The sequence below is a fragment of the Bradyrhizobium sp. USDA 4532 genome, from assembly GCF_024171315.1.
In the GTDB taxonomy this organism is placed as follows: Bacteria; Pseudomonadota; Alphaproteobacteria; order Rhizobiales; family Xanthobacteraceae; genus Bradyrhizobium; species Bradyrhizobium australafricanum.
Window position 1 is genome coordinate 3282292 of record NZ_JALJZN010000001.1, and the last position, 57671, is coordinate 3339962.

Annotated in this window: 44 protein-coding genes (2 of these 44 only partly in view); 17 read left to right on the forward strand and 27 right to left on the reverse strand. The window is 65.4% G+C overall.

Features of this window, described 5'->3' with window-relative positions; translation table 11 throughout:
* The 5 genes from J2R76_RS15585 to J2R76_RS15605 all read right to left on the reverse strand — a co-directional run.
* Nucleotides 1-64 carry the 5' portion of an ABC transporter permease gene (locus tag J2R76_RS15585; RefSeq protein ID WP_253624122.1) on the reverse strand. It extends 1826 nt beyond the left edge of the window, so only the first 64 of its 1890 coding nucleotides appear in the window; the start codon lies at nt 62-64; its stop codon lies off the left edge, out of view.
* A gap of 176 nt (nt 65-240) precedes the next feature.
* Nucleotides 241-1455, reverse strand: a complete 1215-nt coding sequence (locus tag J2R76_RS15590; RefSeq protein WP_253624123.1) for an ABC transporter substrate-binding protein — start codon at nt 1453-1455, stop codon at nt 241-243.
* A gap of 28 nt (nt 1456-1483) precedes the next feature.
* Entirely contained in the window at nt 1484-2068 is a 585-nt protein-coding gene (locus J2R76_RS15595) for an amino acid synthesis family protein (RefSeq protein WP_057017559.1), read from the reverse strand.
* A gap of 16 nt (nt 2069-2084) precedes the next feature.
* Nucleotides 2085-2993: a UPF0280 family protein gene (locus J2R76_RS15600; RefSeq protein WP_057017560.1), complete on the reverse strand. Its 909-nt coding sequence runs from the start codon at nt 2991-2993 to the stop codon at nt 2085-2087.
* The gene (locus J2R76_RS15605; RefSeq protein ID WP_253624124.1) at nt 2990-4438 is read right to left on the reverse strand and encodes a 6-hydroxynicotinate reductase; all 1449 of its coding nucleotides are present in this window, start codon (nt 4436-4438) and stop codon (nt 2990-2992) included. The genes J2R76_RS15600 and J2R76_RS15605 overlap by 4 nt, the downstream gene beginning before the upstream one ends.
* A gap of 275 nt (nt 4439-4713) precedes the next feature.
* Here J2R76_RS15605 and J2R76_RS15610 point away from each other — a divergent pair, with 275 nt between their 5' ends.
* From J2R76_RS15610 to J2R76_RS15650, 9 genes are all read left to right on the forward strand, one after another.
* A complete protein-coding gene (locus J2R76_RS15610) occupies nt 4714-5181 on the forward strand; it encodes a (2Fe-2S)-binding protein (RefSeq protein WP_253624125.1) in 468 nt (155 codons plus the stop codon).
* Nucleotides 5181-8723 (forward strand): molybdopterin cofactor-binding domain-containing protein, encoded by a 3543-nt coding sequence (locus J2R76_RS15615; protein ID WP_253624126.1) that lies wholly within the window; start codon nt 5181-5183, stop codon nt 8721-8723. The genes J2R76_RS15610 and J2R76_RS15615 overlap by 1 nt, the downstream gene beginning before the upstream one ends.
* 61 nt (nt 8724-8784) lie before the next feature.
* Nucleotides 8785-10089 (forward strand): nicotinate phosphoribosyltransferase, encoded by a 1305-nt coding sequence (pncB, locus tag J2R76_RS15620; RefSeq protein WP_253624127.1) that lies wholly within the window; start codon nt 8785-8787, stop codon nt 10087-10089.
* A gap of 108 nt (nt 10090-10197) precedes the next feature.
* The gene (locus J2R76_RS15625) at nt 10198-11493 is read left to right on the forward strand and encodes an O-acetylhomoserine aminocarboxypropyltransferase (protein ID WP_253624128.1); all 1296 of its coding nucleotides are present in this window, start codon (nt 10198-10200) and stop codon (nt 11491-11493) included.
* A gap of 5 nt (nt 11494-11498) precedes the next feature.
* Nucleotides 11499-12278: an alpha/beta fold hydrolase gene (locus tag J2R76_RS15630; RefSeq protein WP_253624129.1), complete on the forward strand. Its 780-nt coding sequence runs from the start codon at nt 11499-11501 to the stop codon at nt 12276-12278.
* A 788-nt stretch (nt 12279-13066) separates the two neighbouring features.
* Nucleotides 13067-14047 (forward strand): helix-turn-helix domain-containing protein, encoded by a 981-nt coding sequence (locus J2R76_RS15635; RefSeq protein ID WP_253624130.1) that lies wholly within the window; start codon nt 13067-13069, stop codon nt 14045-14047.
* A 55-nt stretch (nt 14048-14102) separates the two neighbouring features.
* Nucleotides 14103-15077 (forward strand): helix-turn-helix domain-containing protein, encoded by a 975-nt coding sequence (locus J2R76_RS15640; RefSeq protein ID WP_253624131.1) that lies wholly within the window; start codon nt 14103-14105, stop codon nt 15075-15077.
* 201 nt (nt 15078-15278) lie between these two features.
* Nucleotides 15279-16706, forward strand: a complete 1428-nt coding sequence (locus J2R76_RS15645; protein ID WP_253626007.1) for a DUF1254 domain-containing protein — start codon at nt 15279-15281, stop codon at nt 16704-16706.
* Nucleotides 16707-16764: 58 nt separating this feature from the next.
* Entirely contained in the window at nt 16765-18306 is a 1542-nt protein-coding gene (locus J2R76_RS15650; RefSeq protein ID WP_253624132.1) for a DUF1254 domain-containing protein, read from the forward strand.
* 149 nt (nt 18307-18455) lie between these two features.
* Here the strand turns inward: J2R76_RS15650 and J2R76_RS15655 are convergent, their stop codons facing one another.
* The 4 genes from J2R76_RS15655 to J2R76_RS15670 form a co-directional block, all read right to left on the reverse strand.
* Entirely contained in the window at nt 18456-19478 is a 1023-nt protein-coding gene (locus J2R76_RS15655) for a S1C family serine protease (protein WP_253624133.1), read from the reverse strand.
* Between the two features lie 258 nt (nt 19479-19736).
* Nucleotides 19737-20186 (reverse strand): hypothetical protein, encoded by a 450-nt coding sequence (locus J2R76_RS15660; RefSeq protein WP_057017567.1) that lies wholly within the window; start codon nt 20184-20186, stop codon nt 19737-19739.
* An 8-nt stretch (nt 20187-20194) separates the two neighbouring features.
* Nucleotides 20195-21796, reverse strand: a complete 1602-nt coding sequence (locus J2R76_RS15665) for a GMC family oxidoreductase (RefSeq protein WP_057017568.1) — start codon at nt 21794-21796, stop codon at nt 20195-20197.
* A 118-nt stretch (nt 21797-21914) separates the two neighbouring features.
* Nucleotides 21915-23138: a cytochrome P450 gene (locus tag J2R76_RS15670; protein ID WP_253624134.1), complete on the reverse strand. Its 1224-nt coding sequence runs from the start codon at nt 23136-23138 to the stop codon at nt 21915-21917.
* Between the two features lie 235 nt (nt 23139-23373).
* Between J2R76_RS15670 and J2R76_RS15675 the strand changes: the two genes are divergently transcribed.
* Nucleotides 23374-25008: an NAD(P)/FAD-dependent oxidoreductase gene (locus J2R76_RS15675; protein WP_253624135.1), complete on the forward strand. Its 1635-nt coding sequence runs from the start codon at nt 23374-23376 to the stop codon at nt 25006-25008.
* A gap of 198 nt (nt 25009-25206) precedes the next feature.
* On the opposite strand, the gene J2R76_RS15680 is transcribed toward J2R76_RS15675, so the two are convergent.
* The 11 genes from J2R76_RS15680 to J2R76_RS15730 form a co-directional block, all read right to left on the reverse strand.
* The gene (locus tag J2R76_RS15680; RefSeq protein ID WP_253624136.1) at nt 25207-28509 is read right to left on the reverse strand and encodes a carboxyl transferase domain-containing protein; all 3303 of its coding nucleotides are present in this window, start codon (nt 28507-28509) and stop codon (nt 25207-25209) included.
* 208 nt (nt 28510-28717) lie between these two features.
* Nucleotides 28718-29602, reverse strand: a complete 885-nt coding sequence (locus tag J2R76_RS15685) for an ABC transporter permease (protein WP_253624137.1) — start codon at nt 29600-29602, stop codon at nt 28718-28720.
* The gene (locus J2R76_RS15690; RefSeq protein WP_057015154.1) at nt 29599-30555 is read right to left on the reverse strand and encodes an ABC transporter permease; all 957 of its coding nucleotides are present in this window, start codon (nt 30553-30555) and stop codon (nt 29599-29601) included. Before J2R76_RS15690 ends, J2R76_RS15685 begins: the two co-directional genes overlap by 4 nt.
* A 3-nt stretch (nt 30556-30558) precedes the next feature.
* Nucleotides 30559-32106, reverse strand: coding sequence for an ABC transporter substrate-binding protein (locus tag J2R76_RS15695; protein ID WP_057015153.1), 1548 nt, complete (start codon nt 32104-32106; stop codon nt 30559-30561).
* Nucleotides 32103-33128 carry an ABC transporter ATP-binding protein gene (locus J2R76_RS15700; RefSeq protein ID WP_253624138.1) on the reverse strand — a complete coding sequence of 342 codons (1026 nt, stop codon included), beginning with the start codon at nt 33126-33128 and terminating at the stop codon, nt 32103-32105. The genes J2R76_RS15695 and J2R76_RS15700 overlap by 4 nt, the downstream gene beginning before the upstream one ends.
* Nucleotides 33125-34201 (reverse strand): ABC transporter ATP-binding protein, encoded by a 1077-nt coding sequence (locus J2R76_RS15705; RefSeq protein ID WP_253624139.1) that lies wholly within the window; start codon nt 34199-34201, stop codon nt 33125-33127. The genes J2R76_RS15700 and J2R76_RS15705 overlap by 4 nt, the downstream gene beginning before the upstream one ends.
* Nucleotides 34201-36633, reverse strand: coding sequence for a CaiB/BaiF CoA-transferase family protein (locus tag J2R76_RS15710; RefSeq protein WP_253624140.1), 2433 nt, complete (start codon nt 36631-36633; stop codon nt 34201-34203). The genes J2R76_RS15705 and J2R76_RS15710 overlap by 1 nt, the downstream gene beginning before the upstream one ends.
* 173 nt (nt 36634-36806) lie before the next feature.
* Nucleotides 36807-38243, reverse strand: coding sequence for an amidohydrolase family protein (locus tag J2R76_RS15715; RefSeq protein WP_253624141.1), 1437 nt, complete (start codon nt 38241-38243; stop codon nt 36807-36809).
* Nucleotides 38244-38382: 139 nt separating this feature from the next.
* Entirely contained in the window at nt 38383-39408 is a 1026-nt protein-coding gene (locus tag J2R76_RS15720; protein WP_076824351.1) for an ABC transporter substrate-binding protein, read from the reverse strand.
* Nucleotides 39409-39452: 44 nt separating this feature from the next.
* Nucleotides 39453-40229 (reverse strand): ABC transporter permease, encoded by a 777-nt coding sequence (locus tag J2R76_RS15725; protein WP_050425957.1) that lies wholly within the window; start codon nt 40227-40229, stop codon nt 39453-39455.
* A gap of 2 nt (nt 40230-40231) precedes the next feature.
* Nucleotides 40232-41086: an ABC transporter ATP-binding protein gene (locus J2R76_RS15730; RefSeq protein WP_057015161.1), complete on the reverse strand. Its 855-nt coding sequence runs from the start codon at nt 41084-41086 to the stop codon at nt 40232-40234.
* A 201-nt stretch (nt 41087-41287) separates the two neighbouring features.
* On the opposite strand from J2R76_RS15730, the gene J2R76_RS15735 reads away from it, so the two are divergent.
* Nucleotides 41288-42046 carry a GntR family transcriptional regulator gene (locus J2R76_RS15735; protein WP_225163303.1) on the forward strand — a complete coding sequence of 253 codons (759 nt, stop codon included), beginning with the start codon at nt 41288-41290 and terminating at the stop codon, nt 42044-42046.
* A gap of 162 nt (nt 42047-42208) precedes the next feature.
* Here the strand turns inward: J2R76_RS15735 and J2R76_RS15740 are convergent, their stop codons facing one another.
* Entirely contained in the window at nt 42209-42628 is a 420-nt protein-coding gene (locus J2R76_RS15740) for a nuclear transport factor 2 family protein (RefSeq protein ID WP_057015148.1), read from the reverse strand.
* Between the two features lie 155 nt (nt 42629-42783).
* Here J2R76_RS15740 and J2R76_RS15745 point away from each other — a divergent pair, with 155 nt between their 5' ends.
* Together J2R76_RS15745 and J2R76_RS15750 are read left to right on the forward strand one after the other, a co-directional pair.
* Nucleotides 42784-44046: an amidohydrolase family protein gene (locus tag J2R76_RS15745; protein WP_253626008.1), complete on the forward strand. Its 1263-nt coding sequence runs from the start codon at nt 42784-42786 to the stop codon at nt 44044-44046.
* A gap of 238 nt (nt 44047-44284) precedes the next feature.
* On the forward strand, nt 44285-45499 hold the full coding sequence (locus J2R76_RS15750) for a mandelate racemase/muconate lactonizing enzyme family protein (RefSeq protein WP_253624142.1): 1215 nt from the start codon (nt 44285-44287) through the stop codon (nt 45497-45499).
* A gap of 192 nt (nt 45500-45691) precedes the next feature.
* Here J2R76_RS15750 and J2R76_RS15755 read toward each other — a convergent pair whose 3' ends face one another.
* From J2R76_RS15755 to J2R76_RS15765, 3 genes are all read right to left on the reverse strand, one after another.
* Nucleotides 45692-46927: an ABC transporter substrate-binding protein gene (locus tag J2R76_RS15755; protein WP_057015158.1), complete on the reverse strand. Its 1236-nt coding sequence runs from the start codon at nt 46925-46927 to the stop codon at nt 45692-45694.
* Nucleotides 46928-47274: 347 nt separating this feature from the next.
* On the reverse strand, nt 47275-49314 hold the full coding sequence (locus J2R76_RS15760; RefSeq protein WP_057015147.1) for a hydantoinase/oxoprolinase family protein: 2040 nt from the start codon (nt 49312-49314) through the stop codon (nt 47275-47277).
* A 7-nt stretch (nt 49315-49321) separates the two neighbouring features.
* Nucleotides 49322-50974 (reverse strand): hydantoinase B/oxoprolinase family protein, encoded by a 1653-nt coding sequence (locus J2R76_RS15765; protein ID WP_057015146.1) that lies wholly within the window; start codon nt 50972-50974, stop codon nt 49322-49324.
* A 266-nt stretch (nt 50975-51240) separates the two neighbouring features.
* Between J2R76_RS15765 and J2R76_RS15770 the strand changes: the two genes are divergently transcribed.
* From J2R76_RS15770 to J2R76_RS15785, 4 genes are read left to right on the forward strand one after another with little or no spacing between them, the layout of a single operon-like run.
* Entirely contained in the window at nt 51241-51708 is a 468-nt protein-coding gene (locus J2R76_RS15770) for a DUF305 domain-containing protein (protein WP_057015145.1), read from the forward strand.
* Between the two features lie 12 nt (nt 51709-51720).
* On the forward strand, nt 51721-53178 hold the full coding sequence (locus J2R76_RS15775) for a YncE family protein (RefSeq protein ID WP_057015144.1): 1458 nt from the start codon (nt 51721-51723) through the stop codon (nt 53176-53178).
* Complete coding sequence (locus J2R76_RS15780) at nt 53175-53702, forward strand: RNA polymerase sigma factor (RefSeq protein WP_253624143.1); 528 nt, start codon at nt 53175-53177, stop codon at nt 53700-53702. Before J2R76_RS15775 ends, J2R76_RS15780 begins: the two co-directional genes overlap by 4 nt.
* Nucleotides 53699-54463 (forward strand): anti-sigma factor, encoded by a 765-nt coding sequence (locus tag J2R76_RS15785; protein WP_057015142.1) that lies wholly within the window; start codon nt 53699-53701, stop codon nt 54461-54463. The genes J2R76_RS15780 and J2R76_RS15785 overlap by 4 nt, the downstream gene beginning before the upstream one ends.
* Before the next feature lie 113 nt (nt 54464-54576).
* Here the strand turns inward: J2R76_RS15785 and J2R76_RS15790 are convergent, their stop codons facing one another.
* The 3 genes from J2R76_RS15790 to J2R76_RS15800 form a co-directional block, all read right to left on the reverse strand.
* Nucleotides 54577-55812 (reverse strand): MFS transporter, encoded by a 1236-nt coding sequence (locus tag J2R76_RS15790; protein ID WP_253626009.1) that lies wholly within the window; start codon nt 55810-55812, stop codon nt 54577-54579.
* A 250-nt stretch (nt 55813-56062) separates the two neighbouring features.
* The gene (locus J2R76_RS15795) at nt 56063-56908 is read right to left on the reverse strand and encodes a CmcJ/NvfI family oxidoreductase (protein WP_253624144.1); all 846 of its coding nucleotides are present in this window, start codon (nt 56906-56908) and stop codon (nt 56063-56065) included.
* Nucleotides 56909-57339: 431 nt separating this feature from the next.
* On the reverse strand, nt 57340-57671 hold the end of the coding sequence (locus J2R76_RS15800; RefSeq protein ID WP_141340950.1) for an ABC transporter substrate-binding protein. Its footprint extends 610 nt past the window's final position; the window shows 332 of its 942 coding nt (coding positions 611-942); its start codon lies off the right edge, out of view; the stop codon is at nt 57340-57342.

Sequence of the window (57671 nt, forward strand, 5' to 3'; positions counted from 1 at the left end):
CGACCAGGAACAGCGACGCCGCGCTGGCAAGACCGGTCAGGAACTGGACGACGTAGAAAGCCATGGGCGGTCCGCGTTGGAGTTTCCGTTCACCTCGCCCCGCCCCGCCTGCGGGGAGAGGTCGAATTCAAGCGCCAGCTTGAATTCGGGTGAGGGGGACTCTCCGCGCGCTCGTTCGCGGAAATAGCCCCTCACCCCAACCCTCTCCCCGTAAGAACGGGGAGAGGGAGAAGAAAAAAATCAATCCTTCGGCCGCAGCTTCTCGATCTCGGCATCGCTGGGCAGATAGTCCGAGCCCTTGCGATAGGCGGTGTCGACCATGATGCCCTTGCCGTCCTTCAGCGCGGTCTTGCCGGTGAAGGCGCCCAGCGTCGACTGGTGATCGATCTTGCGGAAGGTGATCTCGCCGAACGGCGACGGCATCGAGATGCCTTCCGCCGCCGCGATCAGCTTCTCCGGATCGCTCGAGCCGGCCTTGGCGAGGATCGCCGCCGCCGCCTTGATGGTCTGGTAGCCGACGATCGAACCGAGCCGCGGATAGTCGTTGTACTTGGCCTGGTAGGCCTTCAGGAACGCGTCATGCTCAGCCGTCTTGATCGCGTACCAGGGATAGCCGGTGACGATCCAGCCTTCCGGCGTCTCGTCCTTGAGCGGATCGAGGTATTCCGGCTCGCCGGTCAGGAAGCTCACCACGGTGCGGCCCTTGAACAGGCCGCGGGTGTTGCCTTCGCGCACGAGCTTGACGAGGTCGGCGCCGAAGGTGACGTTGAGGATCGCTTCCGGGTTCGCCGCGGCAACCGCCTGCACCACTGGGCCGGCGTCGATCTTGCCCTGTGGCGGCCACTGCTCGTCGACCCACTGGATGTCGGGCCGTTTCGCCGACATCAGCTTCTTGAACACCGCGACCGCCGACTGGCCGTATTCATAGTTCGGCGCGATCGTCGCCCAGCGTTTTGCAGGCAGTTTTGCGGCTTCTTCCACCAGCATTGCCGCCTGCATGTAGTTCGACGGACGCAGGCGGAACGTGTAGCGGTTGCCTTTCGACCACGTGATCGCGTCGGTCAAAGGCTCAGCCGCAAGGAAAAACACCTTCTTCTGGTTGGCGAAGTCAGAAACCGCAAGGCCGATATTGGAGAGGAACGTGCCGGTGAGCATCGCGACGTTCTCGCTCGACACCAGCTCGTTCGCCGCGGTCTGCGCATCCGCCGGCTTGCCGCCGTCGTCCTTGGAAACGACAACGAGCTTCTTGCCGCCAATGCCGCCGGCGGCATTGATCTCTTCCACCGCGAGCTGCCAGCCCTTGCGATAGGGCTCGGTGAACGCCGGCAGCAGCGAGTAACTGTTGATCTCGCCGACCTTGATTTCGCTCTGCGCCAAGGCCTGCGTTGTCATGGCGCTCGTTGCCATGGTCGCGACCGCGATCGCCAATCCCGCCCCTACGAAATAACCACGCATCCCGTCCTCCAGTTTTTCTTCAAAGAGATTATCGCAATCCGTCTTCGCCCTTGATCTCGCCGACCGTCAGCCCGCCGACGCGCGGCAGCGGCCGTCCGCTGTCGGTTACCGCGACCGCGACCATGATCTCGTTGGCCCGCGGCGCGTCGTTGATCTGCACTTCCATGCCGTCGAAATGGCTGCGCACGAAAGCCGCGTCCTTGTGCCCGAGCGGAATATCCAGCGTGGTGCCGGGCCCCGAGCGCTTCTTCGACGACGGGATCAGCGCCGCGCCCTTCGACAGCACCTTGCGCACCGGCGCGCCCATCTTCGGATGCAGGATCGCCGCCGCATGCTCGAGCTCGCCATTCTCACCGACGGCGGCGGCCTTGCCGTAGCTGTGCGCCTTGGCGCCCTCGATGCCGAGCGCGGCGACGGCCCGCTTCGAGAGCAGTTCGCCGAGTTCCTCGCCGATCGCGATCAGCGGCGACAGATCCTCGACATAGCGGCCGGCAAAGGGGTTCTCGATCACGGCGATGGCGGCGGCACGCCTTGTCGGCGGTGCGATGGTCTTGCCCATCTCCAGATGGGTCTCCTCGACCACTGTGACGATCTTGCGAATGACGGCGCTCATCTTCCCTCGCTTCCAGTCATGCCCGCAGCATGTGTTCTATCGTTTGTCCCTGAAACGCGTGCGACGCCGGCGCCCCAATCCCAGTTGCACCGACAAGCCGCGTTTCGCCCAGTAGACGCAATGCCGCGCCCTCGATCAATCCCGACATCAGGAGGTCGCGCGCCCGCGTCGCCCCCACCTCGAGCGCCTGCTCAACCTCGTGTTCCGCCAGCCGCCCGACATCGCGGGTCACCAGCCGCGCGCCGAGGTCGCTGTCGGGCTGCAGCTCGCTCGCCGCAACGCGCAGGATCGCGGGATGATTGGGCAGATCGACCGCATTGGCGATCACGGTCGCCGCAGCATCCGCCTGCGACGCCGTCCGCGCCAGCACGGTGACGGCATCGGCAATGCCCAGCGAAAAGCTGCGGCCGTGGCGGCCGCTGGTCGCGATGCCGCGAACCGGCATATCGGCATCGACCGTCATGGTGCGCATCACGCCGCGACGGTCCGGCCGATCCATCAGGCCGACGGTGAATTGTTCGCCGTCGCCGAGATGCAGGGCGATGTCGCCGCCATTGTTGACATAGGCGCGGTCGAGCGGCGTGGCCTCAAGCATCGCGCCGAGGATTTCCTCGGCGACGGAGCCCGCGACCGCCGCCATCGGCGTGATGAAGCAATCGGCGGCAAACGGCGCGACCGCTGCAAGCATCCGCCGCGCGACCACGCCTTTCAGCGTGCACCCGCCCGGAGCGGCTGCGCTGCGCAGTTCGGTCAGTTCCGCGCAGAGTTCGTCAAGCAATCCGGTGAAGCGCGCCGCCGCAGCCTGATAGGCGGTACGAATGTCAGCATCGCCGCCCTTGGCCTCGACAACCAGATCAATCGGACCGTCCTGCAAATGCAGCCGCTTGCCGTCAGGAAGGAGCGCAATTTGCGGGAGCCGCTTCATGCACGCCGCCCCGGAAGATACGGCATCGGCCGGACCTCGGCACTGTCGCGCAGCGACGACAGCGGCCGGACATAGTCCATATGGCCGCCGAGCGCCGCATAATCGGACATTCGCATCGTGAATTCGATTGGCGCTACCAGCGCAGGCGTCGGCACGTAGCCGAAGGCACCGGCCGGCATCTGCGTGACATCGACCATGTAGGTGATGCCGCCGCCGGGCCAGACATAGACCGGCGCACCGCCGCTGGTCACCCGCGTCAGCGCGTCCTTCACCGAGCGCGTCAGCCGCACCGGATTATCGGTGACGCCGGCGCGCAGCGATCCGCCCGCGCCGCCCATGAACAGCACGGTGCACAGCGCCGGCTCGCAATTCTCCTGGATGCGCTCGACCGAAAATTTGAGGTCCGCCGGCATCTCGGTCTCGATCGGCTTCAGCGCCTCGTCGAGCACGTAGTAGGACGCATGCTCGCCGGTGGTCGAGACCATCAGCATGGTGAGCCCGGGCCGCGCCTCCTTCGCATTGAAGGGGCCGAGGATCGACAGCGGATCGGAGATGTTGGTGCCGCCCCATCCGGTGCCGGGATCGGCGACCTGGAAATAGCGGCCGGGCGTCGAGCGCCGTCCCTTCATCTTGATGCCGGTGTCGGCGATGTCGAGCAGCTTGCCGGCCTGGTGTTCGCTGAGCACGCCGGTGATGTGGTCGTCGACCACCACGACCTCATCGACCTTGCCGTGCCATTGCTTGGCGAACATGCCGATGGTCGCCGAGCCGCATCCGACCCGCATGCGCTCTTCTGCCACACCATTGACGATCGGCGGCCGGCCGGCCTGCACCACGACGGTGGCGCCACCGTCGATGGTCAGCTCCACCGCCTTGCAGTTGGAGAGATCCATCAGCGTGTCGCAGGTGACGCGACCTTCCTTCTTGGAGCCGCCGGTCAGATGATGCACCCCGCCGAGCGAGAGCATCTGCGAGCCATATTCGCTGGTCGTGACATGGCCGACCGCCTCACCGTCCGAGCGCACGGTCGCGGTTTCCGGGCCGAGGTAGCGGTCGGTGTCGATCTTCACCTTGACGCCGCAATACGAGAAAATGCCTTCAGTCACCACGGTGACCATGTCGACGCCGTCGACCTCCGACGACACGATGAAGGGCGCCGGCTTGTAGTCCGGATAGGTTGTTCCTGCGCCGATCGCGGTGACGAACAGTTCGGGCTGGCGGACGATCTTGCCGTCCCAGTCGCCGCTCACCTGGAACGGAACCAGCTTGCCGCCATGCGACACGGTGCGCTCCAGCACGACGTGCGGATCGACGCGCACCAGCGTGCCGTCATGATTGGCATAGCGGTCGCAGGCGCCGGCCGCGCCCGGCTTGATGTAACACATCACCGGACAGGCATCGCAGCGGATCTTGTCGCCGGCGGCGACGGTCATTGTGTCAGCCATCGTGACCAAGCCTGGACTTGTGGCGGCGGTCGATCATACTGCGCTTCCGCCTCCCATGCATATCGTTCGTATACGAATGATCCTGCGCGCGAGCCCGTGACCTGTCAAGCGGCCTTTGCAATCAAACCGTGCCCTTCGCGTGCGCACCCTGTTCATAAAGCGGGCACGCGCTGCAGCGCGGCATGCCGCCGCTTGCACGTTTGTATACAAACGTTATCCTCGTCGGCGATCCGACGCTGACGTTGCAGCGCAAACATCAAGGGAGAACCGGGGCAATGCGCCTGACCGTGAACGGCAGGAATCATGATGTCGACGCCGCTCCCGACACCGCATTGCTTCACGTGCTGCGCAACGACCTCGAATTGAACGGGCCGAAATATGGCTGCGGGCTCGGCGAGTGTGGCGCCTGCGCGGTGCTGATCGACGGCGTCGCCGCCCGCGCCTGCGTGATTCCGATCGAGGGCTGCGCCGGACGCAATATCGTCACGCTCGAAGGCCTCGGCAGCCGCGAGCATCCCGATCCGGTGCAGGATGCCTTCATTCGCGAACAGGCCGCGCAGTGCGGCTATTGCCTCAACGGCATGATTATCACCACCAAGGCCTTGCTGACGCGCAATCCCAATCCGTCCGAGCATGAAGTGCTGGAGGCGCTGCGCTACAATCTCTGCCGTTGCGGCGCGCATATCGAGATCATCCGCGCGGCGATGCGCGCGGCCGGTCACGCGCTCGAGGCGCGCGATTGATGGTGGACGCACGGGCTCCCGAGCAACGCCAGCGCGGCTCGCTGTCGGTCGTCCGCCCTGCGGTGCTGGGCGCGGAAGGTGCGTTCGAGACCTTCATCACCATCACGGCCGACGGCACGGTCAATGCCTACAACGGCCATGTGGATCTCGGCACCGGCATCCGCACCGCGCTCGGTCAGATCGTTGCCGAAGAGCTCGACGTCTCCTTTGCCCGCGTCGTCGTGATCCTCGGCGACACCGCCGTGGTGCCGAACCAGGGCCCGACGATCGCAAGCGAAACCATCCAGATCACCGCCGTTCCCCTGCGCAAGGCCGCCGCGCAAGCGCGACACTTCTTGCTCGCACGCGCGGCCGAGCGGCTTGAGCTGCCGGCGAGTAGCCTCGCGATCGAGGACGGCCTGATCCGCGGCCACGACAACCGCAGCGTCAGCTATGGCGAGCTGATCGCGGACGAAACCATCCGGCTCGATCTTGCCGACGACGTTCCGGTCAAGGCCGTGAGCGCCTATTCCGTCGTCGGCAAGTCCGTGCCGCGCGTCGACGTGCTGGCGAAGGCCACCGGCGAGCTTGTCTACGTTCACGATGTGCGCGTGCCCGGCATGCTGCACGGCCGCGTGGTCCGCCCCCCTTACGCCGGCGTCGATGCCGGCCCGTTCGTCGGCACCAGCCTGATTGCGGTCGATGAAGCTTCGGTGCGCGATATTCCAGGCCTCGTCGCGGTGGTGCGGATCGGCGATTTCGTCGGCGTCGTTGCCGAGCGCGAGGAGAATGCGATCAAGGCCGCCGCGCAGCTCAAGGTGAGCTGGAAGCCGGGACCGGCGCTGACCGATCTTGCCGACGTGGAGAAGGCGCTGCGCGCCAATCCCTCGACGCCGCGCCAGCTGATCGACAAGGGCGACGTCGACGCCGCGCTCAAGGCCGCCGCCAAGCCGATGCAGCGGACTTATCTCTGGCCCTACCAGATGCACGGCTCGATCGGCCCGTCGTGCGCGGTCTCCGATTACAGCGAGGGCGCGATCCGGGTCTGGTCCGGCACCCAGAACCCGCACATCCTGCGCGGCGACCTGGCGCTGCTGATCCAGCGGCCGGAGTCCGAGATCGACGTGATCCGGATGGAGGTCGCCGGCTGCTACGGCCGCAACTGCGCCGACGATGTCTCTGCCGATGCATTGCTGCTGTCGCGCGCGGTCGGCCGCCCGGTGCGCGTGCAGCTCACCCGCGAGCAGGAGCATGCCTGGGAGCCGAAGGGCACCGCGCAGCTGATGGACGTCAATGGCGGGCTCAACGCCGACGGCAGCGTCGCCGCTTACGATTTTGCCACGCGCTATCCCTCGAACGGCGCGCCGACATTGGCACTGCTGCTCACAGGGCGGATCGCGCCTGAAGCCGCGGTGTTCGAGATGGGCGACCGCACCGCGATCCCGCCCTACGACTACGAGAACATGCGCGTGATCGCCAACGACATGCCGCCGATCGTGCGCGCGTCATGGTTTCGCGGCGTCTCGGCGCTGCCGAACACCTTTGCGCATGAATCCTACATCGACGAGCTTGCGGCGGAGGCGAAGGTCGATCCGATCGAGTACCGGCTGCGCTATCTGAAGGACCAACGCGCGATCGATCTCGTCAATGCCGTTGCCGAGCGCGCCGGCTGGACGCCGCGCCCGGTGTGGAAAGAACCCGAGGCGGACGGCGATATCGTGCGCGGCCGCGGCTTTGCTTATGCGCTGTACGTGCACAGCAAGTTTCCCGGTTACGGCGCAGCATGGTCGGCGTGGATCGCCGATGTCGCCGTCAACAAGGCGACCGGCGATGTCAGCGTGACCCGCGTCGTCGCCGGCCAGGATTCCGGATTGATGATCAATCCGGATGGCGTGCGGCACCAGATCGAAGGCAACGTGATCCAGTCGACCAGCCGCGCGCTGATGGAGGAAGTGTCCTTCGAGCGCGGCGCGGTGGCGGCGCGGGAATGGGGCGCCTACCCCATCATCAAGTTTCCTGAGCTGCCGAAGATCGATGTGTTGATGCTGCCGCGGCAGGATCAACCACCGCTCGGCGTCGGCGAGTCCGCTTCGGTGCCGAGTGCCGCCGCGATCGCCAACGCGATCTATGACGCGACCGGCGTCCGCTTCCGCGAATTGCCGTTCACACCGGAACGCATTTTGAAGGGATTGCGCGGCGAGCAACCGGTCGCGCCCGCCCCGCTCCCGCCGCCTGCGCAGACGGCCGACCTCAACAGATGGCAGAATCCCTTTGCAAAGCGCGGCGGCGTGCTCGCCGGCATTGCCGCACTCTGCGCAGCGGCGATCGGCATCGGCGCGGCCGTGCTGCCCTGGCGCGCGATCGCGCCGATCGCCCGGCCCGACGCCTCGGTCTATTCCGCTGCGACGATCGCCCGTGGCAAGGAGCTTGCAGCGCTCGGCGCCTGCGCCGTCTGCCATACGTCGGAGCATGGCGTTCCGAACGCCGGCGGTCGGCCGCTGGAGACGCCGTTCGGCACCATCTTCACCACCAACATCACGCCCGACGTCGACACCGGCATCGGCGCCTGGTCCTATCCCGCCTTCGAGCGCGCGATGCGCGAGGGCATCCATCGCGACGGGCGCCATCTCTATCCGGCGTTCCCGTACACGCACTTCGCCAGGACCAGTGATGCCGACCTGCAGGCGCTCTATGCCTATCTGATGGCGCAGACGCCGGTGCACGCCGAGACGCCGGCCAACGCGCTCGCCTTTCCGTTCAATTTGCGTCCGCTGCTTGCCGGATGGAATGCGCTGTTCCATCGGCCCAACACGTTCCAAGGTGATCCCACTAAATCGGAAGTGTGGAATCGCGGCGCCTATCTGATCGAAGGGTTCGGCCATTGCAGCGCCTGCCACTCGCCGCGCAATGCGCTCGGCGCCGAACGGCAGCGCGCCTATCTCGCTGGCGGCTTCGCCGAGGGCTGGGAGGCGCCGGCGCTGACGTCGCTGTCGAAGGCGCCGATCCCCTGGAGCGAGGACGAGCTCTACGCCTATTTGCGCACCGGCGAGTCGCGCCTGCACGGCGTTGCCGCAGGGCCGATGGCGCCGGTCGTGCAGGAGCTCGCCGCGCTGCCCGACCAGGACATCCGCGCGATGGCGGTCTACCTCGCCGCGTTCAACGAGGGCACCAATCGGTCGGCGCACGATGCCATGGCCGCCAAGCTCGAAGCCGGCACCGTCGTCACCACCGCCGCCTCGGCCGGAGCGCGGATCTATCAAGGCGCCTGCGCGGTCTGCCATGAGGTCGGCGGCCCGTCGCTGTTCGGCAGCCGGCCGTCGCTGGCGCTGAACAGCAACCTGCACAGCGACGCGCCCGATAACCTGATCCAGGTGATCCTGCACGGCATCGCCAAGCCGGCCGTGACCGATCTGGGCTACATGCCGGCCTTCAACGACAGCATGAGCGACGGCCAGGTCGCCGAGCTTGTCACCTTCCTGCGGCGGCAATTCGCCCCTGATAAGCCGGCCTGGGCCGATGTCGCCGCCACCGTCGGCCGTATACGGCAGACCATAGCGCGCTGACCTGCCATGTTCCGCCCGATACCCACTGGGCGGGCGGCGCCCGGCAGGCTAAGGTTCCCGCATGACCGTGACAGATATCGCGACCCGGACCTACAACCACGGCTGGCGGCTCGACCCGATCGTGCGCAGCCTGCTGGACACCGATTTCTACAAGCTGTTGATGCAGCAGATGATCCGGGAATGCTATCCGGACACCCGCACGACGTTTTCGGTGATCAACCGCTCGACCCATATCCGACTCGCCGAGGTCATCGACGAGGCCGAGCTGCGCGCCCAGCTCGACCACGCCCGCACCATCCGCTTCACCAAGAAGGAGCTGATCTGGCTCGCGGGCAACACGTTCTACGGCAAGACCCAGATGTTCTCGCCCGACTTCATCAACTGGCTGTCGAACTTCCGGCTGCCCGAATACGAGCTGCACAAGGTCGACGGCCAGTACGAGCTGCATTTCCACGGGCCGTGGACCCACACCACGATGTGGGAGATCCCGGCGCTCGCGATCCTCAACGAGCTGCGCTCACGCGCGGCGACCAAGACCTACGGCCGCTTCGCGCTCGATGTTCTCTATGCGCGCGCCAAGGCAAAGCTGTGGGCCAAGGTCGAGCGGCTGCGCAAGCTGGACGGCTTGCGGCTGTCCGATTTCGGCACACGCCGCCGCCATGGCTTCCTCTGGCAGCGGTGGTGCGTCGAGGCGGTGAAGGAAGGCCTCGGCCCCTCCTTCACCGGAACGTCGAACGTGCTGCTCGCGATGGACAACGACCTCGAGGCGATCGGCACCAACGCACATGAGCTGCCGATGGTCGCGGCCGCGCTCGCCAATGACGACGAGGCGCTGCGCTGGGCGCCCTATCGCATCCTCGACCAATGGCGCCACACCTATGGCGGCAACCTCTTGATCGCGCTGCCCGATGCCTTCGGGACAAAACCGTTCCTGCGCGACGCGCCCGATTGGGTCGCCGACTGGACCGGCTTTCGTCCCGACAGCGCGCCGCCGATCACGGCCGGCGAAGAGATCATCAAATGGTGGAAGCAGAAGGGCCGCGATCCCAAGGAGAAGCTGCTGGTGTTCTCCGACGCGATGGATGTCGGCTCGATCGAGGAGACGTTCTACCATTTCAAGGGACGCGTGCGCGTCAGCTTCGGCTGGGGCACCAATCTCACCAACGATTTCGTCGGCTGCGCACCCGACGGCACCGCCGAGCTCGACCCGATCTCGATCGTCTGCAAGGTGACGTCGGTCGACGGACGCCCGGCCGTCAAGCTCTCCGACAATCCGGAGAAGGCGACCGGCATCCCCACAGAGGTCGAGCGCTATCTGCGCGTGTTCGGCAATGTCGGCCGTGTTCGCACCGCAGTTCACGTCTAACAAAGCGTTTTCAAGCGAAGTGGACACCGGTTCGCGTGAAGAAAACGCGTCAAATAAAAGACTCCTCGCCAACCCACCATTCCCATCGACTGACCTGACGAGTTTCGCATGCCCGCACCCAAGCCGCCTGCCTTCGAAACCCTGAGCCTGCACGCCGGCCAGCGCCCCGATCCCGCGACCGGCGCGCGCGCGGTTCCGATCTATCAGACCACGTCCTACGTGTTCCAGGATGCCGATCATGCCGCGGCGCTGTTCAATCTGGAGCGCGCCGGCCACATCTACACCCGCATCTCGAACCCGACGACCGCGGTACTGGAAGAGCGGATCGCCGCGCTCGAATGCGGCGTCGGCGCGATCTGCACCGCCAGCGGCATGGCCGCGATGCATCTTGCGATCGCAACCCTGCTCAATGCCGGCGACCACATCGTCGCCTCCGCCTCGCTCTACGGCGGCACCATCAATCTGCTGGCGCACACGCTGCCGCGGTTCGGCATCACCACGACCTTCGTGAAGCCGCGTGCGCTCGACGAATTCCGTGCCGCGATCAAGCCGAACACCCGGCTCGTGATCGGCGAGACCATCGGCAATCCCGGGCTCGAGGTGCTCGATATCCCGGCGGTCGCGGAGATCGCGCATAATGCGAAGATTCCGCTGCTGATCGACAATACCTTTGCGACGCCCTATCTCAGCCAGCCGATCGAGCTCGGCGCCGACATCGCGATGAACTCGGCGACCAAGTGGATGGGCGGCCACGGCATCGCGATCGGCGGCGTCATCGTCGATGGCGGCCGGTTCGACTGGCGCGCCTCCGGTAAATTCCCGCAGCTCACCGAGCCCTATGCCGGCTATCACGGCATCGTCTTCGACGAGCAGTTCGGCAAGGCCGCCTTCATCATGCGCGCCCGCACCGAGGGCCTGCGCGATTTCGGCGCCTGCCTGTCGCCGACCAACGCCTTCCAGCTGCTGCAGGGCATCGAGACGCTCGGCGTTCGCATGGACCGCCATGTCAGCAACACCCATGCGGTGCTGGACGCCCTCGCCGCGAACAAGGCGGTCGACTGGGTGCTGCATCCGTCGCTTGAGACGCATCCGGATTACGCGCTCGCCAAGAAGCTGTTGCCGCGCGGCGCCGGCTCGATCGTCAGCTTCGGCATCAAGGGCGGCCGCGCCGCCGGCAAGAAGTTCATCGAGTCCTTGAAGCTGATCAGCCATCTCGCCAATGTCGGCGACGTCAAGACGCTGGTGATCCATCCCGCCAGCACCACGCACCAGCAGATGGATGCCGAGCAGCTCAAGGCCGCCGGCATCGGCGAGGAGCTGGTGCGGCTGTCGGTCGGCATCGAAACCGCGCAGGATATCATCGACGATCTCGGCCAGGCGCTGCGCGCCTCGCAAAGGACTTGAGCACCATGCAGCTTTCCGTGAACGGATCAGACACCTTCATCGCGACCGGCGGCAAGCCGTTCGATCCGTCGCTGCCGGCGGTGGTGATGATCCACGGCGCCGGCTTCGATTCCTCGACCTGGGCGCTGCACAGCCGCTGGTTCGCCCATCATGGCTATTCCGTGCTGGCGCCGGATCTGCCGGGCCACGGCCGCTCCGCCGGCAAGCCGCTCCCGACCATCGCCGAGATGGCCGACTGGATCGCGGCGCTGATCACGGCAGCCGGCGCGTCGAAAGCGCGGCTGATCGGCCATTCGATGGGCTCGCTGATCGCGATCGAGACCTCGGCGCGGCATCCCGACAAGGTCTCCGGCCTCGCGCTGATCGGCACCGCCGCGACCATGACGGTTGGCCCCGATCTCCTGAAGGCCGCCGAAGCCAATGACGTCGCGGCGATCGACATGGTCTCGATCTGGGGCCTCGGCTTCAAGGCCGAGCTCGGCGGCAGCCTCGCGCCCGGCCTGTGGATGCACCAGGGCGCGCAGCGGGTGCTGCAGGAGGCGAAGCCGGGCGTGCTGTACAACGACCTCAACGCCTGCAACGCCTACCAGAACGCGCTCACGGCGGCGGCCGCGGTCAAGGTGCCCGCGACCTTCATCCTCGGCGAGCGCGACATGATGACCCCCGCCAAGGCCGGCAAGACGCTCGCCGCCGCGACGCCGAATGCGCGCACCGTGGTGCTGCCAGGTGCCGGCCACATGATGATGGTCGAGCAGCCCGACGAGCTGCTGGCGGCGCTGCAATAGCGCTACCGCGAACTCCACTTCCCTTCTCCCCTCGCGGGAGAAGGTGGCGCGGGCGCAGTCCGCGACGGATGAGACGTCCGCGTCCGCGGATGCAGCCCCCTCGGCCGGCTCCGGTGCTTTCCGTTCGAAGTGCCCTTTGCCGCCCCCACCCCAAAATATCGAAAACAACCCCATGCAAAGGAGCAGGGCGGCCGCCGGCGCGTCGGACAAGCAACTTGACATGTCGGGCAACTCAGCGATATCTTCTATTATTCCGAAATTTCGCCACCGCTGCAACAGCGTACGCGTCCGCCGCAATTGCGGCCGAAAACTCTCACCACCATGCCATTGCAAGGCGACGTGGCGGGTGTAAGCACCCGATCCGTATCTATGACCAATGGCGGGTCGTATTCCCGTGGACCGACGCGGGTCCGAAGGACGTGGAGATCATCGACTATCACTAGACTAGCCAGGACTCATAAATCGAGACGGGGTCGGAACACGCGCGCTGGACGTCTGCTATGGCCCTGACAGGAGCGCGAAAGCGGACATTGCCGTAAGTCCGAGAGGGGCCCAATAGGCGACCTCGCGGTATCTCGGAGATTCTCATGATCGTGAGCTGTCGATTACCCGCTGTAGCGTCTTGCAAGGCGGCCAGCTTGGCACTTCTGTTTGCCCTTGTGCGACAATAAAGCCTCTTCAATTTACGATTGTTCCCCGTAGACGGTGCTAGTTCATCGGGTTATCGTCACATCAGCCGCCGCCCGCTTCGTTTGCAGTTCTTTGCTCCAAGAAAATGGAGGCGCCGAATGGAAGTCGACCATCCTGCCGGAGCATGGTCACGCCTTCCGATATCGAGCATCGAGGACCTCAGCGATGCGGTACGCGGGGCTGGCCTCGAAGCCACGCAAATGTCTACCGGGCGCCTGTCGGGAGTTCTTGCGTTCAGCGAAGTTGATGGAATTGTCTGCAGCAGTGGATCGATCGAGGGGCGGGTCTCGCTGTTCGGGCCGCTGTCGAGCAATTGCATCACCACCGGCGTTGCCATTCGGATCGGAAGCGGCGCGCGTCACTGGCTCAACGAAATCGAAGCAGGCAGTGTCGGCGTTTTCCTGCCGGGCGACGAACACGACGCGCTCTACACGCCCGGATCGCTCTATGCAGCCGTGACCTTGTCCGCAGAGAAGCTGGAGCATGAGGCCGCCGCGGAAGAGCTTGTCCTCGACCGGCACAGTTTGGGTGGGTCCGGCATCCACGCACGTTGCATGGCTCCGGAAGTCCTGGCGGATTTGCGGCACGCTTTCGAAACCGTTCACGGCAGCTCCGATGGCTTCGGCCCTTCAGGCCTTACTAAACATTTGTTGACGACGTTGATTGCGCATCTCGCGCGTCCCCCGCGCCGGGAAAACAGGGGGCGGCATCCCGATTTGCATGGTAAGATCGTCGAGCGGGCGCGGACCTACATTTACGACCACCTCTCCGAGCCCATTTCCATCGATGAACTCGCGGCCGCCGCATACGCGTCGCGACGTACGTTGTTTCGCGCCTTCTCGGATATTCTCGACGACACCCCTCAAAACTACGTTCGGAGGCTGCGCCTCCATCGCATCCGGCATGACCTCGCAAGCGATGCCGAGAAAGCCTGTACAATTGCACTCGTTGCCAATCAGTGGGGCATAGGCGATCTGGGGCGGATGTCCGGCTGGTATCGCGAACTTTTTGGAGAACGGCCGCGCGACACGGTTGCAGGCTCGCGGATAGCTTCCGGAAAATTGGCACAAACCACGTAGAAATCATCCGCCACGCCCCTATCCTTACCGACAAAGTCGGTCCAGGAGCCAGGATTTGTCGGCCGTCGCTCTCGAAACGTGGCATCGCTTCGACATTGCCCGAGTGGACGATCTCAGGAACGCCGTGTTCGATGCCGGGCTTGACGCCGTCCAGATGCCGGGCGCTGGCGTCCGCGGCAGCCTCGCGTTTGCGGCCCGGGATGGCATTATGTTCAGCAGCGGGCTGATCCAGGGCAATGCCGCGATCTGCGGCCCGCTTTCGAAAGACGCGATTACGGTCGGAGTGGGCCTCGAGGTGGGTCCGGGCTCGCTTCTGTGGCTCAACCCGGTGATTGCGGGGAATGTCGTGGTCGTGCTGCCCGGCGACGAATGCGACGTCCTGTTGAGGGGCAATTCGCTCTACGTGACCGCAACCCTCACGGTAAAACAACTGAAAAAGGAGGTCGAACAGGAGAGACTCGCTCTCCGTCGCAACCTGACGAGCAGAACCGGGCTTCACATTGAACCGCTACCGCGTGATGCATTGATCTCGCTGAGGGAGCAGGTCGTAACCGTTCATACACCCGGCGACACTCGGGACAAGAGACTTGGAATTGGGAGGCGAATGCTGCGCACTCTCGTCTGTCACTACGCACAACTGCCCGATATCGGGGACGGCCGCATGCGGCCCGTTGGGCAGGCGCTGATCGTTCACGAAGCCCGTGACTATATCAGGCGGCACCTGACCTCGACGATCTCGGTTGATGACATCGCACGTGCCGCACAAACGTCGCCGCGTACCTTGTTTCGCGCGTTCTCAGAAATCCTGGGAGATACGCCCCGCGATTACATTCGTCGACTACGGTTGCACCGGATCAGGCGCGAATTGCTCTCGAACAGAACGACGACGGTATCGCTTGCTGCGCAAAATTGGGGAATGGCCGGAGACCTCGGGCGACTGTCCAAGAACTATCGGGAATTGTTCGGAGAATTTCCGAGTTCCACGCTTGCGTCCGCTCGTGCGCTGCAGCGCAACGACACACTGGCATGAGTGAGATGGCACGAACTACGTAGATGATTGGCACGAACTACGTAGACCGTTGCCTATCGTGAGCTAGCCTTCTCGCGACACTATCAACTCGCTCACCGTGCGGATAAGCCGGAAATCGGCGATTGTGGAGGATACGAGATGCTGAAACGTTTTGCAGTCGCGCCTGTCGTCCTGTCGACGTTCGTTGGACTCGTCGGATCGATGCCATCGGTTCAAGCGCAACAGGCCGACGCACCTCCCTTGGTCAAGCAGCTTAACAACGGAAACTGGCTTCCGCAGAAGGAAGCCGAAGACCTTCGGGACGAGTTGTTCTATCAGCGCGCCGTCCATTCCTACATGACGATGCTTCCCGTCTTGAACACCATCGGCATGCGCGATGGATCGGAGGCCGTGTTTGGGAAGGGCTATAACATCCTGCCGATCTGGAAGGACCGGATGGACGCGCGCACTTGGGTGCCGACCCCCAACGCCGACGTGATCTATTCCATGAGCTATCTGGATCTGAAGGAGACCGGTCCGCTCGTCGTGGCGGCCCCGGCGAACGTGATCGGCATGTTTACCGATTTCTTCCAGCGCACGATCACCGATGTCGGCCTGATCGGACCGGATCGCGCACGCGGCGGGCTCTATCTGCTGCTCCCGCCGGACTACGAAGGGGAAATTCCGCAGGGCTACTTCGCATTCAAGTCGCGTACCTACAATGTCCTGCTCTTCTTCCGGACCGTCATGAAGAAGGGCGAGAGCGCGCCCGATCCGAAGGCGGCCGTAGCCGCAGCCGAGCAGACGCGGGTCTATCCACTCTGGACTCCAGAGAAGGACGTCAAGCCGATGCAGTTTCCGAACGCGAGCGGCAAGCGGATCGATATGATGTATCCGGTCGACAACAAGTTCTGGAGCAAGCTCAAGGCATTCATCGATCATGAGCCGGCTTCCGCCATCGACCCCGAACTGCGCGGTGTGCTGGCGTCGATCGGTATAGTCAAGGGCCAGCCATTCAATCCAAGTCAGAAACAGCAGGCGTTGTTGCAGAAAGCGGTCGAGACCGCGCCGAAGATGATCCTGGCGATGCGGCAACTCGGTCGGCCGGACGAGCGCGACAAGTATTACAAGGACCGCCAGTACCTGAACACGTGGGCATCCGGCACTGCCGAATGGCTCCAGGACGGCTATCTCGATGTGAACCAGCGCGCGAGCTACTTCCAGATCGCGTTTTCGACGGCGTCCGCGATGGTCATGCGGACGCTCGACGCCGGATCGAAGTATCCGTTCACCATCCGCGATGCGAACGGCGATTTCCTCAACGGCTCGAATACTTACAAGCTCCACCTGCCGCCGAACCCGCCCGCAAAGCTGTTCTGGGCCGTCACCGCCTACAACATCACGGATGGGACGATGGTCGAGACGCCGCAATTGCTGCCGTCGATCAACAGCCTTGGCAAGGTTGCGACCAATAGCGATGGGTCCATTGATGTCTGGTTCGGCCCGACGAAGCCTGCCGAAGCTGCCGATACGAACTTCGTCCAGACGGTCAACGGACGAAACTTCCTCGCCGCAGTGCGTCTTTACGGTACGGGCGTCGAGTTCTTCGACCAGACCTGGAAGCCGGACGACGTCGTGAAGGTGAAGTGATGCGAACCCGCATCCGAACGTGATCCAGCTCAGCCTTTAAACTGAAACGGAGAATGCAATGAAGACCACGATCAATCAATCCGGAGCCAGTCGGCGCGACGCGATCAAGGGCGGCATTGGAGCGGCATCATTGGCCGTGTTGGGGAGCGGCGCCGCCGTTCCTGCTGCGGTCACAAGCGCTGCAGTTGCTGGCTCAATCGCCCCCGCGCAGGCTCAACGCCTGCCCGAGCCAGCGGGGCCGGATGTCACCGAGCCCGCGACTGGCGTCATCATGCAGCCCGACTACGCAAGGACGATTGCGCAGATGGCCTACGTTTGGGGCTGGCCGCTCGTGAACATGATCAACCGGCGCACAGCGATCACGCAGGCTCCGCATCCCGGTCATCTCAACGGCGTGCTGCCCGTTGCGCCGCGCGGCCAGATCGCGATGCTGGCCGATTACATCGAGCCGTCGCAAACCTTCGTCACCTGTCCCAATCAGGACGTGGTCTACGGTCTCGGCTTTTTCTCGCTCGATGAGGAGCCGGTCGTGATCCAGGTGCCAGATCTCGGTGACCGTTTCTGGGTCTACGCGCTGTATGACGCACGCACCGATCAGTTCGGCAAGGTCGGCAAGCCATACGATACCAGACCCGGGTTTTACCTGCTTGCCGGTCCGAACTGGAAGGGCCTCAAGCCGGCCGGCATTACCGAGATCGTCCGCTGCCCGACATCACTCGCCAACGCGATTCCGCGTGTGTTCCAGGATGACACACCCGAGGACAAGAAGGCGATCCAGTCGGTGGTCAACCAGATCGTCGCTTATCCCCTGAAGGACTTCACCGGCAAGATGAAGACGATCGAATGGGCCAAAGTGCCGGATATCCCTGGGCCGAAGTCGAATGGTGAGGAAACCAAATGGGTGGTGCCGGAAAAGTTCTTCGATGAGTTCGGTCAGGCGCTCGACATTGTCGATCCGCTACCCGGTGAAGAGGCCATGTATGGGCAGTTCCGCCTGCTGCTCGACTCCGCGGCCAAGGATCCGGCGCTCAAGAAAGTGCTGATCGATACCGCGAACGAGACGGAAGAGAAGGTCATCAAGCCCTTCTTCCAGTGGAAGCATAACGGCCGGCCGGCCGGCAACGGCTGGAATCGCTCGACCAATAATGCGCAGTTCGGGATCGACTATTTCAACCGGACCGGAACATCTAAATCGAACATGTTCGACAACAGGCCCACAGAGACGCAGTATTTCTACACCGACAGCGACGCTTCTGGAGGAGAGCTCAACGGCGGCGGCAGCTACGAGATCACGTTCCCGAAGGGCGAAGAGCCGCCAGTCAACGGCTTCTGGTCGCTAACGTTGTACAACGACAAGCACCTCTTCCATCCGAACGACCTGAAGCGCTATTCGCTCGGTACCAAGAACAAGAACCTCAAACGCAACGCCGACGGATCGCTCACACTATATGCGAGCGCGAAGTCGCCAGGCGGAGACAAAGAAGCAAATTGGCTGCCCGCGCCGGGTGGACATTTCTCGCTCTATCTCCGCGCCTATTGGGGTAAGGAGGGCATCCTCAACGAGTCCTGGAAGCCGCCGACTATTCGGAAGGGTACTTAAGGCTGACGCGATCGATGAGGTCTACTATCCGCGGAGACAGACCCCTCACCCCGCTTCGCTGCGCGAAGCCACCCTCCCCACATCCGCCTTCGCCAAGGCTACGGCGGACATGGGGGAGACGGTGCAGCTCGCGCGCGGATGGCAATGCCTCACTGCTTCGCCGGCTTCCTCCCGATCGGATGGATCTCGATCGCGCGCAGGCGGCCGAGGCGGAGCACGTCCATCGACAGGGTCCGGTCGATCCGGCTGTGGTCGAGCGCGCGGATCAGATCGTCGACGCCGTTGATCTCGATGCCGTCGAGCCTGATCACGACGTCGCCCGGCAGCAGCGCGGCGCGCGCGGCCGGGCTGTCCGGCTCGATCTGCATCAAGAGCGCGCCCATCTTGTTCTCGACACCGGCCAGCACCGCGTGGCGCCGCGGCACCGGCGCGGTCTGGCCGGCGACGCCGATATAGGCGCGGCGGACATAGCCATGGCGGATGATCTCCGACAGCACGAACTGCGCGGTGTTGCTGGCGACCGCAAAGCAGATGCCCTGCGCGCCGTTGATGATTGCGGTGTTGATGCCGATCACCTCGCCCTTCGACGACACCAGCGGCCCGCCGGAATTGCCGGGGTTGAGCGCGGCATCGGTCTGGATCACGTCCTCGATGGTGCGCCCGCTCACCGAGCGGATCGAACGTCCGAGCGCCGACACCACGCCGGCGGTGACGGTCGATTCGAAGCCGAGCGGATTGCCGATCGCGACCACGAGCTGGCCGCGCCGCAGCGTCTTGGAGTTGCCGAGCGACGCGTAAGGCAGATCGCGCGCGCCATCGGCCCGCAGCAGCGCGAGATCGGTGTCGGGATCGACGCCGAGCACATGGGCGTCGGTGACGAAGCCCTCGGTGTCGCGCAGGCGGATCTCCTTCGACGATCCGACCACATGGCTGTTGGTCAGCACGAAGCCATCGGGCGAGATCACGATGCCCGAGCCGAGCCCGCCGCGCTCGCGCGCGTTGCGCAGCTTCGGCCCGGTCTCGACCCGGACCACGGCCGGGCCGACGCGGTCGGTGACGTCGATCACGGCATTCGAATAGGCATCCAGCAAAGCCCGGTCGTTATCCCGGGCAGCATCGGCCGTTCGCGGTGACGGCGTGTCACCGGCGGTATCTGAGGTAATATCCAGCATGGCGAGAGTCCTTTGGTCTCCTCAGATGGTGACCGGCTCCCCGCGCCGCAAGTGGTTACGCCCTGCACCTGCCCGGATGGCTAGGGCTGCGTCTCTGACGCGCGATTGACTCAGTGTCATTCCGGGGCTCGCGAAGCGAGAACCCGGAATCTCGATGCACGACCTCTGGATTCCCCGATGCGCGATTGCGCATCTGAGGTTCGCGACTTCGTCGCGCCCCGGAATGACGGAATGGACTGTCAAGTCACGGACACAACGCTAGGTCGCCCGCCGCAGCGTGCCGCCGCGCGCCCTGACCGGATCGAGCAGCGACCAGTCGCCCTCCGGCAGCACATGGCCTTTCGGGAACGGCGCGCGCAGCTCGAGGCCGAGCGAGCGCAGCACGCGGTCGTCGCGGTAGTAGCATTGCAGCACCACGCGGACGAGCGTCGCCGCGGCAGCACCGCCACGGCTACGAAACTCCCGCGCCACCGCATCGCGCCCGGCATCGTCGAGCTCGGCGAGCGGCTTGCCCGCGAGATCAGCCAGATGATCCAGCGCCTGCGCGACCAGCGCGGTGTCGCGGCCGAGCGTCGCCAGCATGTCGGCCTGGATCGCGGCATCGTCCGCACCCGGCACCTTGTACTCGTCACTTTCGGGAACGATCATCGCGGCGACGGTGCGCAGATCGGCGCGCTGGGCTGCGGTCAGTTGTTTTGCATCGGACATGGACGGTCTCAGTCGAACAGGTTGGCGAGGCGCTGCTTCATCTGGTCGGCGATGTAGAGCGCAAGGGCCTGGATGGTGGAGGTCGGGTTCACGCCGCCCGAGGTGACGAAGATGCTGCCGTCGACGATGAAGAGGTTCTTCACGTCGTGCGAGCGGCCCCATTCGTTGACCACGGAGCGCGCCGGATCGGTGCCCATCCGCGCGGTGCCGAGCAGATGCCAGCCGCCCCACGGGATCGGATCGTTGATGCAGATGTCGGTGGCGCCGGCGGCCTCGAGAATCTCCCGGCCGCGCGCCAGCCCGTGATCCATCATCTTCCGGCTGTTCGCGCTGATCGTGTAGTCGATCTTCGGCGCCGGGATGCCGTGGCTGTCCTTCAACACGGGATCGAGCGTGACGCGGTTGTGCTCCTCCGGCAGATCCTCGCAGATCGCCGATACCGCGAGACGATGGCCGTTGAGCTTGCGGAACACGCGGTGATGATCCTTGCCCCAGGGCAGGATGCCCTTCTGCTCGCTCGCGACCGCCTCGAACACCGGCCCGGCGCCGCGGCCGAACTGGATGCCGTAGCCGCGGACGAAGCCGCGCGACAGATCGGTGTCGTAGAACTCCTTGCTCCACAGGCAGGTCGGCGGCGCGCGGTTGCTGTCGGTCGGCTCCTTCACGAAGCCGTAGATCTGCGCGTAGGGGTGGAACATCAGGTTCTTGCCGACCAGGCCCGACGAGTTGGCGAGGCCATTCGGGAATTTGCCTGACACCGAATTGAGCAGCAGCCGCGGCGTGCCGACACCGTTGCAGGCGATGATGACGACTTCGGCCGGCTGAAACTGCTCGACGCCGTCCTTGTCGTAATAGACGACGCCGGAGGCCATGCCGTGCTCGTTGGTCAGGATCTCGCGTACCCGGCAATGGGTCTTGAGCTCGACCCCGGCGCGGACCGCGTGCGGCCAGTAGGTGATGTCGGTCGAGGCCTTGGCACCCTGCGCGCAGGCCGGCGTGCAGTGGCCGAGATTGATGCAGCGCGCCCTGCCCTCGTAATCCATCGTCGCCACGGTCGTGTCCGACGGCCACCAGTGCCAGCCGAGCTTGTTCATGGCCTTGCCGATCAGCGGGCCGGATAGCCCGAGCGGCTGCTGCGGCATCGGCGGGTGGCTCAGCGGCGACAGCGGATCGCCCGACAGGCCCGAGACGCCCATCATCCGATCGTTCTCCTCGAAGAACGGGGTGAGCGCGTCGTAGTCGATCGGCCAGTCATCGGCGACGCCGTCCAGCGTCTTCACCTTGAAGTCGGACGGATGCAGCCGCGGCCAGTGCGCGGTGTACATCACCGTCGAGCCGCCGACGGCGTTGAAGTTGACGACCTTGATCGGCGAATTGTCGTCGTTGATCGGATAGTCCTCGGGCCGCTTGCGGACATTCGGGCTCGACGACCACTCGCCGTAGAACTTCGCCTCCCAGTCGCGCCCGGTGCTCGGATATTCGGCCGGATTCATCCAGCCGCCCTGATCGAGGCAGAGGATATGCATCTTGGTATCGGCGAGGCTCCAGGCCACCGCGGCGCCGGAGGCGCCGGCGCCGATGATCAGGACGTCAACGGGATCGTTCTTCATTCTTGTTCCTTGATCTTTATGACCCCGTCATTCCGGGATGGTCCGAAGGACCAGACCCGGAATCTCGAGATTCCGGGTTCGATGCTCTGCATCGCCCCGGAATGACAACCCCACAACTTCAATTGACGATTCTCACCGGCAAGCTTCGTATACCGCGGATGAAATTGGAATAGAGCCTTTGCGGCGGACCCATCAGCTCAAAACGCAGATCGCGCGCCAGGACCTCCTCCCAGAGGATGCGCAGCTGCTGCTCGGCGAGGCGATCGCCGACGCAGCGGTGGACGCCGGCGCCGAAGGCGAGATGCTGGCGCGGCTTGGCGCGGTCGATGATGAATTCATCGGCACGCTCGATCTTGTCCTCGTCGCGGTTGCCGGAGATGTACCACATCACGACCTTGTCGCCCTTCTTGATCCGGCGGCCGGCAAGCTCGACGTCGTTGCGTGCGGTGCGGCGCATGTGCAGCACCGGCGTGTGGTAGCGGATGGTCTCGGACACCAGGTTCGGGATCAGCTCCGGCCTCGCGCGGACCAGCTCGAACTGCTCCGGGTTCTCGCACAGCGCCATCAGCCCGGCCGACATCGAATTGCGCGTGGTGTCGTTGCCGCCGACGATCAACAGCCCGATCGTGCCGATGAACTCGCGCGGCTCCAGATTCCGCGTCGCGTCCGAATGCGCCAGCATCGAGATCAAATCGAAGGTCGGCGGCGCATCGGCCCGCGCGTCCCACAGCTTGCGGAAATATTCTCCCATCTTGACCAGTTCGGCGGTGCGTTCAGCCTCCGAACGCACCACCGCGTCGGGGGATTCGACGTTGGCGATCGCAACATCCGACCACCAGGTCAGCTTGGCGCGGTCTTCAGGGGGGAAATCGAACAGCGTCGCCAGCATCATGTTGGTGAGGTCGACCGAGACCCGCTCGGCCCAGTCGAAGGTCTCGTTGCGCGGCAGCGCATCGAGTACGGCTGAGGTGCGCTTGCGGATCAGGGCGTCGAAATTGGCGAGGTTCGACGGCGCCACGATCGGCGCCACCGTGCGGCGCTGCGCGGTGTGGCCGGGCGGATCCATGCGGATGAAGCTCGGCCGCTCCTGCCCCTTCGGCTGGTCCGTGACCTGGATACCGCCAAGCTCGGAGGCCGACGAATAGTTCTGGTGATCCAGCTCGACCGCGAAGATGTCGTCGTAGCGCGTCACCGACCAGTAGGGGCCGTAGGCCGACGCCTCGCAATAATGCATGGGATCGTCGCGGCGGAGCTGCGCGAACAGCGGCCGCCAGGTGTCGTCCTGATAAAGCCGGGGATTGCTGACGTCTATGGACGTCGGCCTGCGCAGCGCCTCTCCCATCGCTTCACTCCCGTTAGGTTCCGTCGCCGCTTGGCGGGCGATCGTCGTGTCGGGCCGACGATAGAGGGAATCCCGCAGCCGAGTAAAGCCGCGGGGCGGACAGTCCGCCGCGCGGAATGCGCGCGGGCCGACGCACCCGGCAAATCCCGATAGCTGCCCCGCTCCGCGATGTTTGTCGGCAGCAGGAAGACCGGCTAGCCTTGCGGGCAATCAATCCATCGGGGAGCAACGACAGGTGGCCGAATTGCGCCAGGACAACACCGCCCAGACGGCTGCGCTGGACTACGACGTCATCATCGTCGGCGCAGGCTTGTCCGGCATGTACCAGCTCCACCGGCTGCGCGAGCTTGGGCTCAGCGCGCGCGTGTTCGAGGCCGGCACCGGCGTCGGCGGCACCTGGTACTGGAACCGCTATCCCGGCGCACGTTTCGATTCCGAGAGCTATTCCTATGGCTACTCGTTCTCGAAGGAGCTGCTCGAGGAATGGGAATGGTCGGAGCATTTCGCCGGCCAGCCCGAGACCTTGCGCTACTGCAACTATGTCGCCGACAAGTTCGACCTGCGCCGCGACATCCAGTTCGAGAGCCGCGTCACGTCCGCGATCTACCAGGACGACACGCGAAGCTGGCAGGTCACACTCGAAAGCGGCGCGCAGCACTCCTGCCGCTTCCTGATCACCGCGATCGGCCCGTTGTCGACGCCGACCCTGCCGCGCATCGAGGGCCGCGACGATTTCAGGGGCCAATCGTTCCACACCGCGCGCTGGCCGAAGGAGAAGGTGGATTTCACCGGCAAGCGCGTCGCCGTGATCGGCACCGGCGCGACCGGCATCCAGACCATCCAGACCATCGCCGGCGAGGTCGGGCATCTCACCGTGTTCCAGCGCACCGCCAACTGGGCGGCGCCGCTGCACAACGGCAAGATCGACGCCGAGACGCAAGCCAGGATCAAGGCCGGCTATCCCGAGATCTTCGCGCGCTGCAAGGAGACCTTCGCCTGCTTCGTGCATACGCCCGATCCGCGCGGCGCGTTCGAGGTGAGCGAGGCGGAGCGCGAGGCGTTCTACGAGAAGCTCTATGGCGAGCGCGGCTTTGGCATCTGGCAAGGCAATTTCAAGGATATCCTGATCGACCGCGCGGCGAATGCGACGATCAGCAATTTCGTCGCGCGCAAGATCCGCGAGCGCGTGAAGAACCAGGCGGTCGCCGAGATGCTGATCCCGAAGAACCACGGCTTCGGCACGCGGCGGCTGCCGCTCGAGACCTTCTATTACGAGGTCTACAATCGCGACAATGTCGAGCTGGTCGATATCAAGGAGACGCCGATCGAGCGGATCACGCCCGAGGGCATCCGGACGACCGACAAGGACTACGCCTTCGACATCATCATCTACGCCACCGGCTTCGATGCCATCACCGGCAGCTTCGACAAGATCGATTTCCGCGGCGCGCACGGTGCGCGGCTGAAGGAGAAATGGACGCACGGCCCGGAAACCTATCTCGGGCTGATGGTCGACGGCTTCCCCAACATGATGATGCTGATGGGCCCGCACACCGCGCTCGGCAACATCCCGCGCAGCATCGAATACAGCGTGGATTGGGTCACCGGGCTGATCCGCTTTGCGCAGGAGAGAGGCCTGACCTTCCTCGACGCCACGCCCGAAGGCACCGCCGACTGGACCGAGCATGTCAAGGCGCTCGGCGTCGGCCTGCTCTCAAACGAGGTCGATTCCTGGATGACCGGCATCAACCGCAACGTCGAGGGCAAGCAAACCCGGATCGTCGCCCGCTACAGCGGCAGCGCCCCGGCATATCGCGCGCGATGCGACGAGGTGGCGGCGAAGGGGTATGCGGAGTTGCGGTTGGGGTAACTCTCTCAATGACGCGAGACGCCCGCCCACCCGCCGCCGTCGTCCGGCGAAAGCCGGGACCCATAACCACAGGGTTGGGTTGTTGAAGGAGGCTATGGCCCCAGCACCGTGCAACAATGACCATCGGTGGTTATGGGTCCCGGCCTTCGCCGGGACGACACCGAGTTTGATGCACGATCTAACTCGCCCTACGCCACCCTACCACGCGTCAATGCACGGCCGCTTGCGATGCGTGCGCGGCTCCGGCTTCGGCACCGAGCGCAGGCCGGCCATGATCCAGTGCCTTGTGTCGGCGGGATCGATCACCTCGTCGATTTCGAGCACCGAGGCGATCGAGACCGCCTTGCCGTTGGCGTAGAGCTCGGCGACCTTGGTCTGGAAATACTTCTCGCGCTCGACCGGGTCCTCGATCGCCTCCATCTCCTTGCGGAAGCCGAGGCGGACATAGCCTTCGAGACCCATGCCGCCGAACTCGCCGGTCGGCCACGCCACCGTGAAGAACGAGGCGTGGAAGCCGCCGCCGATCATCGATTGCGCCCCTAAGCCATAGCCCTTGCGCAGCACGACGCCGAACAGCGGCACCGTGATGCTGGCGCCGGTGACGAACATCCGCGCGACATGGCGCACGATCGCGGTCTTCTCGGCCTCGGGGCCGACCATGAAGCCCGGCGTGTCGCAGAGCGAGACGATCGGGATGTCGAAGGCGTCGCACAGCTGCATGAAGCGCGCGGCCTTGTCGCCGGCAGGTGCGTCGATCGCCCCGCCGAGATGCTTTGGATTGTTGGCGATCAGGCCGAACGGCTTGCCCTCGATGCGGATGAAGGCGGTGATCATGCCGACGCCGAAATCGCGCCGGATCTCCAGCACCGAGCCTTCGTCGGCGATCAGGTCGATCACGTTGCGGATGTCGTAGACCCGCAGGCGATTTTCCGGGATCGCACGGCGCAGCAGCCGCTGGTCCGGCGCCTTCCAGTCCTGCACCGCGCCCTGGAAGTAGGACAGATATTTCTGTGCCACCGTGGTCGCCTCGGCCTCGTCCTCGACCAGGATGTCGATCACGCCGTTCGGCGACTGGAAGGAGACCGGGCCGACCTCGGCCGGATGGTAGACGCCGAGCCCGCCGCCCTCGATCATCGCCGGACCGCCCATGCCGATCGACGCATTCCGAGTGGCGATGATGACATCGCAGACGCCGAGCATCGCGGCATTGCCGGCGAAGCAATAGCCGGAGACCACGCCGACCACGGGCACCAGTCCGGAGAGTTTTGCGAACTGCACGAAGGACGGGCCGTCGAGGCCGGTCATGCCAAGCCGGTCGGTATCGCCGGGACGCCCGCCGCCGCCCTCGGCATAGAACACCAGCGGCATGCGCCACTGCTCGGCGAGGCCGAGCATGCGGTCGATCTTCTTGTGGTTCATATGGCCCTGGGTGCCGGCGAGCACGGTGTAGTCGTACGAGATCACCATGCAGCGCGCGCCGTCGGCGCCGAAATCCTTGGCGTTGACGGTGGCGACGCCTGATATCAGGCCGTCGGCCGGCGTGTTCTTGATGAGATCCTCGACCTTGCGGCGGCGGCGCTGCGCCGCGATCGCGAGCGACCCGTATTCGACGAACGAGCCCTCATCGACCAGCTGCGCGATGTTCTCGCGCGCGGTGCGCTGGTTGGTCTTGCGGCGGCGCTCGACCGAGGCCGGGCGGTTCTCGTCCAGTGTGATCGCCTTACGCGCGATCAGCTCGGCGAGGTCAGGCCGGATGTGATCGAGATCGATCGCGGCCTCTTCCGCCGCGTGATGGCCGTCGACCTCGGCAGGCTCGAGGAACAGGATCGGCTCGCCATGCATCAGGGTGACACCGATGCCGCCCGCGATCCTGGTCACCCGGCCGCCATGTGGTGCGGTGACGAGATGCTCCATCTTCATCGATTCCAGCACCGCGATCTGCTGGCCGGGCCGAACCAGATCGCCCTCCGCGACCTCGATCGCCACGATCGTGCCCTGCAGCGGCGCGGGCACCGGGAGCGATCCCTCGGGGGCGGCTTCGACAGCAACGGCCTTGGTCGCAGCCGCCTCGCTCACCTCGATCAATGGTGCGGCGAGATCCTGCGCCGCGCCGACCAGCGCCGCAACATGGGTGTCGATGAAATTGGTGCTGATCTTGTTCCGGCCAAAGCTCTGGTGCGCCAGGATGGCGCCGAGGAACGGGATGTTGGTGGCGACGCCGCCGATCCGAAATTCGCGCAAGGCGCGCGATGCCTTGTGCACCACGTCGGTCCACTTTGGGCTCGGCGAATGCACGATGACTTTTGCCAGCAGCGAGTCGAACGCGGCAGAGGTCCGGTAACCGGAATAGCCGAACGTATCGACGCGAACGCCGGGGCCGGACGGCAGGTCGAACACACTGAGCGTGCCGCCGGTTGGCTTTGTGATGCCCTTCTCGTCCATCACCTCCATGTTGACGCGAAGCTGCATCGCATAGCCGCGCGGCAGCGGCACGGTGGCCTGCGCCAGCCCAAGCGAAGCGAGCGTGGCGCCGGCGGCGACCGCGAGCTGCGCGCGCACGAGGTCGACGCCGAGCACCTCCTCGGTGACGGTGTGCTCGACCTGCAGTCGCGGATTGGCCTCGATGAAGGCGAAGGCACCCTCACCTTCGCCGGCTTCGTCATCGACCAGGAATTCGAAGGTGCCGAGGTTGTCGTAGCGCGCAGCCGTGGCAAGCTGCTTCGCCGCCTCGATGATGCGCGCGCGCATTCCCTCGCTCAGCGACGGGCTCGGCGCCACCTCGATGAGCTTCTGGTTGCGGCGCTGGATGGTGCATTCGCGCTCCCAGAGATGGCTGATGGCGCCGTAACGGTCGCCGATGATCTGCACCTCGATATGGCGGGCCTTGCGGATCAGCCGTTCGACATAAACGGCATCGCTGCCGAACGCCGCTTTGGCCTCCGACTGGCAGCGCGCATAGGCCTCGTCGAGCTTGGCGGCATCCTCGACCACCCGCATGCCGCGCCCACCGCCGCCGGCGATCGCCTTGATCATCACGGCGGCGCCGGCGCCGAGCGCGGCGAAGAACGCCTTTGCCTCGTCGAGACTGGTCGCGCCTGATGTGCCGGCAATGATCGGGACGCCGCATTTTTTCGCTAGCGCCTTTGCCTTGGCCTTGTCGCCGAACAGATCGAGCGCCTCTGGCGACGGGCCGACGAAGGTGATCTTGTCCTCGGCACAGCGCCGCGCCAATTGGGTGTTCTCGCTGAGGAAGCCGTAGCCTGGATGCAACGCGTCGCAGCCCGCGGCCTTGGCCGCCGCAACCACCGCCTCGATGTCGAGATAGGCCCGCGCGCCGCGGCCGGGAATCTCGCGCGCCTCGTCGGCGGCGCGGACATGCAGAGAGGCGGCATCATCGGCGGGATAGATCGCGACCGTGGCGAGGCCGCTGTCGGCAGCGGCACGGGCAATCCGGATCGCGATCTCACCGCGGTTGGCAATCAGCAATTTCTTGAAGGACATGATCGGTTCCGTAAGTTTGCTCACCTCGTCCCGCTTGCGGGGAGAGGTCGAAATTTGCGCGCAGCGCGAATTTCGGGTGAGGGGGAATCTCCGCGAGCTCGCCTGCGGAGACTCCCCCTCACCCGAAGCCTACGCTTCGCTTCGGCTTCGACCTCTCCCTGCAAGCGGGGCGAGGTGATGAGCGCGCGGCATCCCGTACACATTTGCACTAGCGATCCTTCATGGTCGGATCGAGCACGACACGCAAGGATTCCCCGAGCGCATTGAACGCCAGGGAGACGATTAGAATGGCAAGGCCCGGCGCATACATCTGCTCCGGGGCGATTTCCATGTATTGATAGGCGCGCGCCAGCATGGCGCCCCAGCTCGGGTCCGGCGGCTGGATGCCGAGGCCGAGGAACGACAGGCTGGCTTCGGCCAAGAGGGCAGCGGCGAGCAAGAGCGTCACTTGCACGATGACCGGCTGCAGCGTGTTCGGCAGCACGTGCCGCCACAGCACATGCCATGTCGGCGCGCCGAAGCCTCTGGAGGCATCGACATAGAGCTCCTGCCGCACGATCAGCGTGCGGGCGCGGACGATGCGCGCCAGCGCCGGAAACATCGTGATGCCGACCGCGATCATGCCGTTGGTCAGCCCGATGCCGAGCGCGCCGGTGACCGCGATCGCCAGCACGATGGCGGGGAACGACAGGAAGGTGTCGATGATGCGGCTGATGATGTCGTCGATCCAGCCGCCGAAATAGCCGGCGATGAGGCCGACCGGCAGCCCGATCAGGACCGCAACGCCGACCGCAAGCAGGCTGGCGTAGACGGTGGCCGGCGCGCCGTAGATCAAACGCGAGAAGATGTCGCGGCCGAGGTCGTCGGTGCCGAGCAGATGGGCCGGCCCCGGCGGCGCCAGCATGTTGTTGACGTCCTGCGCGGTCGGCGCATAGGGCGCGATCCAGGGCGCGCCGATTGCGACGACGACGAGCACCACGAGCACCAGGATCGACAGCGCGGCGCGGAGGTCGCCGGCGAGCCAGCGCGCAAAGCGCCGCAGTCGCGTCGGCCGCGCCGGTGCCTTCAGGGGTGCAAGCGCCACCTCGGTCATTGCTCGATCCTCGGATCGACCGCGGCGCAGAGCAAATCGGTGATCAGGTTCACCGCGATCACAACCACCACCATGGTGAAGACGACGCCTTGCACGATCGGGAAATCGCGCTGGATCGCGCCGCGCACGATCAGGCTGCCCAGGCCGGGAATGGCGAACACCGCCTCGATCACCACGGTCGCCGCCAGCATGCGGTTGACCAAAAGGCTGATGATGGTGAGCAGATTGACGCCGACATTCTTCAGGCCGTGCTGCCAGAGGATGCGGGACATCGACAGCCCCTTGGCATGCAGCGTGCGGACATATTGCGACGACAGCACCTCCAGCAGCGCCCCGCGCAGCTGGCGCGCGACCTCGGCCATACCGTAGGCCGCGATCGCGATGCCAGGCAGCAGCGCATGCCTGATCGCATCGACCGGCGAGGCGCTGAAGGATTTTGCGCCGGTCGCCGGCAGCCAGTTCAGCTTCAGCGAGAATTCCGCCACCAGGATCATCGCGAGCCAGAAGCCGGGCACCGCGACGCCGAGCGACGCCAGCATGCTGATCAGCTTGTCGATCCAGCCGTTCGGCTTGATCGCGGCCATCACGCCCATCGGGATGCCGGTGACCAGCGCCAGCGCCAGCGCGATCACGACGATCAGCAGCGTGTTCGGAAACGCGCGCCCGATCGAGTCCGCGACCTTCTCGCCGGTCAATAGCGATTGCGAGAGATCGCCTTGCGCGACATTGCCGAGCCAGGCGCCGTATTGCACCAGGAACGGGCGGTCGAGGCCGTAGATCTTCCTGATCTCGGTGATCCGCGCGTCGGTCGCGTTGTCGCCCGCCAGCGTCACGGCGATGTCGCCGGGCACCAGCTTGAGCAGCGCGAACACCATGAAGGTCGCGAGCAGGATCACGGGCAGCGCCTGCACGAGGCGGCTGCCGACGACCTTGACCGGTGACCGCCGCGCCATCGCCTAACTCCCGAGCCAGACGTCGTCGTATTTCGGCTTGCCAAGCAGGTTCGGCCGATAGCCCTGCACCTTCTTGTTCATGGCGACCAGCTCGAACTGGAACGCCAGCGGCGCGACAAAGGCGTTCTCCATCACCAGCCGCTGCACGGTGGAAAACGCCTTGCGCCTGGTGTCGATGTCCTCCGAGGCGCGCGATTCCTTGATCGCGGCCTCGAGCTCGGCCGGCACCGGCGCGCGGCCGCCATTGTAATAGGCGTCCTTGGTGAACATCAGCGAATAGGTCAGGCTCGGGTCGGGCCGGCCGGTCCAGGCCGAGAGCAGCCCTGCCCCCTTCTTCTCCGGACCGAAGAAGGCCGCGGAAGCTTCCGCGATCGGGGCGTTGACGAAGCGCACGCCGATGCCGGCCTTGCGCAATTGCTCGATCAGGATCTCCTGACGCTGCACCGAATCCTGGTCCGGATAGCCGCCGAGCTCGATCTGGGTACCCTCCTTGAAGCCGGCCTCGGCGAGCAGCTTGCGCGCTCGGTCGGGATCATAAGGATAGAGTTTTGCGACCTCCGCGTCGTATGCCCAATGCGCCTTCGGCAGGTTCATGTAGGCGGGCTCCGCAAGACCTGCGAGCGCGGCCTTGACGAAGGACTCGCGATCGATCGCGAAGTTGAGCGCCTGACGGACCTTGAGATTGTCGAACGGCGGCTTGGCCCAGTTGAGGAAGATCTGAAGCACGTACAGCGTCGGGCCATGCACCACCTTGACGCTCGAGGCGCGCTCGATGATCACCTTCTGCCGCGGCGGCAGCTGGTAGATCAGATCGTTCTGCCCGGCGGTGACCGAGCGGGCGCCGGTGGTGAGCTCGGGAATGATCGAGATCTCGATGGCGTCAGGAAGCGGCCGCTCCGGCTTCCAGTATTTCTCGTTGCGCTTGACCACGATCTTCTCGCCGTCGGCCCAGCTGACGAACGAATAGGCGCCGGCGCCGACCGGCTTGCGCGTCACGACGCCGCCCTCGGCCGCCTTCAGCGCCGTCGGCGACACCATCATGCCCGCGCGGTCGGAGAGAATCCCGGGCAGCGCGGTATCGGGTGTCTTCAGCTTCAACGTCACCTGCTGCGGGCCGGTGACCTCGACCGCGGCGACGGAGAGCAGGTCGGCCTTGATGTTCGACTTCGCATCGCTGCGGTTGCGCTCGAGATTGAACTTGACCGCTTCCGCATCGAGCGGCGTGCCGTCATGGAAGGTGACGCCGGCGCGGATGTTGAGCACCAGCGTGGTGGGGTCGGTGAACTTCCAGCTTTCGGCAAGGCCGGGCTTCGGCTTCAGCGTGTCGAATTCCCATTCGGTCAACGTATCGTACATCGTGAACAGGAAGGCGTGGTCGGAGCCGGCGCCGCCGGTCGCCGGATCGAGGCTCGACGGATTGGCCGGCGCCGAGATGCGCAAGGTGCCGCCCTTCTTCGGCGCGCCTTCCGCAAACGCACGGCCGCTGAGCGTGGTGCTGGCCAATGCGCCCGAGATCAGCGCCATGGCCTCGCGTCGTGTCGTCATTGTCATGGCGTCGTCTCCGGTTGTGAGTTCGGCGAAAAATTCAGGCGGTCGGCGAAATGGCAGGCCACCCAGTGATCGGGCTTCAGCTCGCGCCACTCCGGCACGCGGTCGGTGCAGAGCGGCTGCGCGTGCGGGCAGCGGGTACGGAAGCGGCAGCCCGAGGGCGGATGGATCGGGCTCGGCACCTCGCCCTGCAGGACGATGCGGCTCTCCTGCCGCATCGTGGATGGCAGCGGCCGCGGCTCGGCTGACAGCAGCGCGATCGTGTAGGGATGCAGCGGGCGCTCGGCGACCTCCTCGGTCGGCCCGAGCTCGACGAACTGGCCGAGATACATCACCGCGACGCGCTCGCTGATATGCGAGACCACGGCGAGATCATGGGTGATGAAGACGTAGGTCAGCCCGAGGTCGCGCTGCAGATCGGCAAACAGATTGAGCACGTCGCCGCGGATCGACATGTCGAGCGCGGCCACCACCTCGTCGCAGACGATCAGTTTGGGTTTGAGCGTCAGCGCGCGGGCGATCACGACGCGCTGCTTCTGGCCGCCGGACAGCTGATGCGGGTAGCGCGCACCGAACTCCTGCGGCAGGCCGACGCGCTCCAGCGCCTCCCGCGCCTGCCGCTCGCGCTCGGCACGGCTGCCGACACGCGCGAGCTCCAGCGGCTCCAGCACCGAGGCCAGAATGGTCATGCGCGGATTGAGCGCGGCGTTCGGGTCCTGGAAGATGATCTGGTAGTCGCGGCGATGGTTTTGAAACTCCCGGCGTGGCAGCGCCGTTGGATCGATGCCGTCATGCAGGATGGCGCCGGCGCTGGGATTGAGCAGGAACACCAGCGCGCGGCCGATCGTGGTCTTGCCCGAACCGGACTCCCCGATGATGCCGAAGGTCTCGCCGCGGCGGACGTCGAAATTGACGCCGTCGACCGCCTTCACGGTGGCGCGGCGGTCCGAGGTCTGGAAGCGGACCTGAAGGTCGCGCACCGAAACGATGGCGTCGCGGCGCGGCTCGGCATCGGCTGTGGTCATTGCGTCGCGACCTTCGCAGCGGCCGATGCGCCGGGCGGATGCAGCGCGCCCGGCAGATTGAGCTCGGCAAAGCGCCAGCAGCGCACTCTTCTGCCGCCGCCGGCGTCCTGCAGCTTCTGCTCGGCCTCGCAACCCTTCACCGCATACGCGCAGCGGGCCCGGAAGCGGCAGCCATTCGGCATCTCCGCGATCGACGGCACCCGGCCCGGGATCGACGGCAGCCGGCCGTGGCGCGGGCTCAAATGCGGCAGCGAGCGCAACAGTCCGGACGTGTAGGGATGCAGCGGCCGCACCAGCGCCTCGTCGACCGTGGCGTCCTCGATCACCTCGCCGGCATACATCGTGATCATCCGCGTGCAGGTCTCGGCGACGACGCCGAGATCGTGGGTGATCAGCATCAGCGCGGTCTTCGAGGTCTCGCTGATGTCGCGCAGCAGCTCGAGGATCTGCGCCTGCACGGTGACGTCGAGCGCGGTGGTCGGCTCGTCCGCGATCAGAAGCTGCGGCCCGCAGATCAAACTCGCCGCGATCATCACGCGCTGGCGCATGCCGCCGGACAGCTGGTGCGGATAGTCGTCGATCCGCCGCTCGGGCGAGGCGATGCCGACGCGGCGGAGCATCTCCAGCGTTTTGGCGCGCGCCTCCTCATGGGAAACGTCGGTATTGACGCGCAGCGTCTCGGCGATCTGGTGGCCGACGGTGAAGACCGGGTCGAGCGCGCTCATCGGCTCCTGGAAGATCATCGCGATCCGCTTGCCCCGGATCGCGCGCATCTGCCGCGCGCTGCAGGAAGCGAGATCGACGCCGTCGAACAGGATCTTGCCGTCGAGGCCGGCAAAATTGCCTGGCAACAGCCGCAGGATCGACAGGCCGGTGATGGTCTTGCCGCAGCCGCTCTCGCCGACGATGCCGACGCGCTCGCCGGGCGCGATGTCGAAGTCGACGCGGCGCGTCGCCTGCCAGACGCCCTGCCCGGTCTTGAAGCGGATGCCGAGCCCGCGCACGGACAATAGCGGCGGCGCGCCGTCGCGCGCACCCTCCGCCCTGCGCTGTGCCGGCTGGCCTGCGTCCATCAGCCCGCCGCCCGCTTCTTTTCTTTCACCAGTTGCTCCTCCATCAGCATCTCGGTGCCGATGATGCCATCGCGGGCGAGTTCATCGAGCTCGGCGTCGGAAAGCCCGAGCATGCCGCCGAGGATCTCGCGGTTGTGCTCGCCGAGCGTCGGCGGCACCGAGCGGATCGCGAACGGCGCATCGCTCTCGCGAAACGGCATCGATGGCTGCGGATGTCGTCCGATGAACGCGCGGTCGACATGCTGGATGAAGCCGCGCGCGTGGAGCTGCGGATCCTCCAGGAGATCGATCGGCAGCCGCGCCACGCCGGAGGCAACGCCGGCAGATTGCAGCGCGGTCATCGCCGCATCGGCATCGCGCGCCGCGGTCCAGGCCGTGATCGCAGCCTCGATCTCGCCCTCGATAGCGCGGCGGCCCGTGGCCGTCTTGAGTGCCGCGTCCGCTGTCCAATCCTCGCGGCCGAGCAGCCGGGTGAGCTTTGGCCACATCGCATCGTCGGACACCGCGACGACGATCCAGTTGTCTTCTCCGGCGCAGCGAAAGCAGCCATGCGGCACGAAATCGGGATGGCGGTTGCCGTATTTGGTCGGCGGCTCGCAACTGGTCGAATGCGCCACGATCCAGGGCGCGGCGAACGGCATCATGCATTCGATCTGGGCGAGATCGATGAACTGCCCCTGTCCCGTCAGTTTGGCGTGGATCAGCGCGGTCAGCACCGCGGCGGCGCCGTTGAGCCCGCCGACGGCGTCGCCGAACGCGGTATGGCTCATGACCGGCGGACCATCGGGATCGCCGACCACGCTGGGCAGGCCGGAGCCCTGCTCCAGCGTCGAGCCGTAAGCGCGGCAGTCGCGATGCACGCTGCCGGCACCGAACGCCGACATCGACATCATCACCAGCTTGGGATTGATCTTGCTGAGCACGTCGTAGCCGAGGCCGAGCTTGGGCAGCACCTCGACCGAATAATTGTCGACCACGAGGTCGGCATCGGCGAGCAGGCGCTTGGCCAATTCAAGCCCCTTCGACCGGGTCAGATCGAGCGTGATGCCGCGCTTGTTGCGGTTCATGATGCAGTAGCGCACCGACTTCTCGTACATCTGCTCCAGCACATAGGCCGGACGGCGGTCGACGCCGCGCCACCAGTCCGGATACTGGGTCGCCTCGATCTTGATGACGTCGGCGCCGAGATCGGCGAGCGTGCGGGTGCAGATCGGCCCGGCCCAGCCCATCGAAAAGTCGACGACGCGGATGCCCTCGAGCGGCAAGCGATCGGTTGCAGCGGGCTTGGGCGCCGGCACGCGCGGCGCAGCCTCGCGCCTCGCCTGCTGCTCGCCGAGATCAGGCACCCGGCCGCCGCGCAGCGGCGGCGTTGCGGTCAGCCGCTGCATCGTGCCGGCGGAAAAGCCGGTCTCGTCGCCGATGGTGATCGGGACGATGGCACCGCGGGCGCGCTTCTCCTCGTCGGCGATGAGATCCGCGACCTCCGGCACCGGCACGATCGGAATCTTGCGCTTGAGCCCTTCGGCGAACCACTCCTGCGCGGTGCGCTGCTTCAGCTTCGGCAATATCCTACCTTCGATCTCGGCCACATGGCGCAGCCGGTCGACACCCATGACCAGCGTAGGATCGTCGCGCAGCTCGTTGAGCCCGAGCATCTCGCAGAACGCGCGCCATTGCGCCGGGGTCACCGTGGTGACGCCGAGCCAGCCCTGCTTGGTCTCGTAGATGCCGACTGGAAAGGTCGGCCAGAACCGGTTGACGCCGATCCGCCGCATGATGTCGCCGCGCTGGAATGCCTCGAACATGATGTATTCGGTGACCGCGATAGAGGCCTCGAACAGGCTGAGATGGTTTTCGCGCCCGCGCCCATCGTGCATGCGGCCGAGCACCGACGAAGCGGCCGCGATGAAGCCCCACAGCCCGCCCAGAATGCCGGTCTGGAAATCCGGCGCATGCATCGGCGGCCCCTGCTCCGGACCGACCAGCTTCACCAGTCCGGTCAGCGCGCGGATCGTGGAGTCCGTCGCCGCGAAATTGGCGTAGGGACCGCGATCGCCGAACCAGGCGAGGTCGAGATGGATCAGGCCGGGATGGTCCCGCCTGATCGCGTCGAGATCGATCTCGGGACAATCCGCCGCAGCGATGCCGCGCCCGTCGAGCAGGATGTCGCAGCCGGCAATCAGCTCCCGCAAGCGCGATACCGCACCCGCATCGCGCGTGTCGAGGACGACACTCGACTTGTTGAAGTTGAGGAACGCAAACCACGCGCTCCGGCCTTTGGGCGTCAGCGGCGCGGTGCGGCGAAGCGGATCGCCGTGCGGCGGCTCGACCTTCTGCACATCGGCGCCGAAATCGGCAAACAGCCGCGCGCAATAGCTCGTCGCCGCAGCACTTCCGATCTCGACAATCCGCAGATGCGATAACGCGCCCATCAGGCTTCCTCGCGACACATGACCAGCCGGTGACAGCGACTGATTCAGTCTTCTTGTTGGGTGAACTTGAAGCCGCGCCGACTGTGTGATGCAAGTGGAATTTTCTTCCGTTTGACGGAATTAGCGAGCGTATGACCGAAGTTGCTGCTCAGCGCGAAGCGAAGATTGTGCAGCTAATTGCAGGTGAGCTGCGCTTCGAACCAGTGTTGCACTGAGTTCGACAATCGCGGCCATGCGCGCAAGACATGCGCGTATGTGGCCGCGCTCGCGCGGGTGATGCCGCGCAGTTCCTGCTCGATGGCGGGGAGATCAACACCGAGGCACCGGCCGGCCTTGGCGACGCTGCGACCATCGACCACAAGCTCAGAGATCAGCGACGCATTGCCGCGTGCGAACAGCAGATCGAGCGGATCGGCATCGAGAATCTGATCACGCTCGAGGCGGTCGAGATCGATGCTGACGAAATCGGCCGGCGCACCGACCGCGAGCTCGCCGGTGCCCGGCGCGCCGGTGGCGCGGCGGCCGTTGCGGATCGCGAGCGTGAAGAATTCCTGAGCAGTCCATGTACGCTTGAAGCCGAGACCACCGTGCATCATCTGCACCAGCCGCATCTCGCGCAGCACGTCGTCATCCTCATCGAGCGCGATGCCATCGACGCCGACCGCGATTGCACAGCCGCAGCCGTGCGCCGCCGCGATTGGCGCCAACCCGGAGCGCAGGTGCAGGTTGGAGGAGAAATTGGTGACGATGCGCGCACCCGACGCCGCGATCATCTCGAGCTCGTCGGGCCGCGCGTGGATGCAATGCGCGAGCGTCAGCCGCTCCGAGAGGAAGCCGATATCGCGGAGATAGCGCACGATGCCGCCGGGAAAATGCTGGTCGGCCCAGGTGCGCTGGTAGGTGGTCTCGAGCAGATGCATGTGGATGCGGCGGCCGGTCCGCGCCGCGTTCTCCGCGACCGCCTCCAGCAGCGGCTTCGAGCACCACTGCACCCCGGCCGGCCCAAGCTGCACATCAACCTTCGGCCCGCCGATCGCAGCCGCGATCGCGTCGGTCAGCTCGATATAGGCCTGCGGCGACATCGGGGCGCGCACGAACAGCTGTTCGATCGTCTTGCGGTCATCGGCCGGAAGACCTGACAGCACCGCTTCGCTGTCGCCATAGACGATCGGGTTCTGGTCGCGCACCGCGATGGCAAAGGCGATGCGGATGCCGACATCGCCGGCGGCGCGCGCGATCGCCCTGGCTTCATCGACGAGCGGCATGGTACCGCTCGGGCGGGTGTAGTGCACCATCATCGCCGCGCAGCCGGCCTGCGCCGCGCGGGCAAACGCCGAGGCCGCGGTGAGATAGGGATCGACCGGCGTGCCGACCACCGTGCGCAGGATCCAGCTCTCCTGCGGCATGCCGACCGCGCCGAAGCTCGAGGCGCGCGGGCGGGCGTGGTCGTGGGCGTTGACGAAGGCGGGAAGGATGAGGGAACGCGGGCCTGTCGCCGGGCGCGCCGCTTCGGAAATATCGGTGATGACGCCGCCGTCGTGACGGAGCACGACGTCGTTGCCGATGTCGTGGTCAGAACCGCAGAACAGACGGGTTGCCGTGACGTCCATCGGTCCCTCCGCCGTCATTGCGAGCCACCCGGTCGGCGCGAAGCGCCGCCCGATGACAGGCTCCGCGAAGCAATCCATGCCCCCGCATGCGGAAAGATGGATTACTTCGCTGCTTCGCTCCTCGCAATGACGAACAGCGTCAATTCGCCGTATACACCAGCTCCCGCTCCGCGCGCGGCGGCAGGAATTCCCGCGAAAACACTTCGGCCGGGGCCGGCGTGCGGGTGAGCTGGTAGCCTTCGACGATGAAGCCGATGGCGCGCGCCATGCGGTCGTCCTTGACGTCGCCGATGCCGATGTCCTTCATCTCCGGCGAGACGATCAGCTTCTCGAAGGAATATTGCAGCCGGCGTTTCTCGACATCGACATTGATCAGATTGTCATAGTTCAGCGCCGCCTTCATGGCCGCGTTCTGGTCCTTGGCGACCGCGATCGCGCCCTTGTTGATGGCGCGCACCAGACCGGCCACCGCCTTCGGGTTCGAGGCGATCAGCTTGCGCGAGACCATCACGCCGTTGGAATAGAGGTCGAGCCCGTAATCGCCGAACGAGAACCATTTGAAGTCCTTGTCGGGGTCCTGGCGGTTCAGCACCAGGTTGAAATAGCTCGTGATGTTGAACACCAGCGCGGCGTCGATGTCGCCCTTGATCAGCATCGGCTCCTGCAGGTTCGGCGCCATGTTGGAGACCTTGATCTTCTCGCCATCGAGCCCGTTCTTGTGCACGAACACCGGCAACAGCCGCGTGGTCGGCGTCCCCTGCGCGCCGCCGAGCGTGTGGCCCTCGAAATCCTTGATCGTCTTGATGCCGCTCGAGTTCTTGGCGACGATCGCGAATGGCGGCTGGTTCCACATCATGTAGACCATGACCGGCGCATCCTGCGGCTTGGTCGCGGCGTTCTGGATGATCGCATTGACGTCGCCGAAGCCGGCGTCATAGGCGCCCGACATGATGCGCGTCACGGTCGCGCCGGAGCCTTCGCCCTGGTCGATCACGACGTTGAGGCCCTCTTCCTTGAAGTAGCCGTTGTCCTTGGCGTAGAAGAACGCGGCGTCCGAGCCTTGCGTCTTCCAGCCCAGCGTGAACTTGATGGTGGTGTCCTCGGCGCGCGCGGGACCGGCGACCAGGGCCAATCCCAACAGCGCGGCGCTTACTTTTCTCAGCATCGAGATCTCCTTAAGCTTCATTGCTTGACGGTCGACGAAGTGTCTCAAGTGGCGATGACATTGTCCTTGCGTGTCGCCCAGCCGGTGACCTGGCCTTCGATCAGCGAGAACAGGACGTAGAGCGCGACGCCGAGACCGGCGAGCACGAACAGCCCGGCGAACACCAGAGGCACGTTGAAATTGGAGGACGCGGTCATCATGACGTTGCCGATGCCGCGGTTTGAGGCGACGGTTTCCGACAGCACCGCGCCGACGAAGGCGTAGGAGACCGCGACCTTCAGCGAGGCGAAGAAGAACGGCATCGTCCTCGGCAGGCCGACGTTCCAGAGGATGTCGAACTTGCTGGCGCCGAGCGCCTTCAGCACGTCCTCAAGCTCGGGCTCGGTGGTGGCAAGGCCGGTGGCGATGTTGACGACGATCGGGAAGAAGCAGATCGACAGCGAGGTCAACACCGCCGGCACGGTGCCGGAGCCGAACCACAGCACGAAGATCGGCACCACGGCGACCTTCGGGATCGACGAGAAGCCGACCAGCAGCGGATAACAGGTGTCGTAGGCGGTTTTTGACACCCCGATCACGGCACCGAGCGCGACGCCGAGCGCCACGCCGAGCACGAAGCCGATCATGGTGGTGACCAGGGTCTGCACGATGTGCGGCCACAGGATCGGGAATTTCTCGAACAGCGTGACGAAGATTTGCGACGGCCGCGGCAACACGAGGTCCGACATCCCCGTCATCAGGCAGAACAATTCCCAGGCGACGAAGAACAGCACGATCAGGGCGGCGGACCAGGCCTTCTGCCTGATGTCTGACACGGACATGGTCAGGCTCCCTCGCGCGCCGCGCTGCGCGCATCGACGATGAAGGCGCGGAGCTTCTGGTTGAGCGCGACGAAGTCGGGCTCAAAGGTCATCGCCACGGTGCGCGGACGGGCGAAGTCGACCCTGGAGTCGTCGAGGATGCGGCCGGGCCGCGCGCTCATCACGCAGATACGGCTGGCGAGGAAGCCGGCCTCGCGCAGATCATGGGTGACCAGCAGCACGGTCGGCCTGTGGGTCATCCAGAGCTGCTGAAGGATTCCCCACAGCTCCTCGCGGGTGAACTGGTCGAGCGCGCCGAACGGCTCGTCGAGCAGCAGCATGCGCGGCTCGTGGATCAGCGCGCGGCACAGATTGGCGCGCTGGAGCATGCCGCCGGAGAGCTGCCACGGATAGCGGCCGCCGAACCCCTTCAGCCCGACCTGCTCGAGCAACGCATTGGCCTTGTCGCGGAACTCGGTCTTGCGCAGCTTGCGGAACTGCGAGCGGAACGGCTCGACGATCTTCAGCGGCAGCATGATGTTCTTTTCGATCGTCATCCACGGCAGCATGGTCGGGTTCTGGAACGCCATGCCGACCCGCACCGCGCGCGCCGCGACCTCGCGGCCGCCGACGATGACGACGCCGGTGGTCGGCCGCGCCAGGCCGGAAACCAGCCGCAGGATGGTGGACTTGCCGCAGCCGGACGGGCCGACCAGCGCGACGAACTCGCCGTCGGCGATCCGCAGCGTGGTTGTCGACAGTGCCGGCACGGCGCGGGCGCCGCGGCCGAAGGTCACGGAGGCGTCCGACAGCTCGATCGCGGTCGGCGCGGATCCGGCGGCCATCGGCTCGCCGGCAAATTCGGAGTTTGGTTGCATGCGCATCACGAGCAAAGTGCATGCAAGCCGGATGCCAGCGGCCGTAGCGTTGAAAATCAAGGAGATCGCGCGTTCCGCGCCTCAAAGGCCGGATTCCTTTTGGGCAATCCGCGGCTCAAACTGCATGCAATTCGAGCGCCCGATTGCTCTGGCGGTATGATAAAGAGGTGTTCGAAGCACCTTCGAGAAGGATTCGCGGCAATGGCGGGGCGCGCCGACAGCAGCAAGACGGCTGAATCGTCAGACAAGGTCAGCGTGATCTGCCGCGCGCTGCGGCGCGCGATCATCGAGCAGGCGCTGGAGCCCGGCGCCAAGCTGCCCGAGGATTCGCTCGGCGAGCGCTTCGGCGTCAGCCGCACCATCGCACGGCATGCGCTCGGTCAATTGGCGGCCGAAGGCCTGGTCGAGCTGCGCCGCAACCGCATCGCCGTGGTGGCGACGCCGAGCTGGCAGGAGGCGCGCGATGCCTTCGATATTCGCATCGAGCTCGAGCGGCTGGTGGTGCGGCAGCTCGCGGGCAAGCTGACCAAGGCGCAGATCGCCGAGCTGAATGCCCATGTCGACGCCGAGGATCGCGCCCGCGACGGCACCGACGCGGTGTCGATCCGGCTCGCCACCGAATTCCACATCCTGCTCGCCCACATGACGAACAGCCCGATCCTGGTGCGCTATGTCAGCGAGGTCGCGTACCGCTGCTGCCTGACGCTGTCGCTGTACAGCCGGCCGCATTCGTCGGAATGCGCGATCAACGAGCACCGCGCGATCATCGCCGCGCTGGCGAAAGGCGACGTCGACAAGGTGATGGGGCTGATGCACAGCCATCTGGATTCCGTGGCGACCCGTGCGCTGGTCGCGCCGAGCCCGCAGCGCGGCCGCGATCTGCTGGATATTCTGGCCCCCTATGCCGACGAGGCAACCGGCGAAAAGGTGGTGAAGCTGCCGAAGGCGGCGCGGCGCTGATGCTCTTACCTCGCCCCGCCTGCGGGGAGATGTCGGATCGCATCGCAGATGCGATCCGGGTGAGGGGGTACAGGTCTATCCGCGGCCGATACTCGCGGATGCAGCCCCTCACCCCGACCCTCTCCCCGCAAGAGCGGGGCGAGGGAGAAGTGGCACCGCTTCCTACGCCTCGATCCCCCGCTGCATCAAAATCCACTCGGCGCTGTCGTTCCAAACGTCCATCTTGACGATCTGCCCGCCCCGCACCACGAAGCGATCGACATAACGGTTGCCTTCGAACGGCGTGCCGTCGGTCCATTCGCCGTAGAGCGTGCCGACGCTATAGACGACGGTCTCGTCCGTGCCGGGGCAGACATCGAAGCGGTCCATCTTCTTCTTCACCCAGCGATAGCGCTTCGCGTTGAAGCCGGTCGGCCCGCGCGGATGGTCGAATTTGCGCCCGCCGGTGAAGGTGATCACCGTGCCCGGCTTCATATAGGCCGCAGCCGCATCCGGATCGGGGATCATCGACGCCGTCAAATAGGCCTCGACGATCTCGGCATCGGACATCGGGCGGGCATCGGCTTTGGCGGGTGCGGACATGGCGGGTCTCCGGGGATAATCAGGACTCTACAATCTGGTCATCAAAGTGTATGCATATTTTTTAGACAATCGAACCATAAAACTGCACACAATCTGGTGCTGCCGGATCCTGGCCGTTCCGCTAGGCTCAGACCACCCTGATGTTTCCCTCGCCGATGATCGCGAAACCTGCCTTCGACCTCGTCTTCCGCAATGCCGTGACGCGCAGCTCTGCCGCCGCGGTCGATATCGGCATCGCCGGCGGCAGGATCGCCGCGATCGCGCCGCGCCTCGTGTGCGAGGCGGTCGAAGTCGACCTCAACGGCCGGCTGGCGTTGCCCGGCTTCGTCGACACCCATATCCATCTCGACAAGGCCTGCCTGCTCGGCCGCTGCGGCCACGATCACGCCAGCCTCGGCGAGGCGATCCGCGCGGTATCGGCGATGAAGCGCGACTTCACGATCGAGGATGTCCATGCGCGCGGCTCAAAAGTGATCGAGCGCGCAATCACGGCGGGCACCACGCGGATGCGGACGCATGTCGAGATCGACCCGAGGATCGGGCTGCGCGGCTTCGAGGCGGTCAAGGCCTTGAAACGCGACTATGCCTGGGCGCTCGACCTCTCGCTCTGCGCCTTTCCGCAAGAGGGCCTGACCAACGATCCCGGCGCCGACGAGCTCTTGGTCGCGGCGCTCAACGACAGTGCCGAGGCGGTCGGCGGCTGCCCCTATGTCGACAGCGATCCGAACGCGCATATCGCGCGCATCTTCGACCTCGCGCAGGAGTTCGACGTCGATGTCGACCTCCATCTCGATTTCGACCTCGATCCCTCCTGGTGGCACATGGAGGAGGTCTGCCGGCAGACCGAGCGGCGCAACTATCATGGGCGCGTCGCGATCGGGCACGCCACCAAACTCTCCGCGCTGCCGCCTGATCGGTTGAAGAAAGCCGGCGCTCGGCTCGCCGAGGCCGGTGTCGCGGTCACCGTGCTGCCGGCGACCGATCTCTATCTGATGGGCCGCGACGCCACCCACAACGCGCCGCGTGGGCTGACCGCCGCGCACCGGCTCGTCGCCGATGGCGTGCTGTGCTCGGTCGCGACCAACAATGTGCAAAATCCCTTCACGCCGTTCGGCGATGCTTCGCTGCTGCGGATGGCCAATCTCTACGCCAATGCGGCGCATGCCGGGATCGGCGAGTTCGACGCCTGCCTCGATCTCGTCACCGATCTGCCGGCGCGGCTGATGAACCTGAAGGATTACGGCATCACGGTCGGCAATCCCGCCGACATCGTCGTGCTCGATACCGACAGCGGAACCAACGCCATCGCCGAGCTGCCCGACGTGCTGATGGGCTTCAAGCACGGCCGCAAGACCTTCGAACGGCAGCGGCCGACGCTGTTCCGGCCTGACACCGAGATGTTTGTCCCGTCACCCTGAGGCGCGAGCTCTTGCGAGCCTCGAAGGATGCACGGCCCCGTGAGATCCACACGGAGAGAGCCGGCCCGTCGACCCTTCGAGACGCGCGCAAGAGCGCGCTCCTCAGGGTGACGGTGAACGAAGAGGCGAGTGCCGCCTTGCCAATACGCATTGTCGCCTTGCCCTGGCGCGAATTGACGCGTCCGCCGATCCGTTGTTGGTATCCCGCCAACAGCAACAAACAACCGGGCAGGAAACCATGAGCAAATCCACCACAATCAAAAGCGTCGAGACGCTCGCCTGCGATGCCGGCTGGCGGAATTATCACTTCGTCAAGGTGACGACGACGGACGGGCTGGTCGGCTGGAGCGAATATGACGAGGGCTTCGGCGCGCCCGGCGTGACGGCGGCGATCGAGCGGCTGTCGGCGCGGGTGGTCGGCAAGAACGCGTTCGAGCACGAGCGGATCCATGTCGAGCTGTTCGCCGCGACGCGCCCTGCCGCCGGCGGCGTGGTGGCGCTGGCGCTCGGGGCGATCGAGAACGCGCTGCTCGACGTCAAGGCCAAGGCGCTCGGCGTGCCCTGCTACGACCTGCTCGGCGGCAAGATCCGCGACCGCGTGCGGGTCTACTGGTCGCATTGCGCGACCTGGCGCATCAATCATCCCGACTGGTACAAGCCGGCGATCACCGATCTCGACGGCGTCAAGGCGATCGGGGCCGAAGTGCGCGAGAAGAAATTCAGGGCGATGAAGACCAACATCTTCGTCTATACCGACGGCAAGCCGCAAGGCTGGCGCCCCGGCTTCGGTTCGCCGTTCCAGCCCGAGATCAATATCGACCGCACCGTGCTGCGCAATCTCTGCATGCACCTGGAGGCGATCCGCGACGGCGCGGGGCCGGATGTCGATCTCCTGCTCGACCTCAACTTCAACGCCAAGACCGAGGGCTATCTCAAGATCCTGCGCGCGATCGAGAAGATGGACATGTTCTGGGTCGAGATCGACACCTTCAACCCGCAGGCGCTCGGCTACATCCGCCGCCAGAGCCCGCACCCGATCTCATCCTGCGAGACGCTGCTCGGCCTGCGCGAGTTCCTGCCCTATTTCACCGAGCAGGCGATGGACGTCGCGATCATCGACACGCCGTGGAACGGGGTCTGGCAGTCGATGAAGGTCGCCGCCGCCGCCGAGCATTTCGAGGTCAACGTCGCGCCGCATAATTTCTACGGCCACCTCTGCACCATGATGAACGCGCATTTCTGCGCCGCGGTGCCGAACCTGCGCATCATGGAGACGGACATCGATCGCCTGGCCTGGGACCACGAGCTGTTCACCCACGTGCCTGAATTCGTCGACGGCCATCTGGTGATCCCGGATCGCCCGGGCTGGGGCACCGAGCCGAACGAGGAAGGCCTGCGCGCGCACCCGCCGAAGAACAAGGGCGGGCTGCTGAATTATGGATTGAAGAAGTAGGCGTTTGTTGCGCCGGCCCACACCCCATCGTCGTCCCGGCGAAGGCCGGGACCCATAACCACCGCTGCCTGGTGTGTAAGGGATTATCGCCCCAGCAGAGCAAAACAATGCGCAGTTGGGGTAATGAGTCCCGGCCCCCCCTGCGCAATTGCGCACTAGGCCGGGACGACGCATGACCCAACTCAACGGCCCTCAATTATCCTCGCGCACCGCCGTGAACGCGCTGTCGATCACGTCGCCGATCGGCTGCCAGGCATTGCCGTCGAACTGCACCAGCCGCATCTGCTTGATCGGGCGGAAGTCCTTCGGTCCGGTGTTGATCACGATCCCGGGCAGCGCGATCGGGCTCTGGTAATCCTTCAGCGACGCGGCCTGCCGCATGATGTTCTCGCGCGACAGATCGTCGCCGCACTGGCGCAGCACCTGCATCAGCGTATCGGCGGCGGCGTAGCCGAACACGGCGTAGATGTCGTCCTTATCGCCGTCGGGATAATACTTGTCCATGAAGGCGAGCCACGCCTTGATCTGCGGATCGTCCTTCCAGGAGGCATCGCCGGCATCCTTGAGGAACGAGGTCGAGATCACGCCGAGCGAGTTCTGCAGGCCCGCCGGCCGCAAGGCGCTGGCGATCGAGGCCGACGCATTGTCGAGGATGAATACCGGATGCCAGTCGAGGTCGGCCGCAACGCGGATCGCGCGTGCCGCGATCGCCGGCGCGCCGTCGAACACCAGGATATCGGCGCCGGAGTTCTTCAAAATTCCGATCTGGTTCTGGATCGCGGTCTCCGATGCATCGAAGGCGAGATCGGCGACGATCATGCCGGCGGTGTCGCCGAGCCCCTCCTGCAATCCCTTGAACAGGTCGCGGCCGAACTGGTCGTTCTGCCAGAGCACCGCGATCTTGCGCGAGGGATAGGCGGCCTGGATGTAATTGGCGTAGATCCGCCCCTCGGCGCGGAAGGTCGGCTGCCAGCCCATGGTCCAGGGAAAGGTCGCAGGATGCGCCCACGCCTCGTCGCCGGAAGCGACGAACAGCTGCGGGACCTTGTTCTCGTTGAGGTACTTCCGGACCGCGAGGTTGCTCGGCGTGCCGAACGAGCCGAACATCAACAGCACATCCTGCTTCTCGACGAGATCGCGGGTCTGCTCCATCGCGATCTTCGGATTGGAGCTGTCATCGACCGAGACGAACCTGACCTTGCGGCCGTTGATGCCGCCATGCTCGTTGACCATGTCGAAATAGGCCGCCTCCGCCCGCCCGATGGTCGCGAACGCGGCGAGCGGCCCGGTATAGGGCATGACGTTGCCGATGCGGATCTCGTTGCCGGCCGCCGCCGTCTGCGCCTGCTGCGCGCGCAACGGCGCCGCCGCGAGGACAGCTGCGAGGACGAGGGATATCGAAAGCGCAGTTTGTCTTTCTGTTTGCATCAACATCGCCACAAACGCGCCGGCACCAGGCCGGCGCTCCTCCCGAGCGAGCGGAGTTTATCGCCCAAGCCAATGCCGGAAAAATGAAATGTTGATGGCGGAGGCAGGCCTTCTTTCACCTCCCCCGCAAGCGCAGGGCAATCGCATATGGCAGCGAAAAGCTTGGCGGCGCTATTTCCACATCGTCATGGCCGGGCTTGTCCCGGCCATCCACGTCTTTTTCGCGCGGAAACCAAGACGTGGATGCCCGGCACAAGGCCGGGCATGACGAGTCTGTGGAGGGATCGAGCGCACATGCGATATCCCTGCCCGCAAGCGGGAGAGGGAGTGCAGTTCCGACTTGACGATCAGCGCAATATTATATCGAGCCAGCCCAGCGGGTTGACCGCGACGCGATCGCCGCTGTCGACCAGGACGGTCGTGGTTTCGGCCTCAATGATCGCGGGACCGGCCAGCGCTTGGCCCGGCCCGAGATCGTCGAGCGCGTAGACCGGCACCTCGCGCCAGGCACCGAACCAGGCCTGCCGCTTGCCGCGCGGCGCGCAGGGCGCAGCCGAGCTGGCCTTTCCGGCATCACTGCTGCCGCGCGCCACCTTGCCGACGGCGGCAACGCGGGCGTTGACGAACACCACCTCCTGCCCGCGCGAGGCATAGGTGTAGAGCTCCTCGTGGCGGCGATGGAAGCGTTCCTCGATCTGCGCCACCAGGTCGGCGGCGCCGAGATCGAGCTCGCCGAGCGGCACGTCGATCTCGAACACCTGCTCGCCGTAGCGCATCTCGGCCGAGCGCTCGATGCCGATATCGCCCTTGAACCAGTCGCGCAGCCGCCCCGCCGCCTGCTCTTCCAGCCCGGCGAACAAGGCGCGAACCTCGTCGGCGGAAATCCGGCCGGTGCCGTAATGGGTGCGGCTGACCTCGTAGCGCAGATCGCTGGTCAGCATGCCCCAGGCCGAAAGCACAGAGGCGACCGTCGGCACGATGATGCGCTTGATCTCGAGCTCGCGCGCGACCTCGGCGGCGTGCATGCCGGCGGCGCCGCCGAAGCTGAGCAGCGCGAATTTGCGCGGATCGACGCCGCGGCGCAAGGTCATCAGGCGGATGCCGTCGGCCATCTTCAGATTGATCATCTTGTAGATGCCGGCGGCGGCCTCGATCCGCGACAGCTCGAGCGCTGCGGCGATCCGGTCCACCGCGGCTTCCGACGCCGCACGGTCGAGCGGCCGCGCGCCGCCCATGAAGGCGGCGGCGTCGAGATAACCGAGCACGACATTGGCATCGGTGACGGTGGCAGCCGTGCCGCCATTGCCGTAGCAGGCCGGGCCCGGCACCGAGCCCGCGCTCTCCGGCCCGACCCGCAGCGTGCGGCCGCCGTCGACGCTCGCGATCGAGCCGCCGCCGGCGGCGATGCTGGCGATGTCGAGGCTGCGCAGCGCGATGCGCTGGCCGGCGAGCATGCCATCCGCCGACAGCGAGGCCTGGCCATCTGCGATCAGCGAGATGTCGGTCGAGGTGCCGCCCATGTCGAACGGCACGAGATCGGGGATCCCGAGCATCTCGGCGCAGCGGCGGCTGCCGGAGATGCCCCCGGCCGGCCCCGACAGCACCGTGCCCGCGGCGAGCCGCGAGGCTTCCTCCACCGGCGCCATGCCGCCATGCGACAGCACGACGAACAACGAGCCCTTGAAGCCCGCCTCATGCAGGCTACGCTCCAGATTGGTGAGATAGCGTCGCACCGTCGGCGCGACGTAGGCGTTCACGATTGTGGTCGACACACGCTCATATTCCTTGATCTGCGGCAGTACGTCGCTCGAGCGCGACACGCTGACGTCGGGCAGCTCCTTCGCCAGCTGCTCGACGGCAGCAAGCTCATGCGCCGGGTTGAGATAGGCATGCAGAAAGCAGACCGCGACGGAATTCGCACCCGAACGTTTCACTTCCGCGATGACGTCGCCGAGCGCGGCGGCATCGAGCGCAACCGCAGCGCTGCCGTCGGCCTTCAGCCGCTCGCGCGCGCCAAAGCGGCGCTCGCGCGGCACCAGCGGCTCGGGCGGCGGCGTGCGCAGATCGTAGCGGTCCGGCTTCAACCCCTCGCGCATCTCGACGACGTCGCGATGACCTTCGGTGGCCAGCAGCGCAACTTTGGCGCCCTTGCGCTCGAGCAGCGCATTGGTCGCAACCGTCGTGCCGTGCACCAGGCGATCGGTCGCGGCGAGCATCGCCGCGCGCGTCACGCCGAGGCGGCGCGCCAGCTCTTCCAGTCCCGCCATCACGCCGATCGACTGATCGGCCGGCGTGGACGGCGATTTCGCGAACACGGTGCGCCCGCTTTGATCCGTCGCAACCAGGTCGGTGTAAGTGCCGCCGACGTCGACACCAATCGTATACATCGCTGCCCTACACCGCTTTCGAAACCAAACCTTGCGCAAGATCGCGCGCCCGCGCTTCCGCCGAGCGCTTCTCGGGTGGACCCCAGCCGCCGCCGCCGGAGGACCGGATCTCGAGGCAGTCGCCGGGGCGCAGCTCGATGCCGACTTCCTTCGTCTTCAACACGCGCGGCGCGCGGCCTTCCGAGAGCAGCCGGTAATGATGCGGCTCGCCGTCCTTGCCGCCGAGCATACCGCAGGGACCATGGCGCGCGCCGTCGCCGGCGGTGTTGCCCTTGGCCGGCTTCTGCGTCTCCAGCACCATGTCGAGCGCGACGCCAAGGCCGCCGCGATGCTGGCCGTCGCCGCCGGAGTCCGGCCGGAATTCGTGCTGGCGGAAATGCAGGGGAAAGCGCACCTCGGCCACCTCGATGCTGCCGAATTTGAGACCGCCGACCGAGTGCCATTCGCCGATCGACGAATAACCGTCGCCGCCCGGCGAGGCGCCGCCGCCGGGCCGAGCCTGGAACATGTGCCAGATGAAATTGCGTCCGTTGCGCGGGTCCTCACCCTGGATCGCGATGCGGAAGCGGCGCCCCCACCCGCCCATGACGCGATCTGGACAGGACGCCGACATCGCCTTGATGATGGCTTCAACGATCTCGTTGGAGGGATGGCTGGTGCACAAGGTGACGGGACGGCCGGGATCGGCCCAGACAATCGTGCCCTGCTTCGCCACCACCTTCAGCGGCCGCAGCGCGCCGGTGTTCTTCGGAATGTCGGCGTCGATCAGATAGGCAAAGGCCATCGCGACCGCTGCCTGCATGTTGGCGTGTGACGAATTGACGAAACTGGTCGACTGCGGATCGGAGCCGGTGAGATCGACCTCGATGTCGCTGCCCTTCTTGGTCACCTTGGCGGCGATCTTGATGTCGGTGCGGCCGTGGCCGTCATCGTCGAGCAGAGCTTCGCCGTAGAACACGCCGTCCTTCCAGGCGGACACCACGGCGCGGGTCTGCTGCTCGGTCGCATCGAGAATGGCCTCGATCGCGGCTTCGACCGTATCCGCGCCGAACTCGCTGAACAGTTTTGCGACACGGCGCTCGCCGAGATGCGCAGCGCCCAGCATCGCCGCGAGGTCGCCGCGGAATTCCCTGGGGTTGCGGATGTTCAAAGCCAGCAGGTCGAGCAGATCCTCGCGCGGCTTGCCGGCCTCGTAGAGCTTGATCGGCGGAATGCGGATGCCTTCCTGATAGATCTCGGTGGCGGCTGGATTGTAGGCGCCGTGGGTGGCGCCGCCGATATCGCTCTGATGCGCGCGCACGATGGTCCAGAGCAGCCGCTTGCCACTGTCGAACACCGGCACGAAGGCAGTGAGATCGGGCAGATGGCTGCCGCCCTGGTAGGGATCGTTGAGCAGGATGACGTCGCCGGGCGCGACATCCTTGAAGCGCTCCTCGACCGCCAGCGTCGCCCAGGGCAAGGCGCCGACATGAACCGGAATGTGGTCGGCCTGCGCGATCAGCCGCCCGTTGGTGTCGCAGATCGCCAGCGAGAAATCGCGGCTGGAATTGAGGATCTGCGAATACGAGGTGCGAAGCATGGCTTCGCCCATCTCCTTCACGATCGACGACAGGCGGTGCTGGACGACGGAGCGGGTGATCGGATCGATCTTGGCGGACATCTTGGCCTTCTTGGCGCGAGGACTTGCGCAGGGAGGATCGTGGAACCGGTCGATCGAAACCGGAATTCCTTCTTATAGCCAGTGGCTTGCGGATCGCAAATCGGCTGGCCCGGCCAAAACGGATCATTCCGGCGATCAGCAAGTCGTGATCGACAAGAATCTGCCTGACGAAGGAATAGAACTCACGCTGCTGCGTCCCACCCATGCAAGCCGGCCCAAGCCCGTAACCGCTCGGGCCTCCCCGACAACTCCCAGGGTGAACGCAAATGCTTCCTCGATTCCTTAAGTCCGGCCTCGCGCCGCTCGCCGGCGCCGCCCTGCTTGCTTTTGCAGCTGCGGCGGCTGCTTTCGCGCATGACGACCATCATCCGGTCCAGACCGGGCAGACGGCCGAAGAGAGCGCCTTCCTTGCTGAAAACGATACCGCGATGACCAAGATGATGAATGACATGGCGGCCAAGCCGAGCGGCGACATCGACCGCGACTTCGTCGCGATGATGCAGCCGCATCATCAGGGCGCGATCGACATGGCCGTGATCGAGCTCCGCTACGGCAAGAACGAGCAGCTGCGCCGGATCGCGCAGGAAATCATCGTCGAGCAGCAGCAGGAGATCGACGCCATGAAGCTCGCGATCGGAGATCCGGTTACGGCGTCCGCGCCCGCCCCAACACAGCAGACCCCGGCGCCTGCCGCTCACGATCATATGAACATGTCCCACGGAATGAAGAACTAGGAGCCTCAAACGATGAACCGTCAAATCCTCAAGAGCCTGCTGGCCACGACCGTGCTGGCGATGTCGAGCCCTGCTTTCGCCGGACAGGGGCCGGGCGCTGCGTCCGCGCCCGACATTCCGGTCAGCCATCACGATCGCGTCTACGCCGCCGAGCAGTTCTCCAACACGGTGTCGGTCACCGACCCGGCCGACAACAAGCTGCTCGGCGTGATCCGGCTCGGCGACCCGCAGCCGGGCAATTTCAGCCCGCTCTACAAGGGCCAGGTGCTGGTCCACGGCATGGGCTATTCGCCCGACCACCGCACCCTCGCGGTGGTCTCGATCGGTTCGAACTCGGTGAGCTTCATCGACACGGCAACCAACGCGGTCAAGCACGTCACCTATATCGGGCGGTCACCGCACGAGGCGTTCTTCACGCCCGACGGCAAGGAAGTATGGGTCACCGTGCGCGGCGAGAATTACATCTCGGTCATCGACGCGCAGAGCTTCAAGGAAACGACGCGCATCGAGGTGCCCGCGGGACCCGGCATGCAGATCTTCTCGCCCGACGGCAAGTACGGCTACATCTGTTCGTCGTTCAATCCGGAGACCGACGTGGTCTCGGTCGCAGACCATCAGATCGTCGCCAAGGTGAAGCAGGAAAGCCCGTTCTGCCCGAACATCGCGGCGTCGCCCGATGGCGACCAGGTCTGGTTCACGCTGAAGGATGTCGGCAGGACGCAGGTGTTCAACGCCAAGCCGCCGTTCAACCTGATCAAGACCATCGACAGCGGCCCGATCACCAACCACGTCAATTTCGCCAGGACCTCAAAGGGGACCTTCGCCTATGTGACCATCGGCGGCACCAACGAGGTCAAGGTGTTCCGAACCGACGATTTCTCGCAAGTCGCGACCATTCCCGTCGGCAATCTGCCGCACGGCGTCTGGCCGTCCGGCGACGGCACGCGGGTCTATGTCGGTCTCGAAAATGCCGACGCGCTGGCCGCGATCGACACCGCGACCAACAAGGTGATCGCCAACATCCCGATCGGCCAGGCGCCGCAGGCGATCGTCTATGTGCCGAACGCCGCGCCAAATCCGGAAGATCGCCAGAACCTGCAAGCCCTCGGCGTCGCCGGCCAGGCCGCTCACCTCGCGCTCGCACCGAAAAAGCAAGCCAAGGGCGAGAAGCCGCCGACCAGCGTATCGCTGTTCGATCAAGGGCTGATCCAGGTGCTGCAGGCTTCCGTGACCGGGCTCGAGCCGAAGCAGCGCTACGTGCTGGGATTGGCCGAACACGCTGACGGTGGCGGCATGGTGGAGCCGCTGGCAGCCTTCATGACCAATCCGGCCGGCTCCGCGATCGTCAACGCGGCCGGTCCGATCCGGCAGATCGTGCAGAGCGCGGCCAGGGCGGAGCGACGCTACCTCGTCATCGCAGCCGGCGAGCCGGCGAAACTCGGCGCGGTCGTGCAGGTACAAGCGCCATGAGCGACATGCTGCACCTGGTCGAGCCGCTGATACCCGCCTTGCGGCGTTATGCGCGGGCCCTGGTCCGCGATCACGCCGCGGCCGACGACCTGGTGCAGGACTGCCTGGAACGCGCCGTCATCCACTGGGAGCAGCGGCGGTCGGACAATCCGCGCCCGTGGCTGTTCGCGATCCTGCATAATCTCGCCATCAACCAGTTTCGCCGCGCAACGGTGCGCGGCGTTCATGTCGCGATCGACGAAACCAACGAGGGTTCGTTCGGCCAGGAAGCGGCGCAGGAGCACAAGGTGATGTATCGCGACGTCATGGCGAAGCTCACCAGGCTTCCGCATGACCAGCGTGCGGTGCTGCTGCTCGTCGGCGTTGAGGATTTGTCCCACGCCGATGCCGCGAAGGTGCTTGGGGTGCCCATTGGCACGGTGATGTCACGCCTCGCGCGCGCCCGCGAGCGGCTGCATCACGAACTGGAGGGGACTCCCGGCGACCGGGATCATAATGTCGTGCAATTGCGGAACAAGACATGAGTAACCGACCCATTACAGAAGACGATCTGCACGCCTATGTCGATCGCGCGCTCGAGCCGGAACGCGAGGCCGAGGTCCGCGCCTATCTGGACAAGCATCCGGACGTGGCCAAGCGCATCGCCGCCTACTCCGATGAGCGTAACCTCTTGCGATCGGCGCTGCTGCCGATCGCCGAGGAGCCGCTGCCGCCGCGGCTCAACCTCGCCAGAATGATCGAGAGCCCGCGCCGCCGCCCCTCGTCGTTGCGCTGGGCCATCGCAGCGATGCTGATGCTCTCGATCGGCGGCCTCGGTGGATGGATGATCCGCGGCGTAACGCTTGCGCCGGCCGGCGGGCTCGCAGCGCTTGCCGAGGAGGCAAACGATTCCTACAGAGTGTACGCCTCCGATCATACGCGGCCGGTCGAGTTGCGCGACAGCACCGAGCTTGTGCAATGGGTCTCCAACCGGTTGCATCAACCGGTCAAGCTGCCGGATCTCACCAAGTCGGGATATCGCTTGATGGGCGGACGGGTAGTGCCGACCGCACATGGTCCTGCGGCCATGTTCATGTACGACGACGATCGCGGCGAGCGGCTTGTGGTTCTCACCCGCCCGATGACGTCAGACCAGAACGCGCCGATGGCGGCGCATTCGGGTGGCGATGTCGCGGGCTTCTCGTGGGCCGACGGCGGTACGGGCTACTCCCTGGTGGGGCCGCGCGGGGGCGATTCCCTGCGGCCGCTTGCCAACGAGATTCGCAAGCAGGCGCAGACGATCTGATCGGAACGGCGCGCTAAAGCATGATCCGGAAAAGTGCGAGCGGTTTTCCGAAAAGATCATGCTCAAACAAAGAGCCAAGGCGCGATGACGATTCAACCCAATCTCATCGCGCTTTAGGGCCTGGTGTAGACCAGGAACAGCACGGTCCCGATCACCAGAGCGCCGGCGATGAACAGCAGCACCGCGGGCAGCCCGAACAGCGCCGCGACGCCGGCGGTGCTCGATTGCAGCAGCGCTGCGCCAAGGAAGAACGCGAGATTGACCGAGGACAGCGCCTTGCCGGTGTTCTGTGCGGCGACAAGCTGCCGCGTCATGCCGTAGATCAGCGGCTGCGCCGACGTCGCAAGCCCGATCAGGATCAACAGCACCAAGTCATATTGCGTCGGCATCACGGCAACCCCGAAGAAGTTCGAGACCGGGAAATGCGGCGCACCGGCCGCCATCAAGACGAGCAGCAGCGCGGCGATGGCGTGCGTCACCGCCACCATGGCACGGCGGTGCCCGAACTTGCGATCGAAAGCGCCGATGCAGGCTGGGCCGACGATCATCGCCAGCGTGAACAGGCCGAGCACATTGCCGGCCTCGATCCGGCTCAGCCCTTTCTCGTCCATCAGCCACGGGCCGCCCCACAAGCCGCGCAAGGTCAGCGACGCGCCGAGCGACACCAGCGACAGCGCGATCAGGCCGCGCAGGCCGCGCGACATGCCGAGCCGCAGTACCTCGGCCATCTGGTGCAGCGGCGAGGAATCATCCGCATGCGCCGCCGGCTGCCGCGGCACCAGCGCGAACACCGCGATCAGCACGACAATGCCGAAGCCGGCCGAAACCCAGAAACCGGCGCGCCAGCCGAACTGATCGACCACGAACGCCAGCGGGCTTGCCGACAGCAGCATGCCGATATTGCCGATTGAGAGGATCAGGCCGGACCACAGGCCGAACTTCGCCGCCGACATCTGTTTCGCCGCGAGCGTCATCGGGCACATCAGCATGCCCGAAGTGGCGACGCCGAGCATGAGCTGGCCGAGCACAAAGCTCGCAGGCCCCGTCGCCAGCGCCGAGACCAGCGTTCCGATCACGGTACCGGCGAGCAGGCTCAGCGACACCGGCCGCACGCCGAAACGATCCATCGCGGCGCCGACCGGGATTTGCGAGGCGGCAAAGGAGAAATGATAGATCGAGGTGAGGCTCGCGAGCGCCTGCGGCGAGGTGCCGAAATCCGACGCCATCAGATCGAGGCTGATCGCCGGGATGGTCCGCAGCAGCGTCGACAGCATGTGGCCGGAGGCCAATGCCAGAAGTGCAAGCACCAGGGCGCGGAACCCGATCCCCGCCTCTTCCTTCGTCACCACGCCGTCCACGAATCGCCTCTTCCCCGAGCGGTTTGGCGACGGGCGTAACATTATTGGGCGGAGGGTGCCAATCGGTTAGCCCTCTCCCCGTTCTTCACGGGGTCGAGACGAGCGAAGCTCGCTCTAAAGGGTTGGGTGAGGGGCTGCACCCGCGAACACGGTGACAATTGGATGTGCGGAGACTCCCCCTCACCCGGAACGCATCTAACGATGCGTTCCGACCTCTCCCCGCACGCGGGGCGAGGTGACTTCACTGCTTATGGAACACCAGCGTGCGCAGCTCGATGCTCTCGCGCGGCGCGGCATCCGCCGGCGTGGTCGGATCGACGAACGCCGTATGCGGCCCGAACCGCGTGCGACCGTCGGTCGCCGAGTCGTAGCATTTCAGCAGGATCGCCTCGTCCGGCGTCATCTCGGGAATGTAGAACCAGCGGTGGTTCGGATTGTACTTCACCGAGTAGGTCTCGCCGCTGCGGTTCGGATAGATCAGGTCCGAAGCAATCAAATCCTCCGGCGCGACCGTGGTGCCGTCGGCCATCGCCAGCGGTGAATCCCGCAGGGGACCGCGGATCGGGCGCCACAGGTTGATCACCTGGACACGGCCCTTGACCAGCTGCTCGGCCTCGTCGGGCAGGTGCTCGAACACCCGGTTGCGGCCGGAGACGGCGGTCTGGTCGACATGGACACGGGTCGCCGGCTGGCGCGGACCACCGCCGCGGATGTCAGCCGCGCCCTCGACGCGCTTGCGCACGGTGTGATCGAAGATGACAACGCGATCCGCCTTCAGCGTCGCCTTCAGGAAGGCTTCGACGGCGGGATAGTAGACGTTGCGGACTTCGTTCTCGTCGTAATAGTCCTTGACGCTGGTCGGATGCTTGACCAGCGCAAAGCCCTCGCGATCGAGCGAGAAGCTGTCGGCGATCAAACGCCCGTCAAATATCGGAACATTGTGGGCTTCGGGCAGCGCGGTGGATTTGGGTTCGCCGGGCGGCGGATCGAAGGCGTAGGTCCGGGGCTTGCCCGGCGTCGGCGCGAGATAATTCAGTTCAGCGGTCACAAACGGCAGCGACTCGACGCGAGTTTGTTGAAGGCCCATGGTGATCTCCCGGACTCGATTGTTCGTCTGATTGATCTTGGCGGCGCCGGGCGGGGTGGCAAGGTCGTGGCGAAAATAGCAACGTTGCGGTTTTGGAATGTGCCAAACGGGGAAAATCCTTGCCGCGCGGCAGCCGGCGGACGAATGGATGTTTTGAATCACGGGTTCGTTAGCGGTGCAATAGTGCGGAGCTGAATCGCTTCCGCGCAGACGGTCCACATCTCCCGCCCGCAGGGCCGCCGCAGGTGCGCCGGCAAAATATCGAAAACAACCCCATGCAAAGGACCTCGCGGCTGCCGGCCTTCGACAGGGCAGCTTGACACGTCGGGCAAATCAGGGATATTTTTCCAATATTCCGAAATCGTGCGAGCACCCGCCGTCCTGGCGAAAGCCAGGACGACGTTGAATGTTTGGTGTCGCTTGCAAATTGCCTACAGTCCCGCGCCCTTCCCGACGGCCGCACCAAACGAGCGGTCGACGATGTCGGCGGCGTTGATCTTCTGCCGGATCAGGCCCCAGCGGTCGTAGAGGTCGATGGTCTTCTGCTCGTCGGCGACCACGCTGTCGTCGATCGGCGCGATGCGGATCTTGGCCCGCGTCAGCCAGTTCACCGCCACCGCGGGCGGGATGTTCATCAGCCTGCCCCAGGTCGCAGCGTAGCCCTCGACATTGTTCTGCGACCATGCGCGCGCCGCGGCGAGGCGACGCACGAAATCCTCGAGCTCGGCGCGCTTGCCCTTGATCGCATCGGGCGTTGCGACCT

Coding starts and splice junctions, on each gene's coding strand:
- J2R76_RS15720 (WP_076824351.1), bottom strand. CDS start 39,408: ATGCTGAGAAAAGTAAGCGCCGCGCTGTTGGGATTGGCCCTGGTCGCC.
- J2R76_RS15685 (WP_253624137.1), bottom strand. CDS start 29,602: ATGACCGAGGTGGCGCTTGCACCCCTGAAGGCACCGGCGCGGCCGACG.
- J2R76_RS15665 (WP_057017568.1), bottom strand. CDS start 21,796: ATGAAGAACGATCCCGTTGACGTCCTGATCATCGGCGCCGGCGCCTCC.
- J2R76_RS15765 (WP_057015146.1), bottom strand. CDS start 50,974: ATGTCCGCCAAGATCGATCCGATCACCCGCTCCGTCGTCCAGCACCGC.
- J2R76_RS15660 (WP_057017567.1), bottom strand. CDS start 20,186: ATGTCCGATGCAAAACAACTGACCGCAGCCCAGCGCGCCGATCTGCGC.
- J2R76_RS15740 (WP_057015148.1), bottom strand. CDS start 42,628: ATGTCCGCACCCGCCAAAGCCGATGCCCGCCCGATGTCCGATGCCGAG.
- J2R76_RS15650 (WP_253624132.1), top strand. CDS start 16,765: ATGAAGACCACGATCAATCAATCCGGAGCCAGTCGGCGCGACGCGATC.
- J2R76_RS15750 (WP_253624142.1), top strand. CDS start 44,285: ATGAGCAAATCCACCACAATCAAAAGCGTCGAGACGCTCGCCTGCGAT.
- J2R76_RS15775 (WP_057015144.1), top strand. CDS start 51,721: ATGAACCGTCAAATCCTCAAGAGCCTGCTGGCCACGACCGTGCTGGCG.
- J2R76_RS15680 (WP_253624136.1), bottom strand. CDS start 28,509: ATGTCCTTCAAGAAATTGCTGATTGCCAACCGCGGTGAGATCGCGATC.
- J2R76_RS15755 (WP_057015158.1), bottom strand. CDS start 46,927: ATGCAAACAGAAAGACAAACTGCGCTTTCGATATCCCTCGTCCTCGCA.
- J2R76_RS15605 (WP_253624124.1), bottom strand. CDS start 4,438: ATGGCTGACACAATGACCGTCGCCGCCGGCGACAAGATCCGCTGCGAT.
- J2R76_RS15625 (WP_253624128.1), top strand. CDS start 10,198: ATGCCCGCACCCAAGCCGCCTGCCTTCGAAACCCTGAGCCTGCACGCC.
- J2R76_RS15770 (WP_057015145.1), top strand. CDS start 51,241: ATGCTTCCTCGATTCCTTAAGTCCGGCCTCGCGCCGCTCGCCGGCGCC.
- J2R76_RS15700 (WP_253624138.1), bottom strand. CDS start 33,128: ATGACCACAGCCGATGCCGAGCCGCGCCGCGACGCCATCGTTTCGGTG.
- J2R76_RS15785 (WP_057015142.1), top strand. CDS start 53,699: ATGAGTAACCGACCCATTACAGAAGACGATCTGCACGCCTATGTCGAT.
- J2R76_RS15725 (WP_050425957.1), bottom strand. CDS start 40,229: ATGTCCGTGTCAGACATCAGGCAGAAGGCCTGGTCCGCCGCCCTGATC.
- J2R76_RS15615 (WP_253624126.1), top strand. CDS start 5,181: ATGGTGGACGCACGGGCTCCCGAGCAACGCCAGCGCGGCTCGCTGTCG.
- J2R76_RS15590 (WP_253624123.1), bottom strand. CDS start 1,455: ATGCGTGGTTATTTCGTAGGGGCGGGATTGGCGATCGCGGTCGCGACC.
- J2R76_RS15780 (WP_253624143.1), top strand. CDS start 53,175: ATGAGCGACATGCTGCACCTGGTCGAGCCGCTGATACCCGCCTTGCGG.
- J2R76_RS15655 (WP_253624133.1), bottom strand. CDS start 19,478: ATGCTGGATATTACCTCAGATACCGCCGGTGACACGCCGTCACCGCGA.
- J2R76_RS15595 (WP_057017559.1), bottom strand. CDS start 2,068: ATGAGCGCCGTCATTCGCAAGATCGTCACAGTGGTCGAGGAGACCCAT.
- J2R76_RS15715 (WP_253624141.1), bottom strand. CDS start 38,243: ATGGACGTCACGGCAACCCGTCTGTTCTGCGGTTCTGACCACGACATC.
- J2R76_RS15610 (WP_253624125.1), top strand. CDS start 4,714: ATGCGCCTGACCGTGAACGGCAGGAATCATGATGTCGACGCCGCTCCC.
- J2R76_RS15760 (WP_057015147.1), bottom strand. CDS start 49,314: ATGTATACGATTGGTGTCGACGTCGGCGGCACTTACACCGACCTGGTT.
- J2R76_RS15645 (WP_253626007.1), top strand. CDS start 15,279: ATGCCATCGGTTCAAGCGCAACAGGCCGACGCACCTCCCTTGGTCAAG.
- J2R76_RS15690 (WP_057015154.1), bottom strand. CDS start 30,555: ATGGCGCGGCGGTCACCGGTCAAGGTCGTCGGCAGCCGCCTCGTGCAG.
- J2R76_RS15730 (WP_057015161.1), bottom strand. CDS start 41,086: ATGCAACCAAACTCCGAATTTGCCGGCGAGCCGATGGCCGCCGGATCC.
- J2R76_RS15745 (WP_253626008.1), top strand. CDS start 42,784: ATGATCGCGAAACCTGCCTTCGACCTCGTCTTCCGCAATGCCGTGACG.
- J2R76_RS15670 (WP_253624134.1), bottom strand. CDS start 23,138: ATGGGAGAGGCGCTGCGCAGGCCGACGTCCATAGACGTCAGCAATCCC.
- J2R76_RS15635 (WP_253624130.1), top strand. CDS start 13,067: ATGGAAGTCGACCATCCTGCCGGAGCATGGTCACGCCTTCCGATATCG.
- J2R76_RS15600 (WP_057017560.1), bottom strand. CDS start 2,993: ATGAAGCGGCTCCCGCAAATTGCGCTCCTTCCTGACGGCAAGCGGCTG.
- J2R76_RS15695 (WP_057015153.1), bottom strand. CDS start 32,106: ATGACAATGACGACACGACGCGAGGCCATGGCGCTGATCTCGGGCGCA.
- J2R76_RS15735 (WP_225163303.1), top strand. CDS start 41,288: ATGGCGGGGCGCGCCGACAGCAGCAAGACGGCTGAATCGTCAGACAAG.
- J2R76_RS15795 (WP_253624144.1), bottom strand. CDS start 56,908: ATGGGCCTTCAACAAACTCGCGTCGAGTCGCTGCCGTTTGTGACCGCT.
- J2R76_RS15630 (WP_253624129.1), top strand. CDS start 11,499: ATGCAGCTTTCCGTGAACGGATCAGACACCTTCATCGCGACCGGCGGC.
- pncB (WP_253624127.1), top strand. CDS start 8,785: ATGACCGTGACAGATATCGCGACCCGGACCTACAACCACGGCTGGCGG.
- J2R76_RS15710 (WP_253624140.1), bottom strand. CDS start 36,633: ATGGGCGCGTTATCGCATCTGCGGATTGTCGAGATCGGAAGTGCTGCG.
- J2R76_RS15705 (WP_253624139.1), bottom strand. CDS start 34,201: ATGGACGCAGGCCAGCCGGCACAGCGCAGGGCGGAGGGTGCGCGCGAC.